The sequence below is a fragment of the Sphingobacterium siyangense genome, from assembly GCF_007830445.1.
GTDB classification, from domain to species: Bacteria; Bacteroidota; Bacteroidia; order Sphingobacteriales; family Sphingobacteriaceae; genus Sphingobacterium; species Sphingobacterium siyangense.
This window is the reverse complement of record NZ_VLKR01000030.1, coordinates 1-57,671: the sequence shown is the minus strand read 5'-3', so window position 1 is coordinate 57,671 and position 57,671 is coordinate 1. Positions and strand designations below refer to the sequence as shown.

Below are 57,671 nucleotides of genomic sequence, written 5' to 3'. Positions count from 1 at the left end.
TAAAGCAACCCTGATCTTTGATCAAATTCGGAATAATCGTTATCCAGTTTATATTCAGAATTCTGTTAACTTTACTTTGTTCGTAGCATACATCTTTTATAAAGCTCAACTATTTAGACTTCGCTCAAATATAGCAACATTTTGGCTCCAATCAGAAACACCATTATAAAATGTACAATGTAGCTTATCCCCCATCAATTTCGACTATTTTTTTGGAAATCGATTACTGCACGCCAAAATTTTCTTATCTAAAATATTGATGGATAAAAACCATTAGATTAATAATAGCATGTAGCAATGTGGTATGCCAAAGTCCTGAACCTTTATTCTTAAACTCCATAATAAAAAAGAATAAGACTAAATTTATACCCATCAAAAAAGTATAAATGAAATAATAAGAGCTATATAAATGAGTCAAAGCGAAAAGAAGGGCAGAAATTAAAACTATCCATATTTTTTTCTTTTTAAAAAAAACATATGTAGACAGAAGTTTTACGGGTATAAATTGAAATAGTAATGTCTCAAAAAATGGCCCTAAAATTAGTGCATATATGAATATTTTCAATATACTTTGATCTCGAGTTACCGCATTTGAAACCGATTCAAACTTGAATAAATCAATAAGTATTACGTGACACAAAACATCAATACTCAGATAAGAAACTATCATAAGAGTATATAAATAAAGCACAGGTAATTTCAACAATCGATTTATATATTTTGACATGTATTTCCTTTTTGATGAAACTGTATGATAAGTCTATATGGATAAACCTTTACAACAGTAAGTTATGAAAGAATAATTTAACCGGCTAAAACGGACAATTTTCACATCGTAAATTGTCCGTTTTTCATTTTAGATAGTGATCTTAAGCGACTTCATAAGTTATAAATTAAAACTTTAAGGCATAACTACACCTAACATATAAGGTCTTACCCGTAACGGTTCTTTGCAATGAGCATATGGGGTGAGCATTTTCCAAATAATTCCAAACTTTATAGATTTAAAACCTTGCTTCGCAAAGGATACGAATACAATACCATGAATCAATTCATTAAGAACGACACCGATAATAATGGCAATGCCATAAACCCATCATGCATTCGAAACTTTATGATATAGGCGATCTTTAATTGCCGCCAGCTCTTTCTTTAGATCCCACAATAAATAAAAGGGCACTCCATATAAAACGATGAGACCATCGAAAAACAATAAGCGTATCCTATCAAGGTACTATACTTCCTTTATCTCAAAAAATAACAATCCTAATCAATTGCCGTCAAGCTATAACCTTTTGCTCTAAGTAACGAGATCAAGCCCTTTTCACCAGACAGGTGTCCAGCTCCCACAGCAATAAAGCACCCCTGGTCTTTGATCAAATTCGGAATAATCGTTGTCCAGTTTACATTCCGCCCTGTCAAGAGCTTTTCTTTCTGTTCGACAGACATCCATGTAGGATCCTCAATCAATGCAGTTAATTCTTTGAGGTTTTCATTTTTATAGGCATTGACCATTCTGGCCGTTAGAGCGGGATATTTATCCAACTGCAATACCCAGTCCATAAATAACTTTGGCGTAATCAAGTCTTTCAATAACCCGAATTGATAATCAGCTGTTTCAAGTTCGCCAATTGTTTTACCCTGAGCGGAGGCCAGAGCCGATAGCTCAATTTCATATGATTTCAACTTTGTTGGATCAGGACAATTAAAGCCTTTCATTGAAAATAAGGAAGCCATTGTTACCGGTGAAACATGATCCAATAATTTAATTGAAAGCTGCTGTGCCAACAAGACGCTATCCATTTTACGCACTTCGCTATCGGTAAAGTTTTTAATAAAACTAGGGTCAGGTACGGCAAATGCCTGTAGGACCTCCATATTTTCAGGTTTCGACAGATCCACTTCAAATACGACTTTCTGACTCGAATTAAGCGCATCCAGGCATTTTTGTTTGATCTCAAAATCGTCAGGGCACAACATGTGGATCGTACCAAACAGATAGGAATCTTGTTTAAGTCCATTTCCCGAGATTTTCCACAGCATCGAATTCCCCTGCGCAAAACCACTAAAAGTGATTATAAAAAAAAGTAATAGAAGAATAAAGTGTTTTTTCATCCGTTTAAATTTAAGGTTTTTATTTATTTTTGGCCGCATTAAAACCATCTTCAAATCCTCGAATAAATTCGCCGACATTAGATAGCAGATAGACACAAAATGCCAGAATAGCTATTATTACTACAAATAATAAAATTATTTTAGTTTCCATAAATATTTAGATTTAGTTACTGTCCCAAAAATAAACATTAGGATATATCTATATTACAAGGGTGAGGCTAAAGGAAAAATTAGGAAGTTAAGAATTTATCACACAAGTATTTAGACTAGAATCTCAGCTCAAATATCGTTTTGTAATCACAAATCCGCTGGATTAGTAACCTTTTTCAAAATAAAGCAACCTCCCTCAGTAGGATGATCAAGTACCAGGTTATCTTTATTCTCTTTATAAATTAAATTTAAAATCATGAAATCTCCGACTGCCGCACCAGAGAAGAAAATTGCAAAAAATAAAAGTGGTAAATTTCCAGTAAAAATTGAATAAATCGCGGGTAAAAAGCCAACAAGGAGAAAAGGCATAACTACACCTAACATATAAGGTCTTACCCGTAACGGTTCTTTGCAATGAGCATATGGAGTGAGCATTTTCCAAATAATTCCAAACTTTATGGATTTGAAACCTTGCTTCGCAAAGGATGCGAATACAATGCCATGAATCAATTCATGAAGAACGACACCGATAATAATGACAATACCATAAACCCACCATGCATTCGAAGCTTTATTATATAGGCTATCTTTAATTGCCGCCAGCTCTTCCTTTAGATCCCACAGTAAACAAAAAGGTATCCCGTATAAGAGAATGAAAACAGCGAAAAACAACATGCCTATCATGTTAGCTTTAGACATACTAATCAATCTCGGCTCTACAACAAACCCTGGATAATCTATTAATTCATTCATTAATTTTCTCACATTATTCTCATCAACTACTCTTCAATTGCCAATAGCACAAGTCAAAACACCATTACTTTCTTTGAACTAGGGTAGAAAAAGTAATAATGTCTTCAAATTATATTTATAGAAGATGCTTTTCTCCTATAAATTTATACCATAGTTTATTCTTATAGCCTGCGATTCATCATTATTTAGTGGTATTAATTTATATACGGGCTTTATTTTTTTGATTATGTGCAACCATTGCACGGATAAGTAGCAAAATTAGAAAAATTCGATAGCCAAATATAATAATCAAGTTATGACTTTTTACTAACAACATAATTTAAATATCTTAATTTAAAGCCCAATCCAATGGAATAATTCTTATATTCACAACTTTTTAATAATTTCAATATCATGCTACTCTCCCCTTTTTTACTTATTTTGGGCCCATATATAAATAAAATGTTAACATTAATAGAAAACCGAAACCTAATAATTCACGTGTGCATTTCTTTCATATCTGGAAACTGTAAATAAGATAACGCCAAACAAGATACTCCTAATCAGAAGACTTGCAAACCCTCCTTCTATCCCATAATTTCCTCCCAACCAATAATCATTGGTTGGCAAAATAAGACTATATAAACCACTTTTTGTTGTTCCACTCATTGGAAGTGAAAATAACCATTGAATATAATTCCAACCGAAGTGTAATCCAACAGGATAATATATAGATTTCGTATGAATATAAGCATATGCATAAATTATACCACCTAGAAAATGGGAAGCAAATGCTGTGGTCGTAAAATGAGAATTTCCTAGATGACATGCAGCAAATAACACAGCGGAAATTATTACTGATTTTTTCTTATTAAAAAATCTACTCAACCCGCGAATCAAATAATACCGAAAGACAATCTCTTCAAAAAAAGCTGTACAGATACATATTAGAAAGATATTAAATTGATCAGACATGGTAATAGTATTGGAGGCTATATCTAAGCCAAACAATAGAAAAAACACAATCAATATAATACTTGATTGTAAAGTACCAAATATTAAAAGTTTTATTTTTTGTTTCAATAAATCAAAATTAGGACGAACCTAAGTAGTAAAGTACTTAGGTTCTTACGTAAAATAGTTTTTATTTTCAAAGCACTAAATTACCCATGAATTGCTGTAGGGCCACCAATGGATCCATCTAGATCTCTCTGTTGAGCCTGAAAAAATCGACCTAAAACCCAAAAAAAAGCTTCTGTCATACCATCTCCACCGTTTACTTCAATAATCTCAGAATTAGTCAATTCTGTTAGTTCTATTTTGTTCATAAATTTACAAGTTTATAAAGCTTCACCATTTATTCCTCTTTCAAATGCAGCAACGTTTTGTCTCCAATCAGCAACGACATTATATAAAAATGTCCCCAAAGCAGCTTGCCACCATCCCCCATCAACTACTTCCATTTCTTTCGCATCCATTTCCTGAACACCGAAACCTTTTAAATCTAATGTATTCATTTTTTTGATTTATAAAAAATTAGTCCCTACTCTATTGTTAGCCTTTTCGGATTCCTGCTCTATTGATCAACACTACTAAATTACTTTTGCTCAATGCACAAAAAAAGCATTCAGAAAATGATTTGAAATAAAATTATCACCCGCATTTGCTTGTCTCATCTGATTTAAATCAAGCAAATGAATATTTTCCTGCTGAACCTCTACCTTGATTTGGATTGAATAGTCTTTTTCATAGTAATACGTATTAAGCGATCTATCAAAAGTAATTGGAGCACCAATATCTCTAAGATATTCAATAATACGGGCCAATCGTGACACAGAAAGCCCGAGGCGGACTGCTAGTTCTGACTGCGTCCCCTTCCTTCTTTGGCGGATCAACTTGTCCAACAAATTAATCCGATCTATATATTGAAATAGCTTCATAATGATTTTAATTTATCGATCCATAAATCTGATAGCGCAGCATGAGCTGATTGAACACCACAGTATATTTGCTGCGGATCGTTTCCGACTCCGCTTTAATCAAATTACTTTTACTCGTATTGACATCATAGATCGATGCCTTGCCCGCTTCAAAACTCCGCAAGGTGTAATCCAAAGATTGCGCTGTTGCCGTGCTCGCTTCTACCGCAATACCATATTGCTTTCTGTTCTCATCCAATTCAAGCAATAGCTTATCTAAGATCTGCTGCTGAGCAAACTTTTCATTATCAATCGCCAATTGTATATTTTGCTGGTTCAAGTCGATCTGCTTCAACTGACGTTTTGTTTTTCCTTTGTTGAAGATGGGCACCGAAACCGTCACAGCGAGCTGCTGGGCAAAGTTGTCTTTACTCTGTACAAAAAAAGATCGCGTATTGTCCGCTTTAAAAGCATTGAAATAGGTACTTCCCAAGCCAGCGGATCCCTTTACCGTCGGAAATAACGCTGCTTTAACCAACTTGGACTCGACCTCAAGTCCAACAGCTTGACTTCGAAACTTAGCAAATACCGGATTATGCAAATAAGCTTCTTCCCGCAGGTTCGATATATCCGAAAAAGTATGCTCTTGCAGAAGATCACTCTCCGCTACTGGGACAGCCAGGCTTAAGTTATTATAGTCCGGGTAGTTCATCAGCTGGGCTAGTTTGAGCAAGGACTGTTGTCTATCTTTGTGATATTGTTGGTATTGCTGTTTCTCCCGTGCCAGATTGGCTTTTGCTTCGGCAACTACCGACACTGCTGTTGCCCCTACCGCCGTACTTTTCTGGGCCTTATCCAAGAGTTGCTGTGAAAACTGCATGGCCGAATCCTGTGAGACCAGCAGTGCCTGAGCCAGCAAGGTCTGCAGATAGGCTTCCATCAGCTGAACGGTAAGATTCCGTTTCAATATCTCTTTTTCGATATGTTCCTGTTCCGCTTCGGAAGCAGCTTTCTTGGCCTGGTTTCGAAAATAGTTATATTGGTATAGGGTCAGCTCCGCATTGATCCCCATGTTGCTATTCAGGTTGTCATTGCGCCGAATCGTACCAAACACATCCTGTGATGATCCAAAAGTGGTATAACCATTTGCGTAGCCGCTCACACTTGGCAAGCGTTCCCGCACTGCCATTTCCTGATCCAGCACTTTTATCTTAGCCTTGATGTCCTGCTGTTTGATCGGCAGATGATGAGCCACAGCATAGTCGATACAATCCTGTAAAGTCCAGGCTCGCTGCGCCAGTACATTCGTAGATAACAGTATGTTTATAGTAATAAACCAACACTTTATCCTACTTCTTTGATAATTGTTCATCATTGAATAAAAAACAACAGTTAGTTTAACACGATCGATTGCTTTTTCCACATATCCTTATAGGCAGACTCTTGGGCTAACAACTGATTATGCTCCCCTTGTTCGATAAGTACACCATCTTTAAGCACCATAATGGTATCGGCCTCGGCAATCGTACTCAACCGATGGGCAATCACAATCATCGTCTTACCCGAATCTTTAAAGCGACGGAATGCCCGCTGGATTACCTGTTCTGTTGAAGTATCCAAAGCTGAAGTTGCTTCGTCTAAAATCAGAATGTCCGGATTGCGGTATAATGCTCGTGCAATGGCAATTCGTTGCCGCTGTCCACCGGATAGCATGGATCCATTTTCACCCAGCTGAGTTTCAAAACCGGCTGGCAACTTTTCAATAAAAGACATCATGTCCAATTCATTGACCACCTGCAAGAGACGCTGAAAATTGGGGATATCCTCACCAACAGCAATATTGCTGACAATATTACCCGAAAAAAGATCGATCTGTTGGGGCACGATGGCAATGCGTTCCCGAAGGGAGCTCTTCGAAATATAGTTCAGATCGTATTGCCCAATAGAAATCTTCCCCTCCTGTAATGGATACAGCTGTTGAATAAGCGCTCCCAGCGTAGTCTTACCGCTTCCACTTTCTCCGATCACAGCCGTCATCTTGCTCTGTTGTATCCGGCAGCTAAAATTTCGGAATACCTCTACCCGTGATCCGTAAGAAAAACGAACATTATCAAAGACAATATCCCCAACCAGATCCGAAGTAAGCTGTAATTTTTCTTCTGATTCTTCGCGCTCCAGATCCATAATTTCAAACAGGCGATCTGCTGCAATCAATGCATTTTGCAATGTCTTGTTCATGCCGATCAATTGCGTCACCGGACCTGTAAAATAACCGATCAGGGCGTAAAATGAGAGTAGTTCTCCCGGTGTGATCGTACGTTCGATCACATAGTATGAGCCAACCCATAAGAGGATAATGGTAAATAACCGTGACAATAACTCGCCAGAGGTACTGGAAAACAAGCCATTCATCACCGAGGCATAAATGGTTTTCAATACATGCGAAAACCGATTGTCTGTACCACTATTAAAATAAGTTTCAATACCAAACTGCTTGATAGTCTTGACCGAATTGAGCGATTCGACCAGATGAGATTCCAGTTCGGCCCCTTCTTCCATCATCCGGCGCTCTACTTTTTTGTTCAGTTTATTCGAAAGCCAATAGACCCCAAGATAAAAAGGGATAACAAGCAACATGATCAAAGCCAGCTTCCAGAAGTAGGTAAACATAAGCGCAAAGGAAAAGACTACGATCAACACATTAACGACCGCTTGTATGGCTACATCGTTGATAAAAGCACGAATTTTGACTGCATCATTGACCCGCGATATAATCTCGCCTACTTTCATTGTATCAAAGAAGCGTTGCGGAAGGCTCAGCAAGTGCTTATAGTAACCCAAAATCAGGTATTTATCGATCCTTTGCCCCGTCTGCAGGACCATGACACTTTTCAATGTACCAATGAGCAACTGAAAAATCAGAATGACCAACATACCGATCGAAAGAAGGTTCAATAAGCGCAGATTGCCATCGACCAGTACATAATCGGTAATTTTCTCAATGTAAAACGATGTTGAAAGCCCCAGCAGCGTATACACAGCAGCTCCCACCAGTGCCTGAACGATCACCGAGCGATGCGGCCGGATCAGATTCCAGAATCTCTTGTAAACATCGATCTTCTCATTTTTCTGTTCAAAATATTCATTGGGTTCCATTAAGATCAACACCCCAGTCCAAATCTTCTGAAAGGCCTCAAAGGTATATTTTTCTACTTTTCCCAAACCAGGATCCATCACCGTAATTTTATCCTTTTCCACCTGATAGATTACCACATAGTGTTGGAGCTGCTCTTTGAGCACAACATGGGCAATTGCTGGTAAAGGTCTCTGCGGAATGGCATCTATAGCGCCCTTGACACCTTTGGCATTAAAACCCATTTGTTGCAGTCCTTGAACCATACCTAACACATTGGTACCACGCGTATCGGTGTGACAGAATTGTCTAATCTTGGCAATAGGAATATGTGTACCATAATAGCCCGCAATAGAAGCCAGACAGGCCGCCCCACAGTCACGGATATCGTGCTGCTTAATGCAAACAGGAGATTTTTTCATTACAAATTTACTGTTGTCAGATTAATAAAGAAATTTTTATAATGCGCTCGTTTTAGCGCCAAGATTTGGATTGAACAGATTGTCGGCCCGATCGAACAGGAGCTGCCATAACGTACGGTCCAAGAGGTAAAACCGCGCATTAAATGTATTTCCCTTTCCTACAAAGGCCTTATTTCCATTGGGGAGGCTCAGAAAGTTTTGATCCATACGGCACCTGACCTTAAAAAAGGATCCTTTTTGTTGATCGTTTACCAGATTGTAGTCAATATCATGCACTGTCCCCGAAAGAAATCCCCATTGGTTATAATTATACGTGTCCATCTGGAATTTGACCGATTGATTCTTTTTAATATAGCCGATCGATTTGGCAGGCACCATACATTCAGCTATAAGCTGATCCTCTGGCGAAATTTCCAAAATATCCTGTCCCTGCACGAGCTGTCCTCCTTTTTGATATCCTTTAAAATTAACCACTGTACCTGTTATGGGCGCTCGAACAATATAATTTTGACCATCAATCAAGATAGACTTTTTCTCGGACGACAGCGACTGTGCTTTCTGTTTCAGTTCGACCAACTTAGCGCTCCATTGCGCCATCTGCTGCTTCCGTATCGTCAAAAACTGATTTTCAAGTTGTTCAAAAGAGTATTGCGTTTTATCAAGTTCTGCTTGGGACACCACCCCCTGGCTGAATAGCTGATTATGTCGGTCCAGTTCACGGCGTGCTAAGGTAAGCTGCGACTGTATTTCAGACATACGTTGTTCCATGGACAGATATTCCAATTGATATTGTCCACTTTGCAGACTTTTTGCCCTACCATCAAGAATAAGTTTTAGATCAGCGATTTGCCTCGCATAGTCATCCGTTAAACCCTTATTTAGAGACAATTTATTTTCCAGATCTTCGGAAACAATGATTAGTAGTGTATCCCCCTGTTTTACCTGCTGATTGTTGCCTACTATACGGTTGTCAATAATACGGCAACTGACCAAGGATAGCATCTTTGTATTCTCCATCGTAGGCCTGACGATTCCCTGTGCCGAAATTGAAATCGGCACTTTGATAAGCGGTAATAATATCAACCCTATAATTATAGCCACTATCAGCAGCAGGTATATAATATTTGTTCTTTTCATCTTGGTTTTAATCAACAATACAAAACTGTCTATTGTTGATTAAATCCACCACAACCTGAGGTTGTATTTTTAAATTTCCATCAAAATCTGTACTTGACACCCACCGCACTATATCCAACTAAATTCTTAAAAGATTGAAAATTTTCAATTCCATTTTGATTATTAAAAACAGACAAAACAGCGTTGTTTTTAAAACCTAAATTCTGCAACATGTTTTCACAAGTCAATATCAGTTCTAGCTTTTTACTAATGATATATACCGAGGAAAGATCTATATCCATAAACTCGCGCCGTTGATCAACACTATTTATAACGCTATATTTAAGCATTGTCTTCCATTCCGTCCTTTTATGATTAAATTTTGGCCCCAACAAAATCATTAGTGAGTTCTGATCCGTTAGAAGTCCATCTTGATAACCATACCGTGTATAATCGTTTTTGAGGGTCATAGAAATGTTGATCGCTCCTGAGGAAAAAGAATTTAGATTTAGCATATAACCATGATTCCGCTGCTTAATCTGCGATTCTCCAGCACCCGAAAACTGATAAGAGCGGTTGTTCTGATAGTTATAGAACAAGGAAACATTCATAGGAAACTGATCTTTAAAAAGATTTTGTGCATAAGAGACATCTAGCCCTACATTTCGATACCCCTGAACCAATTTCAAATTTCTTAAAAGCGGAAAAGTCATATCAATAAATTGTACCAGCGCTTTTTCACTGTGCTGTCTATAGAGATTTATTCTAAAAGATTGCCCTTTAAATGGAAAATCATATAAATAGCCGAGCTTTACTGTATTGATTGCATAAATATCATGCAGCAATTGATGGTTTCCAAGTATTGTCTGATCATAAGAGATTACGCGCTGGCTTAGCCCTGATTTGACGTCAGGTGCTTGGGTAGTTCTTCCCCAATTAAAAATTAAACGATTTTTCTTAAATCGATCCAAAAAGTAATCCAAATTAATGTTAGCCAATAAAAAAGTAGAAGTAGATATAGAATCAAATACTTCGATTCTTTGACGCTGCAAGGCTATTGTACTACGAAGGTTAAAGCGTTTTAAATTAAAATTTGCTTCTGTGCGAGCTATATATCGCGTTTTGGCTTGGTTAATATTATCAGGAATAAAGCTATTATGTATATTACTATAAGATAATTCATAGACAAGTGTATTTACTTTTCCCAAAAGCTGTCTCAAATTAGTATGCAATATACTTTCATTGCTTGAAAATTTAATATTCTGTTTATTCCGATTAGTCTGCTCTTTCGTTGTCTCTAAATATTGAAGTTGCCAAGTATCTCTTGAAATCTCATTTTTCCAGTCCCAGCCCATATTCCAGGCTAAGGCATTATTTATCTTGGTCTCATAAGTCAAACGATTTGATAAAATATTGCTCCTCTGCTCCGTCATCTCTCCGAGATTAAAAAGCTCCTTTGTTTGAGGATATATTGATTCGTAACTTCCCTCTCCTTTCAAACGGTCTTGATAACTGGAAAAGATATTTTTGGCAATACTACTTTCACTCAATTTATATCGGAAATTCAACATAGTACCGATCATTCTAGCGCGCAAACTATCCGTACTATTTTTTTCATAAAGATTATTTCCTAAAAATCTGGAATTCTCTTCAGAGAGTCGGATGGACTTCAAATAATTTAAATTCAGAACCGCTTGTAATGAATATCGCTCCGTGTTCTTTTTAATCATTGTCGCATTCAATAAGCTAGATTCATTATTTAGCGTAATGTCCTTCGTATAAAATACCTTCTTATTCTGAGAGGAATAATAACTTGAAGCGACATTGTTAGAACGTATTGCGCCTGCATAATCCTCACTCGACCAGTCCTTATCAAAGACATTATTGATATTCGTCAACGAAAACAAAGAAAGATTGTCGCCAAAATAAAAGAGAAAGGGTTTAAATTTATACTTATTCTTATAGCCTAGAAATGCTTCCACATTTCCTTTCAATATATTCGTAAAACTATCTTTCACCTTTAGATCCAACACTTTCTCTTCATGCTCATTGCCAAGATTGACACGAAATGGATCCTGATAATTGGCAATCACTCTTATGTGATCTAACATTCCAGATTCCATGTTCTCCAAAGCTATTTTATTTTGAAACTCGAAGACTTCTTTACCATTGATCAGAATTTTATTAATCTCTTTCCCACCATGCACGATTTTGTAATTTTCATCGACTTTGAATCCAGGAATCCGTAATAAAATCTCTTTCAGATTGTCTCTATCTTGAAGATTCAAAGCCTTAAGATTATAGACCGTCGTATCATTATTAAAGGACGCAAAGCCTTTGTTCATATTTACCAATACTTCATCCATGCGAATAGACTCATCGCTTAGCATGATCACTGCAGGAAAATCAGATGCTTTACTCACTTTAGTTCGAAAAGTTTGAAAAGACATAGATCTCACCTTTAGTATGAACGGAAATCCATGTTCACGCAAACGGTATCTGCCTTTGTCGTCCGTCGTCATATAGTGCAGCATACGATCAGAATCCTGTACACTATAGAGACTAATTATTGCTCCTGAAATCGGATCTCCACTGGTTCGGGAAACTACACGACCATCAAGCAGCTGAGCTGAAGCACAATAACAAGAAAAAATGAAGAAAATACCCGACCAAAACCTCATTTGTTGTCCTAATCAATAATATTTTCAGTTTTCATCTTTTTTAGCAAAGGGGCTACCTGTTCTCTATACTTGGCGTAAGAAATACCAGTCTTTTTCTGAGCTGCATTCATTTGATTTTCGATATTCTTGGAAAATGCCTCTTTTGTTATTTTATCGATTTTGATAACATAGTAATCATTCTCCAACAAAACTGCCAAACCCGGAAGTTTAGCTCCGATATAGGGTCCAAAACTAATCGGATAATCTTCACAAAACCATACTACGGTATTGAAAGGATCATTCTTAAGGACTGCTTTACGGCAATTAAAATTGCCAACTTTCATTATTTCCTGTTTTACATCCCATTGTAATACTGCTGGCGAGTCTCGCACCTTAAATTGCTTACCGCGGAATAGATCTTCAAAATATAGGTTACCGGCCTGATCATAAAAAGAGAATAAATGTTTGAATGGGGGAGGACCATCCAATCCAATTTCTTTCTGTTCCAAGAGGATTGATCTCCCCTTGGATACATCAACATACAATGCATATTGCACTTCGAAACCCTCAATCAAATCTTTATATCCTTGCAAAAACACTGGATCATTTACTTCTTGCTCCAATCTCGCATTGAGAGAAGAGGAAAGCAATGTTCCTTTATAGGTAATCTTATATTGATTTTGCGCAACACAAAGTAACGCATATATACAAAAACTAAACGATAACAATATTTTTTTCATATGTTGATTTTCTCACGAATAGAATACTAATCGCAGCCAAAATTATATAAATAAGATTAAGAGTTAAATGTTCCTTGAATGGTAATTGCGCCATAATACCACCACAGCCGCAGGAAGGATAAAAATAGTATAATTCTAATATAATAATATAGAGGGTATAAACTGAAAAAAGAAGAATAGTCAAATAAAATCCTATTTTTCGATAGGCCAATAAGAAGAAAGCAACAATCAACTCCGCAACGATCACAGCTATCGCAAAATACTTCACGGAATTTACATAAAACAAATTAGTTCCAACTAATGTATCCATGAAAGTTTCAAAATTTTTAATCTTTTGATATACAGAAATCATGAGTAACACAAAAAGCCCAAATTGTATAACCGATACAATAAAATATAAAAGATATCTTTTCATAAAGTTATTTTTTGAAAAATAACGTAATCTTGGCATAACGACCAGACCTATATTTATCCCCAAATATTAAGCTAAACTTATCAGCCGTTAAATGATTGGTGAAGATGGGATAAGAATATTGACTGATATCAAAATCAAAATTGAGCTTAAAGCTATCTTTATATTTTCCTTCCACGAGATCATACCGATCATAAAGTATATAACTATTTTTAGTACTGATAATATTTGTCCGTACATACAAAATATTGTCAAAGATTTCTAGACCTTTATACAACCCTTCCAGCTGTATATTGTATGCCTTATTGGACTTCCCCTTAAAATCAAAGGTATCTATAGTGGTAATTTCACGAACAAATCTTCCGTCTTGATCAAATTCATAAAAGCTTGATCGATTATCGAACACATACAGTATACGATCTTGGAATACATAAAATTTACCACCATAGACACCAGGGTCTCCATTAACGGGATCTTTAGTCTCAATTGCTTTTATCAATGTTTGAGTTTGTTGCAAGGTATCAATAAGGTAAAAACCCAATTTTTCATCCTTTACTCCTGTGGATAGCAAAACATCTGGTTTCTTGCTGAGCTTGGCTGTACTAATTACAGTATATCCATCAAAATTGACAATATTCCATTTTTCAGAAACCAAGTTATACGTACCAAAACTTTTTCCTTTTGTAGATGAATTATAGAAATATATACTATGTTCATCTTGTCCTATAACCAATCCAAAGGGATATTTTTTTGATAGGTCCATCGTATGATGTTCAAGATTAGCAACATCCCAATAATGAACTTGTTGATTACTCTCTTTGAGATAATACCGTTCCACACTGGAACTTGCTATTTGATATAGTTTATCACCAAAATCTGCAGGTTTTAATGATTTAGTATAAGGTACAGCCTCCAAATCATTTTGCAAATCACCGTAGATGGTCTTTCCTTCAATTTGAAGTGCATCACAAACAACAATATTTCGCTTTTCTAGTGCATTGAAGCTGCTTGGTGATTTTAAACCACAGGAAATCAACAACACTAAACTTGGTATTAACAATTGGATTTTCATTAGATGAATTTATATACTTAAATTTTACTGATTGTCTGAGGGTGTTGGTTGGGATTCCTCATCTGGCATTGGTTCAACATGAGAATTATCAGAACCTTTATAAACCAAACCCCACAGAATACAAGAAGATCCACTTCCTGGACAGATTCTAACACCATTGGAGGTAGAAGCATGGTCTTTCTCGTTTGTACCCGCATAGGAATGCATAGACAAAAATACACATACCATAACACATAATGTGCTTATAGTTTTCACTAAAATAATTTTCATAAAAAATAGCTTAAATTAAATACAGCCTTGTAGCCCTTAGCTACAAGACTTGTTATAAAATAGAGTTAGGCTCCTGGTTCAGCTGGTGTATCCTGAGATTCGTCGTCCTTTCCAATTTCAATAAAGCCACTACCGTCGCCTTTTTCAATTGCACCCCAAAGAACGCAACCTTTGCCATCACCAGGACATACTTTCACGCCTGCATTTGATGCTTTCACCAAATCAATCTTAGAAATACCTACAAGAGTAAATATTACCGCCAATAAGGCAAGAGAATTTTTTTTCACTGTTTTCATAAAATTAGAAATTATTTATTGAATCCTACTCTATTTTAAAGCTTTTTCGGCAACTGCTTCTGTTGATCAACGATACAAATTTGGGCATTACCCATTACATCCACCACAACCTGAGGTTGTATTTTAAAATTTATTAATTAACTTACAACGCAAATTAATAGTGTTTAATGAAATTCTTTGATATATTCCCAACTTTCGCCGAATCCCCCTATTCCTATATTGTCGTACCGATTATATTGGTATGCAGCATCATTGGATTTTATAATAAATCGTTTTTCCATGCACTGATCCTGCACCCCTACGAAATAGCAAGAGGTAAGCGTATTCATACTTTGCTTACCTCGGCTTTGATTCATCGCAACTGGATTCACCTCTTGTTTAATTGTATTGTAATTTTTGGATTAGGGTATGATATGTGTGCTGTCTTAAATCAAGCACACGGAATTACTATTGCTTACGTCTTTACCATATTTATTTTTCTCCTTCTTATAATCCTACCAAATCTCATCCAAACACTTTTTAAAAAGAAAGACTTCACATTTACCGCTGTGGGTTCATCTGGCCTTTCCTTTGGACTATTCGGTTTTTCTGGACTATTTTTCCCTTTGCAAAAAATGAATCATTTATTCATTCCATGGATTCATAATTCAACGCACTATTGGATATATGCTTTACTAACATCAGTACTACTTTCCCTCATCAAAATATCCAAAATAAATAGATCCTTACACTTGGTCGCATTTGTTCTTGGCTCCATATTAGCACTAATTATGAGCCCCTATGCTATCGAATTGAAAGACGCATTTTAAGGTTTAAGATAATTCCATATGGATTCTAACCAATTTGTATTTTTCTCACCCTCCCGCTCCGATCCTCCTTCAATCTCCAACACTTCATTTGCATCCAACTCGCTAACATTAATTTCTTTTAATTTCTTTTCCATGATATCTCAATATTTATTTTTATCAAAATTCATGGAAAAGAGGCTGAGCTACCACAACCTAGGGTTATAGACTATAACTAGAAGTTTTAACATCGAAAAACTTCACAACTTCAAGTTATATTTATTAAATTAGGCCATTCGATAATTTGGGTTTTTAAAGAATGGCAAGAGAAGAAATCGGAACAATTATTAGGCAGAAAAGAGAAAGTCTCAGGATATCACAGGAAGCTGTTGCATTCGTTTTGGAGATATCACAGGCTGCCTATTCAAAAATCGAACGCAATGAGACGAAGCTAAAGGTAGAGCAGGTATACAAAATAGCGGATTATTTTGGTATCACGATCTATGAACTTTTACCACCTGCTTTGGCTAGCGATATAACAGGAGAGAATATATTTGGCTTAATCTATCATTATAGCAAACTTGTTCTAAAGAAAATAATTGCCTTATTTCAAGGGAAACGATCTCAAAGTAAAGCCTAATCCCCCGCTTACACTTCTCCTTATTTTTTAATAGACTTCAACACCTTATCCAATACTGGATCTTTCCCCTTGATAACATCATCAACACTCCGCACGACAGGAATATCCGGCATGACACCCCGCCCCGCTTCGTTTACTTGATAATAAGGTTTGACATCCATTAGGCCAAAACGCCAACGCAGATGGGAGTTTGGAAGTTTCAGCACTGGAAGAACTCCCGCAACTGTGCCACTAGCTGCCCCACCTGTCTCCTCGCCCACAAACACAGCCCGCTTCCCAACTTTTAGATTTGTAGCAATTAAACTCGCAGCAGAAAAAGTACCGCCATCAATCAATACAAATAAATCACCGCGATAGCGACTGCCTTTTGATTTCTCGACTTTGCTCCCTGTAAGGTGGGTATAATTTATCCCATCTTTGGAAAAGCTCTTTGTCCAGGATACTACAGCACTTGGAATAATAAATGGTGATAAAATGGGATAAGACCAGCCCGGCAATCCTTTTACCTGATAAAACGGCAAGTTGAATTTTGAGCTGATAACTGCCGGCTGAACAAATTGGAATTTATCCTCTTCCACTAAGTAACTGTATAGTTCACGGACATCGGACAAACGTCCACCCAAATTGCCACGAAGATCCAAGATCAGGTATTGGACCGAATTAAGCTCCAGCCGATCAAAAATCCTTCTATAGGCTTCTTTTGGACGTCCATACGAAAAGTCAACCACTTTCAATAAAGCAACACTACTATCGCCTTTAACAGGGAAAGAGAGCTGTTTACTCATTCTTTTTAGGTTGGCATTATACCCAAAGATTTTACGCTGCTTTTTTTGATCACTTTTCTTCTGATCAGGTTGGCTCACTTTTTTCACAACCGTGGTCCTTATCCCTGATTTAGCCTTTGTATCGACACTGTCAAACCTTCTGACCACAGTCCGCTGATATGTACTATCGGCGCGAGAAAACAAAACCGAAATAGAATCTTTATACCCCAGTTCCAATTGGTAATACCGCGGTAATAAACGCTCAAAAGCCTGATCGATAAATGTCGTATTATAGCCGTCCGACGTAAAGGTTGGACGATATTTTGTGTACAGATTTTGTGGTTGTATCCCCTCAATATAAAGAATTTTAGAGCCTGCTACCAAACTTGAATCTAACGTTCCATTTTTTGAGAGATAGAGTGTATTTTCCTGCCAATGAAATCCCAGTTGTGAAAAGGGCCCCTTACTTTTTTGATAACGGACTTTATCCTTACCTTTCGGGTCAAATTTGGAAATAAGGGGACTCAGCGTCATATGCCCCTGCCGAACTTGAGCCAGTACAGATGCTAATGCCAACTGAAACTGATTGGGCAATAATGGCTGGCGGATCGCCCTACGAAGGCTGTCGAACTTACCCTTTAACTGATCTTCTCGCACATATAGAAACAAGTCTGGATGCATTTTCCATAAGTTATGCTCAACATAGTTGATGTCTTGCTGCATAGCTTCCACCGCCAGGGGAGTTTCAATAAATCGATTGTACTTCTCGACATTTGCACAGCTCAGCAATGTCAGCACATACACCAATACGAATAGATAAATAGTTGGCCTTTTCATTTGTAGTAAGATACAAAAAAAGCCTTCCAATTTTCATGAAAAGCTTTTCTCTATCGTTAATTACTAATCTTACTCTTTTTCTACTTGCATGTAGTTTAGTTCAAGTGGCGTCTTACGACCGAAGACTTTCACCATCACGATTAATTTCTTTTTATCTTCGTGGACTTCTTCGATTTCTCCGGTAAATCCGTTGAAAGGACCGTCGTTGACTTTCACTGTTTCACCCACATAGTAAGGAACGTTAATGGTTTCACCTTGCTCGGCCATTTCATCCACTTTACCTAGGATACGATTTACTTCTGCTTGGCGCAAAGGAACCGCGTTACCAGCTTTATCGCCCAAGAAACCAATTACACTATTGATATTTTTGATGATGTGCTCTAACTCACCGTCAAGAGCTGCTTCTAATAAAACATAACCAGGATAGTAGTTACGTTCTTTAGCAACTTTCTTACCATCGCGCATCAAGTAGTATTTTTCCATTGGAATCAACACCTGAGGAATCAAGTGCTCAATACCTAAACGGCTAACTTCGGCATCAATATATTGCTTTACTTTCTTTTCTTTACCACTTACAGCACGAACTACGTACCACTTTAAACCTTGATCTGCCATAAATAAATACGATTGAAAAATTAAGAAGCAATACCGTACAAGAATTCTAACCCTACGCTTGAAGCTTTATCCATTACAAAGACAACCAATGCAATAAGAAGAGACGCAACAAGCACAATAACAGCTGAACTTTGTAACTGAGACCATGTAGGCCAAGTCACTTTCTCAGTGATCTCTACATAAGAGTCTTTAAAAAAATCAAGTACTTTTGCCATTTTAGTTTATCTGTTTTTATAAGCACGGGCACCAGGACTCGAACCCAGACCAAAGGTTTTGGAGACCTTCGTTCTACCTTTAAACTATGCCCGTGTATTTCTTATTTTGTGATGCAAATATAGTGTTTTAAACCACTTTCTGCAAATCTTTTTTCACTTTTTTTTATTCTAATCCGATAAATCGCTTATCGAAAAAATAAGCTAATCAACCTCAGTCGATTAGCTTATTCTATGTGATTCTAAATCTTTATTAAAGACTAGATAATTTCAGTTACCTGACCAGCACCTACTGTACGACCACCCTCACGGATAGCGAAACGTAGACCTTTTTCCATTGCAATAGCAGAAATTAATTTCACGCTGATTGTAACGTTATCACCTGGCATAACCATTTCAGTACCTTCTGGTAAAGAGATCTCTCCAGTTACGTCAGTTGTACGGAAATAGAATTGAGGACGGTATTTGTTGAAGAATGGAGTGTGACGACCACCTTCAGCTTTTGACAATACGTAAACCTCAGCTTTGAAATGATCGTGAGGAGTTACTGAACCTGGTTTACAGATAACCATACCACGTTTGATATCAGTTTTCTCAATACCACGTAACAATAAACCTACGTTATCACCAGCCTCACCGTAATCTAAGATTTTACGGAACATCTCAACACCTGTTACTGTAGATTTCAAGTTCTCAGCACCCATACCTAAGATCTCAACTGGATCACCAGAGTTGATTACACCTCTTTCGATACGACCTGTAGCAACTGTACCACGACCTGTGATCGAGAATACGTCTTCAACTGGCATCAAGAAAGGTAAGTCAGTCAAACGTGGAGGAATTGGAATGTAGTTATCTACAGCATCCATTAATTCCATGATTTTCTCAACCCACTCAGGCTCACCGTTCAATGCACCTAAAGCAGAACCTTTGATTACAGGGATATCATCACCAGGGAATTCGTAGAATGATAATAACTCACGAACTTCCATTTCAACTAAGTCTAACAACTCAGGGTCATCAACTAAGTCAGTTTTGTTCATGAATACTACTAACGCAGGAACACCTACTTGGCGAGCCAACAAGATGTGCTCACGAGTTTGAGGCATAGGACCATCAGTCGCAGCAACTACGATGATAGCACCGTCCATTTGAGCAGCACCAGTTACCATGTTCTTAACGTAGTCAGCGTGACCTGGACAGTCAACGTGTGCATAGTGACGGTTAGCTGTAGAATATTCTACGTGTGCAGTATTGATTGTGATACCACGCTCTTTTTCTTCAGGAGCAGAGTCAATTGAATCAAATGAACGAGCTTCTGACAAACCTTTATCAGCCAATACTTTAGTGATAGCAGCTGTAGTTGTAGTTTTACCGTGGTCAACGTGACCGATAGTACCAATGTTTAAGTGTGGTTTACTACGGTCAAATTTCTCTTTTGCCATGTTTATGCGAATTAGTAATTATAAATTATTTCTATTTGTTATATACTCTTGCTTAACTTTTACACAAGTACGAGCCAAAGATGGGATTTGAACCCACGACCTCTTCCTTACCAAGGAAGTGCTCTACCCCTGAGCTACTTCGGCTTACTAAAAAACCTTATTTACGTATTAATGCCCCCACCTTTAGATACATTATTATCAAAGAAGATAGAGACTAAATTTAATACTTGAAAAATTTGAGCGGAAGACGAGGTTCGAACTCGCGACCTATAGCTTGGAAGGCTATCGCTCTACCAACTGAGCTACTTCCGCTTAATAATTAGAAACTAGAGTAAATCTAACACCCTAATTAAAATAAAGTGTGGAGGGAGAAGGATTCGAACCTTCGAAGCCGAAGCAACGGATTTACAGTCCGTCCCATTTGACCGCTCTGGAACCCCTCCAGACCTGTAACTTTCGTTACATTTAGAGCCTCTTATCGGAATCGAACCAATGACCTACTGATTACAAGTCAGTTGCTCTACCAGCTGAGCTAAAGAGGCTTCTAATATCTTTATTTAAACTTACATTCTATCAACGTCTGACCAAGTATTTCCACCTTTTCAGCGAGTGCAAATATCGAATTTACTTTTGATTTCTGCAAGTTTATTTTTTATTTTTTTTCATTTAAAGAACTAAGCAAACTTTCGTTGTTTTGAACCGTTGTTCCCTTGTTTGCTGATGCAAAGATAGACACAAAACTCACTTTACAAAAATATTTGTCAAAAAAAAAAGACAGTTTTTGGCAATTATACTGATATGCAGCACAATAATTTTTGGTTGCATATTTACCTGTTTTGGTTATTTGGCTAATATACTATCTTTGGGCATGCAAATTTTACCGCAATCACTTTCAAAACTTACCCGATACTCCGTACTATTTACGGTACTTTTAATGGGATCGGCCGAATTGAAAGCTCAAAATATTATTCAAAAATTGAGTAAAAAATTTCTTTCCGCTGAAAGAGATTCGACACGTTCCGGTAGTTTTATGGTTTTACCGGCCGTTGGTTATGCGCAGGAAACGGGAGTTGAATACGGCCTGGCGAGCGCGTATAATTTTTATCTGGACAAATCTGATCCCAAAATCCGCACCTCCACCGTCACGGTCATGGGAACCTTTACATCCAATAGTCAGTCCAACTTCAAACTGCAGACCGATCTTTGGACTAGAAACAACGACTACCATCTGATTAGTGAAATACGCTACCGTAATTGGCCCTTTAACTATTATGGCGTCGGTATGGACACTTGGAAAGCCGATGAAGAACGCATTGATCAAAAATTATTTCGCGTCAAACTCGAAGCTGAGAAAAAAATCAGCAACAACCTGTATTCGGGTATCAACATTCAATACGATAACTTCACCATTCGTAGCGACAGTGCCGATCGCATTTTCAATCATTCCGATCTTATTGGAAAGCATGGCGGACAACAGCTACTCATAGGTCTTTCGCAATTGTTTGACAATAGGGACAACGTTTCTTATACAACAAAGGGGTATTATGCTAAATTGCGGCTGGCCTATGCTCCAAAGTTATGGACAAGTACTGATTTTACGGGGGCAAACCTCGATGTAGATCTCCGTGGCTTTATTCCACTGCACAACCAAGTCACGCTGGCTCTGCAAGGAATCTTTCGTTCCACATTTGGAAAAACCGTCCCATTTTACAACTACCGTGAGCTCGGTGGAGACATGATGATGCGCGGTTATTACCTCGGACGTTATCGGGACAAGAATTATCTTGCCTCACAGGCTGAACTGCGTTATCGCTTTCATCCACGCTTTGGCATCGTTGGATTTTCAGGACTCGGATCGACCTTTTCCAAGGAAAATAGCAGCCGATATGTCGCAAGTTATGGTGGTGGTTTACGCTACTTCTTTAGTCTCGAACACAATAGCAGCATACGCTTTGATTATTCCTTTGGCGAACAAAGACCCGGTGAAAAACGACAGTCGGGTTTCTATCTGTCCCTAAGTGAAGCTTTTTAATAAACAAGAGCATCCATATAGGCATGGATGCTCTTGTTTATTCTTGCCTAATGACATCCACCTTTTCCTTTTTCCCCTCCTCTCCAATTCCCTCAACTTCAGCTAAAATAGTTGATGCCCAACGGAACGCGGTAGATGACTGACCATCGACATTCAAAAAGAGGTCGGAACAGAAGGCTAGATCGGAACAGAAGGCTAAAATCGAATCAGAAAATTCTCTTTTCGCTGTCCTTTTCTAAAGTAAACCAACCCAATTCGGTATAGATCTATCGTAACTACACTATGATCATCCTCCTTCAGCCTATTCCAATAGGCTTCCCTTTTCACTGATAAATGGGGCTCGTTTATAATTAATAGATCTCGATCCCCAACATTTCCCAAAAAATTCAGGTCAAGATCGTCCTGGTCAATATAATAAATATGTCGGTACGCATAACGTCCACATTGGTCGTGCAAAAGACTCCTATAACTTTCGCGCGGCTGATCGGCCCAATAGCTAAAATTGTCGTAAGCAAATGTCCTTAATAATCGATCGATTAATGCATACTTTTTCTGTTCTACCTTGCTCTCGTTTTGAATAGTTTGTGGTAATTCTGAAACGCTCCCTTTGGATGTCTTTTGATAAATTACTTCGTCTACCAATTTATAAACAAAAGGAGAATGGGTCCCATGGCGACTATGGGATACAAAATAATGTCGCCAATACTTAAGCATGTAGTTCATTTCGCTGCAAACATCGCTAATTTTTATGATTTTTCACATGGAACATTAGGTTTTAGTTTGCGGGAATGATCCCCCTAAAACTGGAGAATAAAAACACTTCCTTCTCCTTCCGTACTATTGAGGAAAATAGTTCCCTTGTGCAAAAGCATAATCTGTTTGCTCAGGGTAAGGCCGACCCCTGTACCCGTCTTCTTCGTTGTAAAAAATGGTGTAAAGATCTGCTCCTGAAGATCAGCAGGAATTCCTGCCCCGTTATCTTCAATCCGAATCTGCACCTTTCCGTCTACTTCAAGAGCAGATAAACTAATATAGGCTTCTTCCCTATTTTTAACCGCATCTATTGCATTCAACATTAAGTTGATAATAACCTGCTCGATCAAATTAACATCTGCAGATAAGATTAGCCGTGTATTTTTCAGAATAATATCGACATCAATATTTTTCTGGATCAAGGTTGGTTCAAGCAGCTGATAGATATGCTCAAATAACTGCGAAATCTGGATCGGCGCTAGCTGAGGCTGATCGACTTTATTGATCATACGATAACTCTTCGCAAAATGTAAAAGTCCTTCGCTACGACGTTTGATGGTGGAAATACCTGTTTTTAGATCATCAATATCTTCAGCTCCTTTAAAATGGTCCAAACGACCGTTTAAGGTTTCAGCAAGTGAGCTGATCGGAGCGATGGAATTCATGATTTCATGTGTCAGTACACGTAATAATTTATGCCATGCCTTTGTCTCAGTCTCATCAATTGCTTCGTTGATATTTTGGTACACCACAATGCGAAACAAAGCTTCCTGTGTCTCAAAGCTTGAGCTCTGAATCAATAATTTTATTTTTCCTTTACTTGACTGAACGGACTCCATTTGCTGCTGTCCATTTTCAAGCAACATGGTTTTTTCATAAAGATCATTGTTTTTTTTCTTCAATCCAGTGATATTTCCAAGGTGTGGCAAATGAAATAGCTGTTTGAAAGCTTCATTTACCCACATGACCTTACCACTATCCATCTCATAAAAGATAATCGCCGAATTCAGCATATTGATCACACGATCCAGGTATTGGTGCTGAATCTCCTGCTTAATGCTGATCTCCTTATAAGTCTCGTTGATCTGATTAAAGGCCATAAAAAGCTGCCCTTCCACTGACTTTGTATTTTTCACCAAGAAGCGTCTGGTAAAGTCGCGGTATTTGACCGCTTCGGAAAATTCAATCAGCTGCCTGGCCAAAAAATTATACTGTGCATATAGGTTAAAACCCAGGTATAGCATCATACAAAAGATCAAAGCCGCCTGTACATATTCTCTTTTAAGTAGCAAATAAGCGCTCACAAGTGCTGCTACCAGCAGTAAGATAACCTTGATTGCATTTAAGATTTTTCCGTGCCTCATCGACTAAATATCATATTTCTCCAAACGTCTATAAAGTGCCGCCCTGGTAAGCCCTAATTCTTTTGCGGCTTTACTGATATTTCCGTTATAACGTTCAATCGCCGATTTGATTGCTTTACGTTCCAATTCTTCCAGATTTTGACTGCTGGGACTGGATTCGACAACGCGGTTATCTATTTGTTGTTCTATTGGCGAGAAAAAGAGGTCATTTCCAGCTATACTGAGCTGATCAGCCATAATAACAGCACGCTCGATGCTGTATTGGAGTTCTCGGACGTTGCCGGGAAAATGATACGCACACATTTTTTTAACCGCATCCGGTTCAAAGCCTTCAATCCGCTTATTGTATTTCTTCGAATAGATATCGAGAAAATGATTAGCCAATAGCTTGATATCCTCTCCTCGTTCACGCAATGGCGGTACCTGAATTTCAACGGTATTGATCCGATAAATTAAGTCTTTTCGAAAACGGCTTTCATCTGCGAGCTGTTTCAACGGAACATTGGTTGCTGAAATCAAGCGTATATCCACCGATATTGGTTGATAGGAACCCAACGGTGTAACCTGTCTATTCTGCAGTACGGTTAACAGTTTGGCTTGTTGCTGCAAAGAGATATTGCCAATTTCATCGAGGAACAATGTTCCCCCATTTGCAGCTTCGAATCTACCTTGGCGGTCTTCACGTGCATCTGTAAATGCGCCCTTCTTATAACCGAAAAGCTCACTTTCAAATAACGTTTCTGTCAGCGCCCCGACATCAACCTTTACATAAGTCCGATCTGAACGTAAGGATCTTCGCTGAATGGCTTGAGCAATCAGGTCTTTCCCGGTCCCATTTTCACCTAATATTAATATATTCGCATCTGTGGGGGCAATTTTCTCCAATTTATATTGCAATTCGTCCATAACAATGGAATTACCAATCAAATCAGGACTGCTCCCACTACTGAGCAAGGAACTTTTACTTTTCTTTTCTTTATTTTTTGATTCGGCAAGAGCGCTTTCTATCGTTGCCAATAATTGCTCATTTTCCCAAGGTTTCACGACAAAATCCGATGCTCCCTGTTTCAGCGATTTTACAGCGAGATCAACAGCTCCATAAGCGGTAATCATAATGACATGTACCTGTGGAAACTTTTCTTTGATCCGGGACAACCAATATAATCCCTCATTACCGGTATTAATCGTACTTTTAAAATTCATATCTAAAAGCACCAGATCATAAGGTGTCTTCTCCAGATGTGCTATTAGATTCTCCGGATTGGGTTCAACTTGAATATGACTAACTTTAGGTTTAAGCAAGATTCTTGCCGCAGTTAATAAGTCCTGGTCATCATCAACGACTAAAATAGATGCTTTTTTCATACTTCCTGACTTCATTGAAGATACTAAGATAACTATAAATTCAACGAGCCTGCGTAATAATCATTGATATATTTTTGCAGCAGCCATTCATACTGTTTGACGACCAATTGAATCTGGCTGTTATCGAATTTATTTTTTGCGGTCAAAAAAATCACTGAATTACTGTTTCCCAATTCGAAAACTACCTTGGCAATACGAAAAGATTCCGCGTAGTTTTCATTTTGACTACGTAATTGTGTAATCATGTTACTTGCATTCTGCAAGTTAAAAACCGCATTGGACGTCGCCGACCGCAAAACATTTTGTTGGATCTCTTTTTGAAATCTAGCCGTCTGCAGATCTAATTTTGCCAAGCGGACGTTGTTATAAACTTGCAAATGATTAAAAATCGGAACAGAAAGATTGAGAGAAATATACTTTCCTACGTTATTACGCATTTGTGACCAATACGTTCCCTGAATCCCCAATTTAGAATAATTTGACCCTAAACCAGCGCTCAGACTCAATGACGGATAATAGTATGATTTTGCAATCTTAATATCCCGCTCCGCCACTTTGATCCGATAATCCAGCGCCTGTATATCGGGCAATTGATCAACGGCCATTTCATAGAGCTGTTTCGCATCCAGTCGTTGCCCGCTTTCTTTTATTCCGAGGTTATCCAATTCGCCCAATTGATTTTCATCCATATTTAGTAAGGCAGCAAGCTTCACGCGGCTACTGTATAGTAACTGACGATTATTTTCAATCGTGTTGACATCATTTGCCAGTTGTCCTTTCAGATCAAAGTAATCCCCAGGATTAATTGCACCTTCCTTATGCATACTCTCCGCACGTCTGACCTGTTCTCGGGTTACTTCAGTCTGCATTTCTGATTGCCGCAATATATCCTGAGCAGTTAAGCTTTGGATATAAGCGGTAATAACGTCCAGTTTTAACGCATTAATCTGCGTATCAAAAGTCAATTTACCGGCAGTCTTTGCATCAGCACGCATCCGGATATCGTGAAATAAACGGAACCCTCTAAATATTGGAAGGCTTGCGCCCAAAGAAAAATTTCCTGTTGAGTTGTTGGATGAAATATATTGAAGGGTCGAATTATCCTGAGATCTTCCTGATGTTAGGCTATGTTGTAGGCTTGCATCAACATCGGGAAGTCTATTCGCTTTAGCCTGTGCTAAATTCACCTCCGCACGCCTCACATCGAGTTCATTCTGCAATAAGGTTGGATTGGCCTTTATTGCCAACTGAATACACTCAGCTAAGCTCCGCTTGGTAATTTGTTTATCGTCGACCGCTGCAATTGTTGCTGTCCCAGCCACTCTTTCCGTTAGTCGCTGCTCCGTCTGTTGCGCCCCTGCCTTGGCATAACTCAATAAAAAGCATAATGTACTATATATATAGACTCTCTTCATATCCATTTTTTATTTTCTTGCTGACCATCGCCATGCCAAACAACAAAAACACTAACTATCAAATAGATACAAAAAAAATATTTTCAAAAATGTTCATTAATGAACAGTCGGTGTGCGTAGTTGGACAATAGCAAAGACAAACTGTATAAATAGCAGAATAATTCAAATCAAGTTCGATATTTATTCTTCCATTCAATGGATATCAGTCGGAGCTTGTTCGGACTTTTTTCGGTCACAACCGAAGAAGCACCGAAGAAGTACCGAACAAGCACCGACTAAGCACCGACTAAGCACCGAACAAGGGTCGAGTAAATAACGAAAGTAATATAGTTAAATCCTTAATTTTAACAGACCACTTTTACCAACCGTTATAACCGATCGACCAATATAGCTACCTACCCCCTTCCCTAATTTACACCAACAGAGTAACCCCTGCTCCATCGGAATTAATGTGCATCACCGCAGCCAGATTATATCTGCCAAAAGCGCTTCAGTTGACGCTCTAAACAGCAAAAAACTTCCAGTTGTACGCCTTCGTACAAGAAGTGTCCGCTATCGAACACCAAGCTTAAAACTAAACAAAACAAGAACCTATCAATCAATAATTTACATTCTTGGCACAGCTTTCATAGTTATATACAAAATTGATATTAAATTATGGACAGACCTTTAGAAAAGAAGAAGTGGAATAGCAAACGTATCATGACTATTGTGGGGGTTGCTGGCTTAGTTGGATTGATCAGCGCCAGTTTCTATTTTACCTCCGGCAAAAGCAAACTGAATGTTGAAGCTGACCGCATCTCTATTGTCGAAATAAAAAATGGAAACTTTCAGGAATTTATCCCTATAAATGGTACTGTACTTCCTATTAGCAGCATATACCTCGATGCTTCTGTTGGTGGACGCGTAGAAGAAAAGTTTGTAGAAGATGGCGCTATCTTAAAAAAAGGGGATGCAATCATGCGTCTTTCCAATACCGATCAGGAGCTTACCTTGGTACAACAAGAAACACAAGTGCTGAATCTATTGACACAGTCCCAAATAGCGCAGACCAATGCACAACAAGCATCGATTAACAACCGCAACCAAATGGCTGATGTAGAACAAGCTTATCGTGAAGCTGAACGAATCTATACCTTAAATAGAAAATTACTCGCTGAAAAAGCCATTGGTACACAAGAGTTCGAAAAATCAAAGAACGAATACAACTATCAAAAAGAGCGGGTCAACTTGACCAAACAGATCCTAAAACAGGACGAAATCTCCAATGCGCAAAAAACTAATCAGGATAAGCAAACTTATCAACGTACACAGAGTGCATTGGAACTGATGAAAAGAAAAATTGGTGATCTGATCGTTAGAGCGCCTGTTGACGGACAATTGACAGCTTTCGATGCAGAAATCGGACAAAACAAAAATGCCGGGGAACGGTTGGGACAAATCGACGTTTTGACAGGATTCAAAGTGCGTGCTGATATTGACGAACATTATATCAACCGTATTTTCCCAGATCTACAAGGTGAATTTTCTATCGGTGAAAAAACCTACAAACTCCGTATCAAGAAAGTCTATACACAAGTCACCAATGGTCGATTCCAGGTTGACATGGAATTTATCAATGATGTTCCAAAAGGGATCCGTCGTGGACAAACTTTGCAGATACGTTTAGCGTTAAGTGACGAGACAAAAGCATTATTACTGGCAAAAGGAGGATTCTATCAACAGACCGGTGGTAACTGGATTTTCAAATTGGATAAAAATGGAAGCACAGCGTATCGTGTGGATATCCAACTAGGAAGACAGAATCCGGAATATTATGAGGTCATCAAAGGTCTACAACCGGGAGATAAAGTTATTGTATCGAGCTACGAGACGTATGACAAGGTACAGGAGCTGAATATTAAAAAGTAACATCATACAGCGGTTATCGATAACATCAGGTCTGTCGATAACCGCTTTTATCATACGACCATAATTATGATTAAAAACTTTATTAAAACCGCACTTCGTAACCTTTGGAAAACCAAAGGTTACAGCTTTCTAAATATTTTTGGACTGGCGGTCGGGATTGCTGCGGCATCGTTGATTTTTTTATGGGTTGAAAATCAGTTGAGCTTCAACGATAATTTCGCCAACAAAAAGGATATCTACATTGTCAAATCAAAACAGACATACGATGGAGCCACCTATGTATTTGAATCTACCCCAGGACCCTTTGCCCAAAGCATAGCGAAAGAAATCCCAGGCATCAAGCATGCAGTACGCATAAGCTGGAATTCGCCAATGCTGTTTTCCGTCGGAGACAATAATATATTTCAAAATGGTGTATATGCCGATGGAAGCATCGCTGATGTGCTATCCCTTGCATTTCTTGAAGGGGATCGAAAGACTGCCTTTGATCAGGTCAATAACATTGTATTATCAGAAACTGCAGCGAAGAAATTATTTGGCAACCGTCCTGCCTTGGGAAAAACCGTCAAAACAAACAATAGTGAGCCATTTATTATTGCGGGGGTAATCAAGGACCTCCCCAAAAATAGCAGCTATGATTTTCAATGGCTCATCCCTTTCAAAAAATTTGAAGCAGGTCAGGATTTTCTAAAAAATTGGGGGAACAATAGTGTTCAAACCCTAGTTCAGGTCGAAGATAATGCCAACGTCGATCAGATTAACAAGCAGATGATGGATTTCGTCAAACACAAGACCAATGGTGAAGTCACTTTTTCACAGAATTTCCTCTATCCAATGGAACGTTGGATTACCTACAATCAGTTTGATAACAGTGGTATTGAAAAAGAAGGTGGCATTAAAAATATTCGTCTATTTACCTTTATCGCTTGGGTTGTCTTACTGATCGCCTGTATCAATTTCATGAATCTTGCAACTGCAAGATCTGAAAAAAGAGCAAAAGAAGTTGGAATGCGCAAAGTGGTTGGTGCAAGTCGCAAATCGCTCATTATGCAATTCTTGGGAGAATCCCTTGTTTTGGCAATTATTTCCTCTCTTGTTGCTATATTGCTAATCTATATCTTCATCAGGCCGTTCAACACCATGATAGGCCAGAATCTTCAGGTTAATCTTTTAGCCCCCTCACACCTGCTATTTTTAACGACAATAACATTAGCATGTGGATTATTTGCAGGTAGCTATCCCGCGTTTTTCCTTTCGGCATTCAAGCCGCTTTCAACGATCAAAGGAACGAAACAGAAGGCCGGTAGTGGAAGTCTCGTCCGTAAAGGGTTGGTCATCCTGCAATATACAGCCTCAGTTGTGTTAATTATCTGTACCATTATCATCTACCAACAGATTCAGCACAACAAGAACAGAGATCTCGGTTTTGATAAGAGTCAGGTGTTGACTACAGCGCTACAAGGCGATATGGGCAAACATCTGCCGCTCATTAAAAATCAATTATTAGCAACAGGAGTTGTGCAAGAAGTCGGTGTCAGTGACATGAGTATCCTCAATATCAACTCCAATACGTCCGGTTTTAGCTGGGAGGGAAAAGATCCAAATGCCAGTATTTTGATTGGTATGTTACGTTCTGATGAGGGCCTTATTCCAGCTTTAGACTTAAAGCTTTTTGACGGTAGAAACTTTCATCAAAATTTTGTAGGCGACAGCACATCGGTTGTCATCAACGAAGCATTTGCAAAACTGATCAAAAAAGATGGCCTTGTGGCCGGTAACATCATCAGCTACGGTGAGGAAAAGTTTACTATCGCCGGTGTCGTCAAGAACTTCGTTTATAACAATGTGTATGCCGATCCTGAGCCGATGCTGTTTCTACCAATGAATAGAGATAATGGGATCATGACCATTAAGACAAAGGCTGGAGTAGATTTACCAGATGCCATTCAACAAATCGAGAAGGTCATCGTCAAAAATAACCCAGGCTTCCCTTTTGACTATAAATTTTTAGATGATAGTTTCAATAATAAGTTTAAAGCGGAGCTTTTTGTACAGCAACTATCCAGTGTATTTGCACTGATGTCTATCATTATATCCTGCTTAGGTCTATTTGGTTTAGCCGCCTTTGCAACAGAGCAACGCGCAAAAGAGATCAGCATTCGTAAAGTCTTGGGCGCCTCTGTTTCGGGACTTATCCAAATGCTCAACCGTGAATTTGTCATTCTTGTAGCAATATCATGTATCATTGCCTTTCCTATTGCATGGATGATCATGAGCAAATGGCTAACTAATTATGCACATCATATCGATATTTCCTGGACCATTTTTATCATCAGTGGTCTGACAGCTATTATCATTGCCCTATTGACCATCAGTTCACAGGCATTTAAAGCAGCGATAGCCAATCCGACAAAGACTTTAAGAGATCAATAAACACTAAAAAAGAATTTAATAACAGAAATAGTAACTGTCCAAAGCAATTTCGCCAAGGATACAAAACATAAAAACCATGAGCACAAAAAATATGATCAAAATCACAAATCTTCAAAAGTATTACCGCACAGAAGAAGTTGAAACCGTCGCATTAAACAACCTCAATATCCATGTCAAAGAGGGAGAGTTTGTTGCTGTAATGGGGCCTTCGGGCTGTGGGAAATCGACTTTACTCAATATCATTGGTCTATTGGATGATTTGGATGAAGGAAGCTATCTATTCAACGAGATTGAAGTTGCCAAATTCAAAGAACGCGGTCGCTCAGATCTTCGCAAACATAACATTGGTTTTGTGTTCCAGAGCTTCAATTTGATCGATGAGCTGACCGTATTTGAAAACGTGGAACTTCCACTGGTTTATACCAATGTTCCAGCAGCAGAACGCAAAAAACGTGTAGAAGAAGTTTTGGAAAAAGTGCAGATCATGCACCGTCGCAATCACTTCCCACAACAGCTTTCCGGAGGTCAACAGCAACGTGTGGCTGTCGCTCGTGCGGTTGTCAATAATCCCAAACTGATCCTTGCCGATGAGCCTACAGGTAACCTCGATTCCAATAACGGTAACGAAGTTATGCAACTCCTGACTGAATTGAACGAGGCCGGCACAACCATCGTCATGGTAACACACAGTGAGCACGATGCAAAATTCTCTGATCGTGTAATCCGCATGCTAGACGGACAAGTGATTATGGAAACAACTTCGGTATAAGACAACTCATATATAACCAAGATATTAATCCTAATAACCTATAGATGATGAGCACGATTAAATTAATTTTCAGACAATTATGGCGCAACCGTCTTTTCACATTTTTAAATGTATTTGGGCTTGCCATCGGAATAAGTGCCTGTTGGCTAATTTTCCGTATCGTCAATTATGAATTTAGTTTTGACCAGCATCATCCAGAAAGTGAGCAGATTTACAAGGTCCATACCTCCTATGAGGAAAAGGATAAATTAGATCATTTCGATGGTGTTCCCGCACCATTACCGGCATATATCAAGGATAACTTTGTCAATGTTGAACTGACAGTACCCATCTTTAAACAATACTTCGAGCGTGTCAGTAATAATGGCGGCGCGCAGAAAATAGAGTTTGAAGATCAGCCCGAAATCATCGGTACCACGGGAGACTATTTCAAAATGACACCTTATGTTTGGTTAGCTGGCGACCAAAGGAATATACTAAAAAATAGCCATGAAGTCATCCTGACAGAATCGCGGGCTAAATTGTATTTCCCAAACACGTCAATAGACCAAATCATAGGACAGACCTTATCCTATGATAGTACATTGTACAATGTCGCCGGTATTGTAAAAGATCTAGCTCATCCAAGCAGCTTTTTGGGTAAAGAATTTATCCGGATTCCAGAACAGGAATGGAATAGCACAAACTGGAACAATTCAAATTCCAATTGGCAGCTCTTTATTAAGGTAAAATCATCGGCTTCCCTTCCTAACCTCATAAAGACAGCCGACAAAAAGGCGTATGAGATGACACATGCTGAATTTGACAAGTTTGGATTTAAAATGCATGTAAATACAGTTCCTTTAAAAGACTTACATTTTACTTCTTATGCGCAAAATAATGTTGATCAGAAAATAATGTACGGTCTTATCGGCATAGGTATATTTTTGCTCTTACTCGCCTGTGTCAATTACATCAATCTCGCTACAGCCCAAATCCCACAACGCGCTAAGGAAATTGGTATCAGAAAGACATTGGGAGAAAGCCAGAAAAGAATTACAAAATCCTTTCTGCTAGAAACATTTTGCATTACGGCTTTTTCGGTGCTTTTATCTTGGCCTTTACTTATTCTCATTCAAACAGTTTTAGCCGCATATATTCCCGATCAGCTCAAGCTATATCCAGATCCCTGGGGTGTATCGCTATTTTTAGCAACACTTACAATTACGATTACTTTAATTTCCTCAGGTTATCCGATTTTATTGACAAACAAAGTCAAGATTGTTGAAGTCATTAAAATCTCGAATGCGCAAACGCTCAAATTTGGCAATCTTTCTTTTCGAAAAATGCTCATTGTTTTTCAATTTTTGATTGCCCAGCTATTTGTTATTTCAACTTGCATCATTGGTCTACAATTGAAACATGCACTACAGAATAACTACGGCTTTGATAAGGATGCGATCATTACCCTACGTTTTCCGAGTAAAAGCTATCAGGACAGTAATGTTGATCCTTTTGTTTTCAAACAAGCGATTAAGCACATCGCAGGTGTTGAGCAGGCTTCCTTGGGGCATCTGCCCATGAGTAACGACCATTGGGGAAATGCCTTGTTTGCCAAAAGTGATACGGGACAGTTACAAGCCGATGTACAAATGAAATTTGTCGACCAAGATAACTTTAAGCTCTATAATTTTAAAATGCTTGCTGGCCGCCCGCTGCAATTGGCCGATACGAGCACAGGCATCGTGTTAAACTTAGCCAGCGTTCAAAAATTAGGTTTTAAATCTGCTGAAAACGCTGTAGGGAGCTTTGTTACGTATACCGACAAACAGCGCCAGATTGTGGGAGTAACCGACAATTTTCACACGAAAAATCTCCATGCAGCCATTCAACCTGTTGTCATGCTGAGTTCCATTAAAAAATGGGAATTAAACAGACTAAGTGTGAAACTCAACAATAATTCAACTACCTGGCCGGAAACTTTAAAACAGATTGAGAAAGAATGGAAAAAATATTATCCAAAAGCCCCATTCAAATATGATTTCTATGATCAGCAAATCAAAGAACTCTATAGCAGTGATCTAAAATTCTCGAAGATCATCAATCTATTTACATCGACGACAATTCTCATCAGCTGCTTGGGATTGATCGGCCTGGTTACCATCACCACGGTACAACGTACAAAAGAAATTGGTATTCGAAAAGTGTTGGGAAGTACGGTACTGGGGATTATTGGGTTATTATCAAAAGATTATATCAAACTTATACTCATTTCTATTTTGATCGCCACCCCAATTGCTTGGTGGGCGATGCACAAATGGTTGGATGATTTTGCTTATAAGATAGATCTATCCTGGTGGATGTTTATCATTCCGGCTGCCGCAACCCTACTTATTGCATTTTTTACGATGAGCTACCAATCCATAAAAGCGGCACGTGCAAATCCCGTAAATAGCTTAAGAGATGAATAAAATAGTAAATAAGCTCAATAGTGATCAAGGAGAATGATGGGAATCAGTCATGATCCCATCACAATCCTTGTTTTGAATAAAGCGCCACAAGGAGTGACAAAAAAACAAAATTAATCAAAGAAAGCCTATCACCATGATAAAGAACTATTTAATAACCGCAATTAGAGAATTAAGGAAACGGAAATTCTATACCGCGATCAATATATTAGGTCTGTCGGTCAGCCTTACTGCCTCCATATTAATTATTTTCTGGGTACAGGACGAAAAGAGCTTTGATAAATTCCACCCAGATTTTGAACAGATTTACAAAGTCAATTCTCATTTGGATCCCGAGCACAACGGTTCGATATGGGGGACATCTCCCGGGCCTATAGGAAACTATGCACAAAATGTACCGGAGGTAGATTACGCAACGCGTGTTTCACAGGATTACAATACCACGTTGGTCAATGACAAACTGAAACGTCCGGTAACTGATATGAACATCTATTATGTAGATGGTAATTTTTTCAAGATGTTTCATTTCCCCTTGAAAGAGGGCTCGCTTGCAGGTTTTCAGGAAAATTATAAACAGGCACTTATCACCCCATCAACTGCTGAAAAACTTTTTAGTACGCAAAAAGCCATTGGAAAAACTTTCCGTTATCAGAAAGATCTCTTCACCGTAGCAGGTATCCTAAACGATGTTCCACAAAACTCCTCCATGCAATTCGATGTCGTTATCCCACTGGGGTATCATGCACAGCGGTTTACAAACTGGGGCGGCAACGGTAAATGGAAAACAATAGATGAAGATATGGGCAACTATAGTTTTTCAACGTATATTAAAGTCAAACCTCATGCTTCTGCAGCACTTATCGGAAAATCGGTCACAGACACTTATACCAAAGCCCGCGACGGTGAAAACTCGACTATATTTGTTTTAGATCCACTCAAAACCATGCATTTAATCGCTCCTGACGGAAATAAATCGACACTTCGCATGGTTCAGATTTTTGGGATCATTGCGATATTGCTCCTGGTGATCGGTGCGGTAAATTATGTCAATCTAAGTACTGCAAGAGCATTGGATCGGGCGAAAGATGTTGGTATCCGTAAAATAATCGGCGCCAACCGTCTCCATTTATTCCTACAATTTATCACCGAAACTGTTGTTGTATTTCTTTGTTCACTACTGATCGCTTTCATCCTTATCGTGATCCTTCATACCGGATATAATCAGATCGCACAAAAATCAATCAGTCTATCTTTCCATAACACGACGATATGGCTGTATATTGGGGCAGCAATTATAGGCACATTGGGACTGTCCAGTATATATCCTGCGATACAGCTTTCCTCGTTCAATCCCATTCATTCGTTAAAAGGAAAATCAATAAAAGGTGTTTCCTCGAATACCATGCGTAAAATATTGGTGGTTTTCCAGTTTACACTCTCCGTAACGCTAATTGTATGTACGCTGATTATTAAAAAGCAATTGGACTTTATCCAAAAGATCAATTTGGGGTATGATAGAGATCATGTATTAACACTTGGTCTTCCTGAGGAGGCTTACAAACATATGGACGCGATACGTGCTGAACTAAAAAGCAATGAGGCGATACAAGGGGTTTCCCTATCAAGTTTATACAACATGACCGATTTTGGAAATGCCACGGGCGATATCGATTGGCCCGGCAAGTCCAAAGACAACAAACTCATTGTTGCTCAAGCGACCATCGATAAGGATTTTATTCCTTTGATGAACATGCAATTCCTCGAAGGAAAAAACTTTAGCGGAATGCCGGTTGATTCGTCCGGCTATATCATCAACGAGACTTTGGCGAAACAGATGGGATTAAAACCGCCGTACGTGGGATCCAATATGAGTTTCCACGATTTCCCTGGACAAATTATCGGTGTTGTGAAAGACTTCCACTTCAAATCCATCAAAGATAAAATAGGCCCAATGGTCTTCTGGACGCGCTGGGGATCGGGCACACTTTATGTTAAAACGAGTACGACAAAAGCCCCTGAGGCCATTAAAGTTTTAGAAAAGATCTATAACCGCTATCCATCAGACGCCCCTTTCAAATATACTTTCATTGATCAGCAATTTGATAGTCTATATAAATCCGAGCAGCGCACAGGCTTATTGTTCAATATTTTCGCTGGCATCGCGATTTTTATATCTGCTTTAGGTCTGTTTGCGTTGGCAACTCACGAAGCGCAAATGCGTGTAAAGGAAATTGGCATCCGTAAAGTTCTTGGCGCTAGCACCTTTGGTGTCGTCCGGCTATTGGGGAAAAATTTCGTGATACTCGTCTCCATTTCCATTCTGATTGCCTGCCCTATTGCAGTTTACCTGATGAAACAATGGTTAAGCAATTTTGCCTATAAAACAGATCTAGAGGTGCAAACATTTGTCTTCGGTGGTATCCTGGCCTTGCTGATCGCCATTTTCACCGTCAGCTACCAGGCTGTTCGGGCAGCTTTATCCAATCCCGTAGATAGTTTAAGAGACGAATAATAAGAAAAATACAGTAAAAGTGGATTAAACATATTGATACACTAAAACTAAAGAATAAAGCAATGATCAAGAACTATATAAAAATAGCCTGGCGCAATATCTCCAAAAATAAAGGGTATTCAACCATAAACATAATTGGCTTGGCAATAGGATTAGCCTGTTGCCTATTGATAGCAATTTATGTGCAAAATGAATTGTCATACGACAAATATCATGTGAATAAAGATCGAATTTACCGCATCGTCCATGACTATAAAGATGTAAGCAGCACAGAACAGCATCAAATCTGGGGCAATGGTCCAATCGGTGAAGCCATCAAAGCCGATTTTCCTGAAATCGAAAAGGTCGTTCAATTTTCAGGGCAAACGTCTATCCTGCTCAAACAAGGCGATAAAAGATTCCAGGAGGAAAATGTATTTTTCATGGACTCTACTGCATTTGATGTCTTTAGTTGGAAGGTTTTGGCCGGCGACCCCCATACAGCCTTAAAGAACGCCTATTCTGTCGTATTAACAGAAAGTACCGCTAAGAAATATTTCGGAGATAAAAATCCCATTGGCAAGACGCTTGAGGGAGGTTTAGCTGCTGGTCGTGCCGATGCAGGTCTATATACTGTAACGGCAGTAATGGCCGATGTACCTGCTAATTCACACTTTACGTTCGATGCATTGCTCTCGATGAGTACATTCCGAAAAGCACTGCCAGACGTATTTAATAAAGAAGGCTGGGATTATGTAGACTTCTACACGTACTTTCTCGCTTCAAAAGACTTTGATCCTGTAAAGTTCGACCAGAAAATACCGGAGTTTCTCAAGCGGCATCTCCCAACAAATGAAAACCCAAATGCAAAATACAATTTCCATATCGAGCCGCTTCTGCAGGCTTACATGCACTCGTCTGCGGATCGTCAACCCGGTACCAATGGAAGCTATCAGAATTTATACATATTCAGCATTATTGGCGGATTCATCTTACTGATCGCCTGTGTGAACTTTATGAATCTGGCTACATCAAGGTCAATGGAAAGAGCAAAGGAAGTCGGCGTACGAAAAACCATAGGAGCAAGCAAAAGCAATCTGATCTTTCAGTTTATGTCTGAATCATTGGTTCTTGTATTCGTCAGTAGTATTTTGGCGATACTGCTCGTTATGGCCTTTCTCCCCTTTTTGGAAGCATTCTCGGGCAAACACCTCAATTATTCGTCCCTGAAAAATGGGACGACCTGGGCAATATTCCTATTCACCACCATTTTTACGGGACTTCTTGCTGCCAGCTATCCCGCGTTGATTCTAGCAAATTTCAAACCGATTGCAGTACTTAAAGGAAGTTATAGCAACAGCAAAGGGGGTACATTATTACGTCGCGTATTAGTTGTTTTCCAATTTTGCCTTTCTATTGCGCTCATTGCAGGTACAGTCGTCGTCTTTTCTCAACTAGATCAATTACAGCACCGAGATCTTGGATTTCAAAAAGATCAACGGCTTGTGATAGATTATAATTTCGATGATAAGGTAAACAATAACCTGGAAGCGATAAAATCTACACTAGCAAAAGATAAAGATGTATTGTCTGTCACGGCATCACGTACGGTACCGGGAACATTTTTTCCAAATGCAGGAACAGAAATCATGTCAGCAAACGGAATGATGAGTCAATTTGCTCCTTTCTTATATGAAGTCGATGTTGACTTTATTCCTAATATTGGTCTGCAAATGGCCGCTGGGCGTGCCTATTCCAGGGATTTCCCAGCGGATACGGCCCATTCACTTATTATCAATGAATCTGCTGCAAAACAATGGGGCTATTCAAATCCACAAGATATTATTGGCAAGCAATTTCGTCAATGGGGAAGAGAAGGAACGGTTATCGGTGTAGTGAAAGATTTCAATTACCTTTCTTTACACCGTAAGATTGAGCCTTTAGCTTTGCGACTTGAACCAAGCAGCAGCCGGTATTTAACCTTGAATATCCAACATGTAAACCAGCCTGAGACCGTTGCCAGAATCGGCAAGCTGTGGAATGAACTTGTACCAAACCGTCCATTTTTATATAGCTTTCTCGACGACAATTTCAATAGACAATATGAAGCGGATTTTAATTTTAGAAGACTTTTTACAGCCTTCTCCGGACTGGCACTTTTTATTGCCTGTTTAGGTTTATTGGGACTTGTTACGTATACAGCCCAACAGCGTACCAAAGAAATCGGCGTACGGAAAGTTCTCGGTGCATCCATCTATAATTTAATCCTCCTACTCTCTTCCGACTTCATCAAGTTATTGGCTGTAGCTCTCCTCATCGCGACACCGCTATCTTGGATGGCAATGAAAAAATGGCTTGACAACTTTGCGTATCACATTGAACCACAATGGTGGATGTTTGTCTTTGCTGGTTTTGCTACAATCATTATCGCATTAGTAACGGTGAGTTTTCAAACACTCAAGGCTGCCAAGGCAAATCCTGTAGATAGTTTAAGAGACGAATAACAATATAATTTAATCCCATCACGATATTCCAGCTATGAACAACCTCCTATTAAAATCGGCAATTCGACAACTTTGGAAGAATAAACTATTCTCCCTATTAAATATTATTGGACTAGCCATCGGCATTACGTCATGTTGGGTCATATTTAAGATTGTCAATTATGAGTATAGTTTTGAAGCTGGAGTTCCTCAGCTTGATCGAACCTATCGGATCATTTCTCAGTTTAAAAATGATGGCAAGGATAATTACAATGGGGGATTGGCCAAGCCATTTTATCAGGCCATCCGAAAAGAAATTCCGGGCGTGGAACTGGTCGCTCCAGCATTCAGAAATTATCAAATGGAATCTGTCACAATCAACAAGGGACAAAAAAATCAAAAACTTGTCGAGGACTTTGATGAGGCTGAAGGCAATGTGACGGAGACTACCAGCGACTACTTCAAGCTCGTTGGCTACAAATGGTTAGCAGGTTCACCTGAGAAAGCATTTTCAACTGCCAACGACATCGTATTGACAAAAAAAAGGGCAGCCATTTATTTCCCAAACCAGGCTGCCCAGGGCTTAATCGGCAAAACCATCTTTTATAACGACAGTATACCCAAAACAGTAACTGGTATTATTGATGACCTTGGCTTCAACACGGAGTTCAATGGCACAGAATTCGTCTTGCTTAAAGAAGAAGTCTACCCACTGAATGTCTGGACGAATACCAATGGTACTGACAGACTTTATATCCGATTAAAAGATGGTGTAAAAGACCTTCCAATCCAGGCAACTATCAATAAAATCGGACAAAAAAAATGGCAGGAATTCAGCCAGGAAAAAAAACCTAAGTTTGACTACAACCGTAAGGTCGTGGTCATGCCACTAAAAGATTCCCATTTTGCAGTCTACATAAAAGAATGGTACGCCGAAAGAACAAGCAAAACCGTTATATATGGATTAATTGCCGTAGCTGCCTTTCTGATGCTTTTGGCCTGTATCAACTATATCAATCTTAGTACGGCACAAATCCCAGCGCGGAGTAAAGATATTGGTGTCCGTAAAACATTGGGAAGTAGTCAGGGAAAATTGGTTAGCCAAATTATTTTTGAATCGCTTTTAACCATTGCCATTGCACTTGTTTGTTCGGTCTTTCTGACGAAACTGGCCTTTTTCTATTTTCAGGAAATGATTCCGGAGAAAGTAAAGGATTTTACAAGTTCGACGACATCAATGCTGTTTATCGCAGTTTTACTGACCGTAACGACTTTAATTTCCTCGGCATATCCTTCTTGGTTAATTAAAAAGGTACAGCCTGTCAATTTATTTCGGGCTGGCAAGCAGTTTCAAATCGGAAAAACACAAATCAACCTTCGGAAAACGTTGATTGTATTCCAATTCTTTATTGCTCAATTCTTTACGGTTTCAGCACTCATTATCGGGCAACAGCTATCTTATACCCTCAACAAAGATATGGGATTTGACAAAAATGCAGTAGTTACTTTTGACCTCCCATCCAAACTTATCAATAAGTTTTATGAGGAAAAACTGGATCAAAGTAAGAAACAAACACTCCTACATGAGATCCAAAAAATAAAAGGTGTTTCGGCAGCGTCAATCGGTAGCAAGCCCTTATCAAATAATTATTCATCATCATGGTTTCATCGACAAGACCCTACGTTAAAAGAGAAAATTTCATCGGATATTTTCTTTAAAAATGCAGATCCAAATTACCTCGCTGTATATGACATGAAGCTAATCGCGGGAAATAACCTACCACAATCAGATACTGTCAATGCCTATATTATCAATGAATCTGCTGTCAAGGCATTCGGTTTCAATTCCCCTCAAGATGCTATCGGGAAGTCAATTGGTCAAGAAGACAGTACTTTCCCGATCGTTGGCGTTATTAAAGATTTTCATGCCCAGGAATTCTATAAAGAAATTACACCTTTGGCTTTGCGCAGTTTTAGTCGCAGTGCCTATACCTTTAACATGAAATTATCGGGAAACAGCAAGGAATGGAAAACCAGTATTGAAGCGATCAATAAAATCTATGCGCGTTTTTTTCCGGAATACCCGATCGAAGTAAAATTTTACGATGAAACGATTGCCTCTCTTTATCAAAAAGAGCAAAATCTGGCCAAATTAATCAACGTAAGTACAATTGTTGCTGTTTTAATCGGTTGTTTGGGTCTCTTTGGGCTAATTACCCTTGCGGCTTTCCAACGCAGCAAAGAGATCGGTATACGCAAAGTTTTGGGTGCAAGTATTCCCAGTATCTTTCATTTATTGGCAAAGAACTTCGTACAGCTCATTTTAATCAGTATCCTAATTGCCGCACCATTGACCTGGTGGACGTGTAGCAAGTGGCTGGAAGATTTTTACTACCGCATCGATCTTACGGCAACACCTTTTATCTTAGGCGCTGGACTTGCACTATTTGCGGCAGTACTGACCATTAGTTTTCAATCGATCAAGGCGGCTATCCAAAATCCTGTCAATAGCCTACGGGACGAATAGCGACACGAGTATATCAAATCAGAGGGTTAACAAAAAACGAAATAACAATGATTGTAAATTCACTTAAAACAGCCTATCGTTTTTTAAAAAAACATAAGTTGATCACGTTCATCAATATCACGAGTCTTGCGATTGGTATTACCGCGACGCTGGTTATTTTCCTGATGATCCAATACGACTACAGTTTTGACAAACATGTTCCCAATCAACAACAGGTCTATCGTGTTGTCAATAACGGAGAGTTCAAAAATGCCGGCGTCTACGTACCGTTGGTGCGCACCATGCAAGCAGAGTTACCCAACTTGGAGGCCGTAGCCCCGATTTATCGAAGCCATGTCCAAAAGCTAAAAGTTTCTCTGGCGACAGACAAATTTCAAACTTTTCCAAAAGAACAAAAGATAGTTTTCACGAACAGTCAATACTTCGATATTTTCCCTTCAAAATGGTTAGCCGGAAGCGCTAAGGCTTTGAACTCATCCGGAAATATTATCCTTACAGAGAAAACATTAGAAAAGTTTTATGGAAAAGAACTGCCTGCAAATGTGATTGGCAAAACCATCATCTATGCAGATAGTATCCCACTTCAGGTCGCTGGTGTTATTGAAAATCCACAGCATAATTCGGATTTCAATTTTGAAAGCTTCATCGCTGAGCAGACGATCCCTCAGGATAACAATCTAAAAAACATGTATACATGGGAAGCTTGGAACAGCATATCGGATTCACATCAGGTGCTCATCAAAACAAAAGCCCAAAGTAACCCTCTTTTAATAGCGCGTAATATCGCGAATCTCCTGAAGAAATATAAATACAAAGAAGGTGAAAAAGTCAACGACAAACTTGAATTACAAGCCCTATCTGATGTTCATTTCGACACGAGATTTAATTATGAAGCGACCCATCCTGAAGCGCTTCGCAACCTCATTTTACTTGCATTTTTTCTGTTAGCCCTGGGGGCCGTAAATTTTATTAACCTATCCACAGCACAATCCATTGAAAGAGCCAAAGAAGTGGGTATTCGCAAGACACTGGGTAGCTCTAAGGCAACATTAATTAAACAATTCTTACTAGAAACATTCCTGATTACCCTATCAGCTACACTACTCGCTGTTTTATTGCTCCCTTTGTTTCTACATGTCTTTGAAGGATTTATTCCCAAAAATTTAAGTTTAGACCGTTTAGACAAAACTGTTATTCTTTTATTCTTATTCGGGCAGCTTATCGTGGTCACCATTCTTGCGGGGTTTTATCCAGCGTGGGTATTGACCGGATACGCTCCTGTATTGGCGCTCAAAAACCAGCTTGGAAAAAACACGAATCTTTCCCGAAGCGCATGGATACGCAAAGCACTGACTATTTTCCAATTTGTATTAGCTCAGGCTTTTCTAATTTGTGTACTGGTTGTTGTCCGGCAAATCAATTACGTCTCCCATCGAGACATGGGATTTCAAAAGGACGCTATTGTTAATGTCTACATTCCGGGAGCTTTCCAAAATTCGGCAAAAGGTGTAGTCCTTAAAAATGAGCTCAAAAAGCTAACGGATATTAAGGCAATCAGTTTTGGGAACATTGCACCCGCGATGAACGGCTGGATGACTACCGCAATCTCTTACGATCAATCGCCGGACAAGGAATCCTTGACTTTTGATAGCCGCTCTGGTGATGAAAACTATTTAGATGTTTATCAGATTCCACTTTTAGCAGGAAGAAATATTCGTTTATTGGATTCAACCAGTGAAATGCTGATTAATAGAAAGGGCCTTGAGCTACTACATATCAAAAATCCGCAGGATGCCATTGGCAAAACTTTCGAAAATGGACAAAATATCATCGTTGGTGTCATGGAGGATTTTGATCTAGCCTCTGCCCGGCAGGCGGTTAAACCGGTTCTTTATACCGGTAGCAAAGAAGGATACGTACTCCATATTGCATTAGATCAATCGCATCCCGAAAACTGGAAAAATGCCATTGATAACATAACGTCAAGCTACAAATCGGTTTTTCCTGATGATGAATTAGACCTGCGGTTTGTGGATGAGGTCATCCAAAACTTCTATACGCAGGAGAAGCAGCTGTCTAAACTCTTATCCTGGGCGGTAGGGCTCTCTATGCTCATCGCCGGACTGGGTTTATTTGGATTAGCCATATTTACAGCGAATCAACGCACAAAAGAAATTGGAATCCGTAAAGTACTGGGGGCATCTGTTTTCCAGATCACATTTTTATTGCTTCGGAATTTGCTATCACTGGTTGCAATAGCCTGTCTGGTAGCTTTTCCAATTGCTTATTATTTTATGCATAGCTGGCTGAACGACTTTGTTTATCGAACTACGATAAGTCCCTGGATTTTTGGACTGTCTGCACTGGGATTGATTGCCTTTGCAAGTCTTGTACTATCAACCAAAAGTGTCTTTGCAGCAAAAGCAAACCCGATCAATAGTCTAAGGGATGAGTAAATCAGCGAGTAAAAGAAATAGGCTTATGTGTATTCATAACATGTATTAAGAACTTAAATCCCCATAACAATGATAAAGAACTTCATCAAAACCGCATGGCGAAGTATTTTTTCTAATAAATTCTACAGTGCCATTAATATTTTAGGATTAACAGCAGGAATGGTTGTGGGGATATTCCTATTGCTATGGATACAAGATGAGCTGTCCTTTGACCGATTCCATAAACATCAGCGCTCCATTTACAAAATTGGAATAGAAGGGGGAACGGGGATATCAAAACGAATCTTTGGATCCATCATTGCTCCCGTAGGAAATTTTGCAAAAAAGGAAATTCCCGAAGTCCAAGATGCAGTACGTATTTTCAAAATTGGAGATGCTGCACTTAAATATAAAGAGAAGAGATTTAATGAAAAGAATTTTGCATTTGTAGACCCCAGTTATTTTACGGTTTTCGATTTTCCGCTACTACAGGGAAATTCAAAACAACCCTTCCCTGACAACAATTCCATTGTAATCACCCAGCGCACGGCACGTCGGTATTTCGGTGATGAAAATCCAATTGGAAAAACCGTAACATTGGGTATCGAGGACCTTTGTGTTGTATCAGGTGTCATTGCTGATTATCCTGAAAACTCTACTTTTCAATTTCAGGTTCTGCTCCCCATTTCGAGATTTAATGAGCAAGCCTACATCAAAAATAAAACGACCTATGATAATAAGACCTTTCTATCTTCCATGGATGAAGATTGGTCCAATTTTTCATTCGAAACCTATCTGCTGCTGAGGCCTGATGCAAATCTTGCTACAGTTTCAAAAAAGCTTCAGGCGATACACGAAAGGAACAAACCTGAGGATGCCCCTGTCCCCTACGTTACACAAGCACTCGCAAAGGTGCATCTCTACCAAATGGATGGGGGTGATGCAGGAATTGACAATGTTCGAGTTTTTATAGGTGTAGCGATTATGATTCTTGTCATTGCAAGTATTAACTATATCAATCTTTCTACTGCACGGTCGTTGTCGCGCGCCAAAGAAGTGGGGATACGTAAAGTTATCGGCGCAGGTAGAAAGGAACTTTTTTTCCAATTTATATTGGAAACAACCATACTATTTGTCATTGCGTCAACATTGGCACTTGCCTTCGTATTTATTGGTCTCCCCCTATTTAATAATTTCTCAGGGAAGCAGATTTCGCTACAGCTCTTTAATCCTACGTTATGGATAAGCGTACTGATTATGCTTTTGGGAACACTAGTACTTACTAGTGTATACCCTGCCCTGCTCTTATCGAAGTTTGATCCAATTAAGGTATTGAAGGGCCGATTTACCATAAAAAATTCCAGTGCACGAAAAATACTGGTTGTCCTGCAGTTCACTGTTTCTATAATTCTTATCACCTTAACAATTGTTATCGGTCGTCAATTGGATTTTATAAAACATCAAAATTTAGGCTACGAGAAGGATCATATTATTTCCGTTACTATGGCGCCAAAAATGTCCAAACATTTTGATGCTGTCAAAACCGAACTTCTAAAAAATAAGGATATTGATGATGTTATCCGTCTTGGCCGCGACATGGTTTATGGTGGTGCTTCAACTGGGGACAACGATTGGGAAGGAAAGCCCAGCAAATCCAATCTTTGGTTCAACATGACATATTCCGATCAATCGGCTCTCGACTTTTTTAAGATAAAACTTACGCAAGGTCGTAATTTCACGGGCTCCATAGCAGATTCAACCCATTTCATTATCAATGAATCGGCGGCGCGGGAAATGGGTTTAAAAGATCCGATTGGCGTACGCTTACGCATTCGAACAGTTCCGGGAACTATTATTGGGGTTGTAAAGGATTTTAATTATGCGAGCGCCAGACAAAAGATTGAGCCTATGGTCTTTCAATATAGCCCAAAAGATTGCTGGCAGCTATACCTTAAAACAACAACTTCTGGTACAAAATCCGCATTAAACTCCTTGCAACAAATCTGGAAAAGTTATTATGATGATATGCCGATGAATTACAGCTTCCTGGACGAAAGCTATCAAAAGCAATATACGAATGAGCAGAAACAAGGCTCCTTATTCAATTTTTTTGCCCTGATTGCCATCGTCATCTCCTGCTTAGGACTCTTAGGACTATGCACCTACACCGCACAGGTTAGGACCAAAGAAATTGGTATCAGAAAGGTCCTTGGCGCAACGGTATTCGGTATTATACAATTATTAAACAAGGAATTTTTACTCTTAGTCATTTTAGCCAATGTCATCGCAGTACCAATCGCTGTATATTTCAGCATAAATTGGCTCGATGGTTTTGCCTTCAGAACGACTCTCCCATTTACCATATTTCTATATGCGGCGGGGATAACCATTGCTATTGCATTATTTACGGTGAGTTTCCAGTCCATCAAAGCGGCATACGCCAATCCTGTAAAAAGTTTGCACGATGAATAGTTTATATTTGAGAACCAAAACAACAGCATAAAATGATTCGATTATTCCTAAAAACAGCGCTGAGAAATTTGAAGCGCAGTCCCTTAAACACAACAATAAATATTTTGGGATTAGCACTGGGGTTTACTGTTGCCCTCATAAGTACATTATGGGTACTGAAACAATTTTCTTTTGATAAGCATTACAGCAATTATCAACATATTTATCAGGTCATGATGACCGGGACTTTCAATGATGAGAAATCTACTGATCGCTCCACCCCTATTCCCTTGGTCAAAACGATCGCATCTGATTTCAAAAATGAAATGCAAGATGCAGCACTGGTCACGAATATGGAGAGCAATAATCTTAAGGTAGGCGATAAGAAGCTTAATGCACCAGGGTTTTACGCCATGGGAAAATTTGCCGAATTATTTTCTCTCGAATCTGTACAAGGAAATAGTACCACACCGAGCAATCCATCGACCATCATAATTTCAGAATCCTTAGCAAAACGACTGTTTGATAAGGTAGATATCATCGGGAAAACACTTCAATTGAATGGTAAAGAACAGTATACTGTTCAAGGTGTTTATAAAGATATTCCTGAAAACAACACTTTTTATGGCTTAGATTATGTATTGCCTTTTGTCGATTATCTTGCAAAAGACCAAGGTATAGAAGAAAGCTGGTCCAGCTGCTATTTCAGCACTTTCGCCAAGATCGACAATGATGCATTTGTTCCCGCTTTGGAAAATAAACTAACAAATATCATCAACAAAAAACTGACGGATATAAAACCTGAGATCCTGTTACACCCGATGTCCAAATGGCATTTATATGATTCGTTCAAGAATGGAAAGAACGTAGGCGGACAGATTCAATATGTATGGATGTTTGTTTGGATAAGCGTATTCATCATTTTATTGGCCAGTATCAATTTCATTAACCTGAGTACGGCAAGAAGCCTAAAAAGAGGAAAAGAAATCGGGGTTTTAAAATCTGTTGGCGTCAATCGCCGGCAGCTTATTGCAGGCTTTCTTGTTGAGTCAATCCTCGCTGTAGCCTGCGCATTTTTGGCAGCCGTTCTATTCGCTACATTGCTTTTGCCTTGGGTCAAAACGATTACACATACGACACTGCATATCCCTTTTACCGATATTCGTTTCTATGGCTACTCCCTAGTAGGAATAGGCGTTATAGGACTTTTAGCAGGTATGTACCCAGCGTTATTTTTATCGGCATTTAATCCTATTCTTGCCCTTAAAGGTAAAATAAACAGCCGAAAAGGCGGATCAAGAAGTAGAAAGGCAATGGTCATCGTGCAATTTGCTATTTCTATTTTCCTGATGATATCCACCTATCTGGTGATTCAGCAACTGCATTACACAAAGGATCGTCCAATAGGTTATAAAAGTTCAAATTTGGTAAACATTACTTCATCCAATTCAACTATCGTCAAAAACTTTGATGTACTTCGAAAAGAGCTGATCGGTCAGCGCCTTGTGACGGATGCCGCCCTTTCTTCCAACTTTGTGAACCACCTATCCTTAACAGGTGGTGGCTTTAATTGGCAAGGTAATGATTCCAAAGACGGTGCGATCATGGGGATCTTCACCGTAGATGAAAACTTCGCGAATACTGTACAGTGGAATTTTATAAAAGGACGCAATTTTTCAAAAGATTTCAAAACAGATTCAACGGCTGTTATTCTGAATGAAGCGGCGGCCAAATTTATGGGAGTTACAGACCTTAACAGTAAACAATTGTCTAAAAGAGGAATCAATTATACCATTATTGGTGTTATACAGAACACATTATCTGAATCTCCTTTCAAATCCATTACACCGACGGCTTATTTTCTAAAATTTTTACCAAAGAATAAAATAACGCTTCAACTGGATGAAAATCAAGATCTCAAACAAAACCTAAAAGCGATTTCCACAGCGTTCAATCGCATAGACCCTGATCTTATTTTTGATTATACATTTACGGATCAGGAATATGCCAAAAAGTTTCAACAGATGGAAATGATCAAGAGCTTAACCAGTCTATTTACAGGATTGGCCATTCTCATTTCATGTCTTGGTCTCTACGCGCTGGTTTCCTTTCTTACGGAGCAACGAGAAAAAGAAATCGGCATTCGTAAAGTATTGGGTGCATCAGAACTTGGCTTGTGGCGGCTACTTTCCACAGAATACATTTGGCTCACAGGCATTGGCTTTTTAGTCGCAGCTCCTTTAGCCTATCTCCTCATGGAATCATGGCTTGAAGACTATGTCTACCGCATATCAATTACATGGATGGTCTTTGCTATCACAGGCTTAACCGCGCTAATCATCACCTTATTAACCGTTAGTTACCAAGCGATTAAAGCAACATTAGCAAATCCTGTAAAAACCTTAAGAAGCGAATAATACCAATTTGTTCGGGGACGGACACTATACTGTCCGTTTCCGAACATTTAAAACCGCCATAAAAACACACCAAAAACTTAAAAATCAATACATTATATTTATGGCAAACGAATTGAACTACTTGGCTTTGCTATTTTTCGAATAACGGAGTCTTCTACTAAAGCGAGCTAAGTGACAAGAATATAGCCTAATTAACAGTCTAAATGCTCATAACCATGTTAAAGAACTATTTTAAAATTGCTTGGCGAAATATCAGAAAAAACAAAGGTTTTTCTCTTTTAAATATGTTTGGCCTCAGCATCGGAATAACATGTTTTCTATTGTTGGCAGCGTACATCTATCATGAATCCAGTTATGAGCGTTTCCTTCCCAATGCAGACCGTCTAGCTTATATTAGCCTCGCTTATAAAGCACCCAATAGCACGGAAGAAGTAAATTCGGCAGTAACACCAACAGGCTTAGCTCCTGCTTTACAAGCTGAATTTCCGGATGTAGAACAGGCAACCAGATTCTACAGCTATTCCAAAGGCGGTAAAATAGAATCCAAAGAGGCACTAATAACTGAAAAAGGCCTACTTTATGCTGACCAAAATGTTTTTAAAACTTTAGGTTATACCTTTCTCGAAGGTGATTCACGATCAGCCTTAGCAGAACCAAATCAGATTGTCTTAACAAAAAAACTCGCAGCGAAATATTTCCCCAATCAGTCGGCCATCGGTCAGACACTATCCATTGACAAAGTCAACTGGAAAATCACAGGTATCATTGCAGACCTGCCCACAAATACACAGTTGAACTTCTCTGCACTCCTTTCCAATAAAGGATTAGAACGCTACAAAGAAATGGCTTGGTCATCTGCAAATGATATAACCATAGCGCTCCTAAAAAACAAAGATCAGTTCGGTTCGATCCAACAGAAATTGGACCAAATGACAAAATCAAAATTCGCCGAAGCAACAAAACAGGGTTATCAATTTCGATTTATCCTAGAAAAGCTGACGGATATCCATCTTCACTCCAAAGCAGCAGGTACAGGAAACATTACTTATATCTATATTCTAATGGCGTTAGGTGCTGCGCTTATTATTTTAACCTGCATCAATTTTACAAATTTGGTATTAGCGCATGCGCTTGAACGCAAGAAAGAAATCGGTGTCAAGAAAGTTCTGGGTGCAGCAAAGAAAACGATATTCTTTCAGTTCTTTTTTGAATGTAGCCTCATGGTTTTTCTAGCGGTTGCTTTTAGTCTTCTGACGACAGTGCTTTTGTTACCCGTATTCAGTTCATTTATGGGTACCGAAATGAAATTAACCGTATGGACAGACCCTCGGTTTTATACGATTTTACTTGTTTTCATAGCCTTGTTGACGCTTCTGTCGGGTGGCTGGCCTGCCTATTCAATTGCTAGTTCAAAACCTATTTCCATTTTTAAGCGAAAACTAACTGAAAGACAACATGGTATATCATTAAGCAAGGTGCTCGTTACTTTTCAATTCAGTATCTCTATATTTTTTATTATCTGCACCTTATTTGCGGGTAGACAGATGGATTTTATCCAGTCTAAAAACACTGGATTGGATCGCTCTGACATGCTGGTCATTGATGGCCGAGGATGGCAAGATAAAGAAAGGCAGCTATTAAAAGAAAAGTTAATGCAGCTCAATAGTGTCCAGGGCGTTACCGCTTCGTATGACAATCCCGTCAATATCCAAGGAGGCTACAGCATTAGGGAGGTCGAAGGCCAACCCAATGATTTTGATATTGATGTCACTGCAATTCCGATTGAAAAAGATTTTGTATCCGTTTTTCATATTCCATCTGTCGCAGGTACACCGTTGTCAGATGCGGACATTTTGCGCGCGCAAGACACTATTTCACCAGAATATGGGTTTGTAGTGAATACACTTGCTGCATCCGCCATGGGTTTTACTCCTGAACAGGCTATTGGAAAGAAAATCAATTTGAACGGACGTAAGGGCAGTATCAAACAAGTTGTGGCGAGTTTTAACTTTGCATCATTACACAACGAAGTCAAACCAATTGTACTTTTTCCAGAATATGATTATTTCGGCAATATTTTCATTCGACTCAATCCGACGTCGCCGGTAAAAGATGTTCTTGCGCAGATCAAAGCTGTTATAAAAGATATTGATTCAAAAAACAGTTTTGAATATCACTTTCTCAATGATGATTATAACAAGTTATATCTCAAAGATCAGCAAACAACACGGGTAATGCAGTTATTTTCCATCATTACAATTGCTATCGCCTGTATGGGACTATTTGCATTATCAGCTTATGCCGTGCAACAACGCTTTAAAGAGATCGGTATCCGTAAAGTATTAGGTGCTTCAACGATCAAGATTGTCAACATATTGAGTGTTGACTTTATGGCCCTGGTCCTGTGTGCTGTATTGATCAGTGTACCCTTAGGCTGGTATGCCATGCACCGCTGGGTAGAGAATTTTGCTTACCACATCACGCTAGACTGGTGGGTATTTATTGTGGCGGCGATAAGTGCATTATTGGTATCATTTATCACCATTAGTTTTCAAACCATAAAAGCTGCGATTCTAAACCCGGTTGATAGTTTAAGAGATGAGTAATTGTTTTAGTAGCTAATAAAAATAAAGACACCTGATAAATAACAAGCTGGACCTTTAAAATTCAAGTTTTTTCTATTTATCGATACCTAATACGACAGATATGCTTAAAAATTACATCAAAATAGCATGGCGGAACCTATGGAAAAGCAAGGGGTACTCTGCGATTAATATTATTGGACTATCTATCGGATTGGCAGCAGTACTGATCATCGGTATATGGATAAAAAATCAATTGCAATTCGACAATTTTTACAGCAATAAGGAAAGCATATATAAACTTTGGAACAAATATGAAGATCAGCAAAAAATCTACGTAAACGATATCACTTCGGCACCGGCATGTCAGGCTCTGCTAGCAGATTACCCCGAGGTTGAACGCGCTGCGCGGATGTATTGGAGCAGTACCGCCCTGATGTCTTTTGGCGATAAGAAGATTAAATCCAAGGGAAATGAAGTCGATCCAGCATTTATTGAATTATTTGATTTCAACCTTCTTAAAGGGAATAGCAAGAAGGCTCTAAAAGATACAAAAGATATCGTCCTGACGGAAAGTCTTGCTAACAACATATTTGGCAAAACTGATCCAATAGATAAAACGATTCTTCTCGACAATAAAGAACTGTATAGGGTATCGGCAATTATGCAGGATCTCCCCAGTAACACAAGTTTCGACTTTACCTATCTGATACCTTTAGAAAAAGCCGAAACCTATTCATCTGGCTGGGGTTCAAACACTTTCTATACTTATATCAAGCTAAAAGAAGGAACCGATGTTGATCTTTTTAATAAAAAGCTAAATAATATAATCAACAAAAAAACAAACCATGAAATAAAAGGCTCCATGTTCCTCTATCCAATGTCCAAAATGCATCTGTATTCAAAATTTGAGCAGGGTATTGCTGTTGGCGGAAAAATAGATCAAGTTAAATTGGTGGCGGGAATAGGTTTATTAATATTATTGATCGCCTGTATCAATTTTATCAACCTCAGTACAGCCCGCAGCCAAAAAAGAGCAAAAGAAGTTGCAGTAAGAAAAGTTGTAGGAGCCCAACGCTTCCATTTAATCATACAATTTCTTTCCGAATCTTTATTGTTAACCTTTATTTCAGGTACATGTGCTATCGTATTGACAATACTGACTCTTCCACTATTTAACCAGGTTTTAGATAAAGCATTAATCTTTTCATTTTCAGATTCATCGATCTGGTTTTCCCTGATTGGTTTTATTTTCCTTACAGGGATACTTGCAGGACTATACCCTGCTTTCGTGCTCTCTTCTTTTAAACCGATAAAATCGCTCAAAATATTTGGACGGACAAACAAGTTTTCCCTGAATTTTCGAGAATTACTGGTTGTATTTCAATTTGGTATTGCTATTATACTGATTATAGCAACCATTATCGTACGCAAGCAAATAGAATATGCCAGCCAGCGTGAAATAGGCTATGAAAATTCACAACTTATCGAAGTACCCATTGAAGGCGGTATGGAAAAGAATTATGAGGCTATTAAGTCGGAGCTGATCACTGCCAACATTGCCGAAGCTGTTACTCGTACGGGCTGGTCAATTACTAAAAATGGAGCCAGTTCCGGAGGTAGTTTCCTATGGCCTGGAGCTAACCCAGAACAAGCAAAGAAAATGGGTTTTGAACTTGGACGCACTGAAAGTGACCTTGTTAAAACTCTTGGATTAAAGCTCATTGCTGGTCGAGACATCGATTATGGCAGGCTACCGGGAGATAGTGCTTCTGTACTAGTTAATGAAGCTGCTGTCAAAGAAATGAAACTGGAAAATCCAATAGGAAGCTATCTCAAATGGGGCGATAAAACTTATACTATCGTTGGTGTAATCAATGATTATATTACGGGGTCACCTTATAGTCCAATAACCCCCTTACTGATTTATCCTTCAAAAAATTGGATGTTGAATATGGTTATACGCACCAGTCCAAACAGAGCGATGGAAATGAACCTAAAGCAAATTGAGGAAATTATTAAAAAGTTCAATCCGGCCTACCCCTTCGAGTACCAGTTTGTGGATCAGAAATTTGCAGCTAAATTCAAAGATCAGCAACAGACTGCTCAACTCGCATTCATTTTTTCGGGATTGGCTATTTTCATCTCTTGTCTGGGCTTATTTGGGCTTGCTTCTTATATTGCTGAGCTAAAGACCAAAGAAATTGGCATTCGTAAGGTACTAGGCGCCTCGGTAACTGGAATTACGGCTATGTTATCCAAGGATTTTGTTAAGCTTGTCATTATTTCCATTCTAATTGCTTCGCCAATAGCCTGGTGGGCAATGAACAAATGGCTACAGGACTTTTCCTATCGAATTGAAATACAATGGTGGGTTTTTGCACTAGCAGGAATTTCTGCTTTATTCGTAGCTTTCTTTACGGTAAGTACACAAGCCATAAAGGCTGCCAATAGTAATCCCGTAAAGACATTAAGAGACGAATAAGCGCAAAAATTAAGTACGTAAAAAGTAAAGGGTAAAAAATAGAGCGACAGTTGGTTCGCTTCAATCGAATAAAGCATTGCAAAACGAAAAATTAAAACCATGATAAGGAACTATATCAAAATCGCGTGGCGCAACCTGATGAAAAACAAGTCCTTCTCCCTGATTAACATCATCGGATTGGCGATCGGTATGGCCGGAGCATTACTTATAGCACTTTGGTTGCAGAACATGTTAACCATGGACCGCTTTCATGAGAAGGGTGATCGCCTGCACGTATTGAGTAATCGTGACGAATTTCAAGGCGAAAAATCAGCCTGGGCCTATACACCTAAAATACTAGCGCCCTCATTGGCTGCAGATTTTCCAGATATCGAAGCTTTTACCAGATATAATGAGGGGCCTCAATTTTTAACAACTTTCAATGAAAAGAAACTGATCGCAAATACTGTTTTCATCGATCCTGGTTTTTTCAAAATGTTTTCTTTGCCTTTTGTGAAAGGAGAACAGAATGTGAGATTTGATCATCCCAAAGGTCTTGTGCTCACGGAAAGTTACGCAAAAGCATTGTTTGGAAATGAAGACCCCATTGGAAAATCAGTTCGGATAGACTCGGTTAATCAAGTCACCGTACAAGCTATACTTAAAGATCTTCCGAGTAATTCAAGTTTCAAATTTGACATCCTCCTCCCATTTGAATATGCAAAAATAATCGGTTACGTAGACGATAACTGGAGCAATAATTCAATAACTACTTATGTTCTGTTAAAAGAAGGTACTTCAGTCAACGCATTTAACGACAAAATCAGAACCTATCTGAGAGATCATATCAATACGAGTAATAAAGCTGCCGGTTATACTTCTGCAAGAAATACGGGTGAGATTTTTGCCTTCCCCTATCCAGATTCTTTCCTTTACAATAGCGGAAAAGGAGGAAATTATACTTCCGGACGTATCGATATCGTCAAGCTATTTGCTTGGATTGGTGTATTTATTTTATTGGTGGCAAGCATCAATTTTATGAATTTGAGTACGGCACGTTCCGAACGCCGTGCGAAAGAAGTCGGTGTCCGCAAAGTAATTGGGGCAAATAAGACAAGCCTAATGGCGCAGTTCCTGGTTGAAAGCATATTAATTAGCCTGATCGGCATGGTACTCGCAACTATACTTGTTTTTATGGTCCTGCCATTTTTTAACGAGCTTGTGGGAAAAGAGCTTAGCCTATCGTTATTAAACTTACCAACCTGGCTTTTTTTAATTGGTTTTGCCTTATTTACGGGTGTGTTAGCGGGTACCTACCCAGCCTTTTTCCTTTCTTCATTTCAGCCTATTAAGACCTTGAAAGGGAAATTTGTTTCTAAAACAAGAGGCCTTAGTATTCGCTCACTTTTAGTCGTCATTCAATTTAGCCTCGCTATTATATTGATTATCGCAACAGTCATTGTCGCGAAACAAATCCAATATACCAAACAGCGCGACCGAGGTTACAATGAAAATGGGCTACTTTATAGCAGTATCCAAGGTGACCTCGAGAAGAATTATAAAATTCTTAGAAATGAATTGTTAGCCAGCAACGCAGTTGTTTCTGTATCTAAAAACATGTCGCCGGTAACTGATTTCTATAGCAATGGCTGGGGGTTTACGTCCGGGACACCAACGGAACAGGACAAACGCATTTCCTATAACCGTTTTAGTACCGATGCCGATGCCGTAAAAAATCTAGGCCTAACACTTATACAGGGGCGGGATATCGATATTTACAAGTTTGCGACAGACAGTACTGCCTTGATTTTAAATGAATCCGCGGTAAAAAGTTTGCACCTCAAAAACCCGGTCAATAGCATTGTGGATGGTGATGGAACAAAATGGACCGTAGTTGGGGTGGTCAAAGATTTCATAATGGGATCGCCATTTGGAGACAATAAACCTATGGTGATATTAGGACCGCAAGCCTGGTTTACAACGATCCATTATCGTTTAAATCCAAACAATGACATCGCAGACAACTTAAAAACGATTGAGTCAATCTTTAAAAAGTTCAACCCAGACTATCCTTTTGAATATAAATTCATTGACAAGACCTACGAAGAAAAATTTAAGGAGACAAAAGCTATAGGTACACTGGCCATGATCTTTGCAGGATTGACGATCTTTATTTCCTGTCTGGGTTTACTGGCATTAATCGCCTATATGGCCGAAACACGTATGAAAGAAATTGCTGTCCGCAAAGTTCTTGGAGCAAGTGTCACCCAAGTAACCTCTTTGCTTTCGATCGATTTTATTAAGCTTGTTGTGGTCGCAATTTTTATCGCCACACCTATCGCTTGGTGGGCCATGGATAAATGGTTACAAGATTACAGTTATCGAATTGAGATACAGTGGTATTATTTTGTCATTGCTGGACTATTGGCTATTCTGATCAGTATGGCCACGATAAGCTATCAAGCAATTAAGGCTGCATTAGGCAACCCTGTTAACAGTTTACGCGATGAGTAGCCCAAAGTTTAACAACATTGTTTCGTATAGTTTTAAACCATAAAGAAAGGAATGAATTCATTCAAACTTACTTTTCGCAGCCTCATTAGCAACCGACAATATACCTGGATCAATATCTTGGGCTTAAGTAGTCTCTCCTTAAACCATCTATAATTTACTGATTATTAGTATTTTGGGTTTAAAATAGCTTGTTTTTTATTGCAAGAATTTGTATCTTAGAGCTTTAAAACCTTGCAAATATGTTGGGGAAAAATCCAGAAAAGAAGCCAGAATTATTTCGCCCAATGTTGGTGGATTTTATTGACCACGAGCATGAACTTGTTCTACTTTCAGAAAAAATAGATTGGAATTATTTTGAGAAAGAATTTTCGTCCTTGTATTCCAAAGTGGGCAATCCGAGCCATCCGATTCGGTTTATGGTGGGTTGTTTGCTACTGAAACATTTGTATAATTTGGGCGATGAGACGTTGGAAAAAGCCTGGA

The 57,671-nt window shown here is 38.8% G+C and carries 45 protein-coding genes and 5 tRNA genes (1 of these 50 running past the window's edge); 17 read left to right on the top strand and 33 right to left on the bottom strand.

Annotation, left to right across the window (positions count from 1 at the left end; all coding sequences use genetic code 11):
• The 19 genes from IQ31_RS28290 to IQ31_RS21350 all read right to left on the bottom strand — a co-directional run.
• Window positions 1–109, bottom strand: the start of a protein-coding gene (locus IQ31_RS28290) for a TraB/GumN family protein (protein WP_075991188.1). The gene continues 149 nt to the left of window position 1, outside the view; only the first 109 of its 258 coding nucleotides appear in the window; its start codon is at window positions 107–109; its stop codon lies beyond the left edge, outside the window.
• Window positions 110–244: 135 nt separating this feature from the next.
• Window positions 245–670 carry a CPBP family intramembrane glutamic endopeptidase gene (locus tag IQ31_RS28285; RefSeq protein ID WP_075991187.1) on the bottom strand — a complete coding sequence of 142 codons (426 nt, stop codon included), beginning with the start codon at window positions 668–670 and terminating at the stop codon, window positions 245–247.
• 231 nt (window positions 671–901) lie between these two features.
• Window positions 902–1,072 (bottom strand): DUF3267 domain-containing protein, encoded by a 171-nt coding sequence (locus IQ31_RS28280; RefSeq protein ID WP_368072491.1) that lies wholly within the window; start codon window positions 1,070–1,072, stop codon window positions 902–904.
• Window positions 1,073–1,266: 194 nt separating this feature from the next.
• Entirely contained in the window at window positions 1,267–2,115 is an 849-nt protein-coding gene (locus IQ31_RS21410; RefSeq protein ID WP_158638949.1) for a TraB/GumN family protein, read from the bottom strand.
• Between the two features lie 19 nt (window positions 2,116–2,134).
• Entirely contained in the window at window positions 2,135–2,266 is a 132-nt protein-coding gene (locus IQ31_RS28110; protein ID WP_262507981.1) for a hypothetical protein, read from the bottom strand.
• Window positions 2,267–2,412: 146 nt separating this feature from the next.
• Window positions 2,413–3,018 (bottom strand): DUF3267 domain-containing protein, encoded by a 606-nt coding sequence (locus IQ31_RS21405; protein ID WP_070566313.1) that lies wholly within the window; start codon window positions 3,016–3,018, stop codon window positions 2,413–2,415.
• 468 nt (window positions 3,019–3,486) lie between these two features.
• On the bottom strand, window positions 3,487–4,080 hold the full coding sequence (locus tag IQ31_RS21400) for a CPBP family intramembrane glutamic endopeptidase (RefSeq protein WP_070566311.1): 594 nt from the start codon (window positions 4,078–4,080) through the stop codon (window positions 3,487–3,489).
• Window positions 4,081–4,160: 80 nt separating this feature from the next.
• Entirely contained in the window at window positions 4,161–4,325 is a 165-nt protein-coding gene (locus tag IQ31_RS27425; RefSeq protein WP_157625908.1) for a hypothetical protein, read from the bottom strand.
• A gap of 12 nt (window positions 4,326–4,337) precedes the next feature.
• Entirely contained in the window at window positions 4,338–4,514 is a 177-nt protein-coding gene (locus IQ31_RS27420; protein WP_157625906.1) for a hypothetical protein, read from the bottom strand.
• 90 nt (window positions 4,515–4,604) lie between these two features.
• The gene (locus tag IQ31_RS21395; RefSeq protein ID WP_115047371.1) at window positions 4,605–4,937 is read right to left on the bottom strand and encodes a hypothetical protein; all 333 of its coding nucleotides are present in this window, start codon (window positions 4,935–4,937) and stop codon (window positions 4,605–4,607) included.
• Between the two features lie 7 nt (window positions 4,938–4,944).
• On the bottom strand, window positions 4,945–6,291 hold the full coding sequence (locus tag IQ31_RS21390; RefSeq protein ID WP_145329981.1) for a TolC family protein: 1,347 nt from the start codon (window positions 6,289–6,291) through the stop codon (window positions 4,945–4,947).
• Window positions 6,292–6,308: 17 nt separating this feature from the next.
• Window positions 6,309–8,471, bottom strand: a complete 2,163-nt coding sequence (locus tag IQ31_RS21385; RefSeq protein WP_145329979.1) for a peptidase domain-containing ABC transporter — start codon at window positions 8,469–8,471, stop codon at window positions 6,309–6,311.
• A 36-nt stretch (window positions 8,472–8,507) separates the two neighbouring features.
• Window positions 8,508–9,608, bottom strand: coding sequence for an HlyD family secretion protein (locus tag IQ31_RS21380; RefSeq protein ID WP_115047365.1), 1,101 nt, complete (start codon window positions 9,606–9,608; stop codon window positions 8,508–8,510).
• An 80-nt stretch (window positions 9,609–9,688) separates the two neighbouring features.
• A complete protein-coding gene (locus tag IQ31_RS21375) occupies window positions 9,689–12,268 on the bottom strand; it encodes a peptidase associated/transthyretin-like domain-containing protein (RefSeq protein WP_145329977.1) in 2,580 nt (859 codons plus the stop codon).
• Between the two features lie 8 nt (window positions 12,269–12,276).
• Window positions 12,277–12,987: a GLPGLI family protein gene (locus IQ31_RS21370; RefSeq protein ID WP_070566299.1), complete on the bottom strand. Its 711-nt coding sequence runs from the start codon at window positions 12,985–12,987 to the stop codon at window positions 12,277–12,279.
• A complete protein-coding gene (locus tag IQ31_RS21365; RefSeq protein ID WP_145329975.1) occupies window positions 12,962–13,402 on the bottom strand; it encodes a MauE/DoxX family redox-associated membrane protein in 441 nt (146 codons plus the stop codon). Before IQ31_RS21365 ends, IQ31_RS21370 begins: the two co-directional genes overlap by 26 nt.
• Window positions 13,403–13,406: 4 nt before the next feature.
• Window positions 13,407–14,471, bottom strand: coding sequence for a hypothetical protein (locus IQ31_RS21360; RefSeq protein WP_145329973.1), 1,065 nt, complete (start codon window positions 14,469–14,471; stop codon window positions 13,407–13,409).
• Between the two features lie 24 nt (window positions 14,472–14,495).
• A complete protein-coding gene (locus tag IQ31_RS21355; RefSeq protein WP_145329971.1) occupies window positions 14,496–14,726 on the bottom strand; it encodes a hypothetical protein in 231 nt (76 codons plus the stop codon).
• Window positions 14,727–14,806: 80 nt separating this feature from the next.
• Window positions 14,807–15,037: a hypothetical protein gene (locus tag IQ31_RS21350; RefSeq protein ID WP_075991178.1), complete on the bottom strand. Its 231-nt coding sequence runs from the start codon at window positions 15,035–15,037 to the stop codon at window positions 14,807–14,809.
• A 167-nt stretch (window positions 15,038–15,204) separates the two neighbouring features.
• Between IQ31_RS21350 and IQ31_RS21345 the strand changes: the two genes are divergently transcribed.
• A complete protein-coding gene (locus IQ31_RS21345; RefSeq protein ID WP_075991177.1) occupies window positions 15,205–15,846 on the top strand; it encodes a rhomboid family intramembrane serine protease in 642 nt (213 codons plus the stop codon).
• Here the strand turns inward: IQ31_RS21345 and IQ31_RS27415 are convergent.
• Window positions 15,843–15,980: a hypothetical protein gene (locus IQ31_RS27415; RefSeq protein WP_157625900.1), complete on the bottom strand. Its 138-nt coding sequence runs from the start codon at window positions 15,978–15,980 to the stop codon at window positions 15,843–15,845. The genes IQ31_RS21345 and IQ31_RS27415 overlap by 4 nt on opposite strands.
• A gap of 161 nt (window positions 15,981–16,141) precedes the next feature.
• On the opposite strand from IQ31_RS27415, the gene IQ31_RS21340 reads away from it, so the two are divergent.
• Entirely contained in the window at window positions 16,142–16,462 is a 321-nt protein-coding gene (locus IQ31_RS21340; protein WP_075991176.1) for a helix-turn-helix domain-containing protein, read from the top strand.
• A gap of 20 nt (window positions 16,463–16,482) precedes the next feature.
• Here IQ31_RS21340 and IQ31_RS21335 read toward each other — a convergent pair whose 3' ends face one another.
• From IQ31_RS21335 to IQ31_RS21295, 9 genes are all read right to left on the bottom strand, one after another.
• Window positions 16,483–18,063 (bottom strand): S41 family peptidase, encoded by a 1,581-nt coding sequence (locus IQ31_RS21335; RefSeq protein WP_145329969.1) that lies wholly within the window; start codon window positions 18,061–18,063, stop codon window positions 16,483–16,485.
• A 69-nt stretch (window positions 18,064–18,132) separates the two neighbouring features.
• Window positions 18,133–18,678: a transcription termination/antitermination protein NusG gene (gene nusG / locus IQ31_RS21330; protein ID WP_046672242.1), complete on the bottom strand. Its 546-nt coding sequence runs from the start codon at window positions 18,676–18,678 to the stop codon at window positions 18,133–18,135.
• 20 nt (window positions 18,679–18,698) lie between these two features.
• Window positions 18,699–18,893: a preprotein translocase subunit SecE gene (gene secE / locus IQ31_RS21325; protein WP_028072657.1), complete on the bottom strand. Its 195-nt coding sequence runs from the start codon at window positions 18,891–18,893 to the stop codon at window positions 18,699–18,701.
• A 23-nt stretch (window positions 18,894–18,916) separates the two neighbouring features.
• Window positions 18,917–18,987: transfer RNA gene (locus IQ31_RS21320), tRNA-Trp, on the bottom strand.
• Between the two features lie 163 nt (window positions 18,988–19,150).
• A complete protein-coding gene (gene tuf, locus IQ31_RS21315) occupies window positions 19,151–20,335 on the bottom strand; it encodes an elongation factor Tu (RefSeq protein ID WP_075991174.1) in 1,185 nt (394 codons plus the stop codon).
• 72 nt (window positions 20,336–20,407) lie between these two features.
• Window positions 20,408–20,479, bottom strand: a tRNA-Thr gene (locus IQ31_RS21310).
• Between the two features lie 95 nt (window positions 20,480–20,574).
• Window positions 20,575–20,647, bottom strand: a tRNA-Gly gene (locus IQ31_RS21305).
• 50 nt (window positions 20,648–20,697) lie between these two features.
• A tRNA-Tyr gene (locus IQ31_RS21300) sits at window positions 20,698–20,778 on the bottom strand.
• A 26-nt stretch (window positions 20,779–20,804) separates the two neighbouring features.
• Window positions 20,805–20,877, bottom strand: a tRNA-Thr gene (locus tag IQ31_RS21295).
• A 326-nt stretch (window positions 20,878–21,203) separates the two neighbouring features.
• Here IQ31_RS21295 and IQ31_RS21290 point away from each other — a divergent pair.
• Window positions 21,204–22,367, top strand: coding sequence for a BamA/TamA family outer membrane protein (locus tag IQ31_RS21290; protein ID WP_088160335.1), 1,164 nt, complete (start codon window positions 21,204–21,206; stop codon window positions 22,365–22,367).
• Window positions 22,368–22,562: 195 nt separating this feature from the next.
• On the opposite strand, the gene IQ31_RS27995 is transcribed toward IQ31_RS21290, so the two are convergent.
• The 4 genes from IQ31_RS27995 to IQ31_RS21270 all read right to left on the bottom strand — a co-directional run bounded on the left by IQ31_RS27995 (window position 22,563) and on the right by IQ31_RS21270 (window position 27,264).
• Entirely contained in the window at window positions 22,563–23,081 is a 519-nt protein-coding gene (locus tag IQ31_RS27995; RefSeq protein ID WP_088160334.1) for a hypothetical protein, read from the bottom strand.
• An 83-nt stretch (window positions 23,082–23,164) separates the two neighbouring features.
• On the bottom strand, window positions 23,165–24,484 hold the full coding sequence (locus IQ31_RS21280; RefSeq protein ID WP_070566275.1) for a sensor histidine kinase: 1,320 nt from the start codon (window positions 24,482–24,484) through the stop codon (window positions 23,165–23,167).
• A 3-nt stretch (window positions 24,485–24,487) separates the two neighbouring features.
• Window positions 24,488–25,849, bottom strand: a complete 1,362-nt coding sequence (locus IQ31_RS21275; RefSeq protein WP_070566332.1) for a sigma-54-dependent transcriptional regulator — start codon at window positions 25,847–25,849, stop codon at window positions 24,488–24,490.
• Window positions 25,850–25,881: 32 nt separating this feature from the next.
• On the bottom strand, window positions 25,882–27,264 hold the full coding sequence (locus IQ31_RS21270) for a TolC family protein (protein WP_158638948.1): 1,383 nt from the start codon (window positions 27,262–27,264) through the stop codon (window positions 25,882–25,884).
• Window positions 27,265–27,921: 657 nt separating this feature from the next.
• Here IQ31_RS21270 and IQ31_RS21265 point away from each other — a divergent pair.
• The 14 genes from IQ31_RS21265 to IQ31_RS21200 form a co-directional block, all read left to right on the top strand.
• Window positions 27,922–29,175 (top strand): efflux RND transporter periplasmic adaptor subunit, encoded by a 1,254-nt coding sequence (locus tag IQ31_RS21265; protein WP_120333433.1) that lies wholly within the window; start codon window positions 27,922–27,924, stop codon window positions 29,173–29,175.
• Between the two features lie 66 nt (window positions 29,176–29,241).
• Complete coding sequence (locus IQ31_RS21260) at window positions 29,242–31,608, top strand: ABC transporter permease (RefSeq protein ID WP_088160331.1); 2,367 nt, start codon at window positions 29,242–29,244, stop codon at window positions 31,606–31,608.
• Window positions 31,609–31,699: 91 nt separating this feature from the next.
• Window positions 31,700–32,377 carry an ABC transporter ATP-binding protein gene (locus IQ31_RS21255; protein ID WP_046672289.1) on the top strand — a complete coding sequence of 226 codons (678 nt, stop codon included), beginning with the start codon at window positions 31,700–31,702 and terminating at the stop codon, window positions 32,375–32,377.
• Window positions 32,378–32,421: 44 nt separating this feature from the next.
• Complete coding sequence (locus IQ31_RS21250; RefSeq protein ID WP_145329967.1) at window positions 32,422–34,827, top strand: ABC transporter permease; 2,406 nt, start codon at window positions 32,422–32,424, stop codon at window positions 34,825–34,827.
• A gap of 133 nt (window positions 34,828–34,960) precedes the next feature.
• Window positions 34,961–37,336 carry an ABC transporter permease gene (locus tag IQ31_RS21245; protein WP_145329965.1) on the top strand — a complete coding sequence of 792 codons (2,376 nt, stop codon included), beginning with the start codon at window positions 34,961–34,963 and terminating at the stop codon, window positions 37,334–37,336.
• Window positions 37,337–37,398: 62 nt separating this feature from the next.
• Window positions 37,399–39,819 (top strand): ABC transporter permease, encoded by a 2,421-nt coding sequence (locus tag IQ31_RS21240; RefSeq protein ID WP_145329963.1) that lies wholly within the window; start codon window positions 37,399–37,401, stop codon window positions 39,817–39,819.
• 34 nt (window positions 39,820–39,853) lie between these two features.
• A complete protein-coding gene (locus IQ31_RS21235) occupies window positions 39,854–42,325 on the top strand; it encodes an ABC transporter permease (RefSeq protein ID WP_145329961.1) in 2,472 nt (823 codons plus the stop codon).
• Between the two features lie 47 nt (window positions 42,326–42,372).
• Window positions 42,373–44,781 carry an ABC transporter permease gene (locus tag IQ31_RS21230; protein ID WP_145329958.1) on the top strand — a complete coding sequence of 803 codons (2,409 nt, stop codon included), beginning with the start codon at window positions 42,373–42,375 and terminating at the stop codon, window positions 44,779–44,781.
• Window positions 44,782–44,850: 69 nt separating this feature from the next.
• Window positions 44,851–47,232, top strand: coding sequence for an ABC transporter permease (locus IQ31_RS21225; RefSeq protein WP_145329956.1), 2,382 nt, complete (start codon window positions 44,851–44,853; stop codon window positions 47,230–47,232).
• Between the two features lie 32 nt (window positions 47,233–47,264).
• A complete protein-coding gene (locus tag IQ31_RS21220; protein WP_145329954.1) occupies window positions 47,265–49,628 on the top strand; it encodes an ABC transporter permease in 2,364 nt (787 codons plus the stop codon).
• 215 nt (window positions 49,629–49,843) lie between these two features.
• The gene (locus IQ31_RS21215; RefSeq protein WP_158638947.1) at window positions 49,844–52,234 is read left to right on the top strand and encodes an ABC transporter permease; all 2,391 of its coding nucleotides are present in this window, start codon (window positions 49,844–49,846) and stop codon (window positions 52,232–52,234) included.
• Between the two features lie 100 nt (window positions 52,235–52,334).
• Window positions 52,335–54,695: an ABC transporter permease gene (locus IQ31_RS21210; protein ID WP_145329950.1), complete on the top strand. Its 2,361-nt coding sequence runs from the start codon at window positions 52,335–52,337 to the stop codon at window positions 54,693–54,695.
• Window positions 54,696–54,794: 99 nt separating this feature from the next.
• Window positions 54,795–57,188 (top strand): ABC transporter permease, encoded by a 2,394-nt coding sequence (locus IQ31_RS21205; protein WP_145329948.1) that lies wholly within the window; start codon window positions 54,795–54,797, stop codon window positions 57,186–57,188.
• A gap of 239 nt (window positions 57,189–57,427) precedes the next feature.
• Window positions 57,428–57,671 (top strand): transposase (locus tag IQ31_RS21200; protein WP_145329946.1); only part of this gene is annotated, 244 nt, incomplete at its 3' end.

Bases quoted from the DNA above. Each gene is read 5' to 3' on its own strand.
- IQ31_RS28285 (WP_075991187.1), bottom strand. From the start codon at position 670: ATGATAGTTTCTTATCTGAGTATTGATGTTTTGTGTCACGTAATACTT.
- IQ31_RS21410 (WP_158638949.1), bottom strand. From the start codon at position 2,115: ATGAAAAAACACTTTATTCTTCTATTACTTTTTTTTATAATCACTTTT.
- IQ31_RS28110 (WP_262507981.1), bottom strand. From the start codon at position 2,266: ATGGAAACTAAAATAATTTTATTATTTGTAGTAATAATAGCTATTCTG.
- IQ31_RS21405 (WP_070566313.1), bottom strand. From the start codon at position 3,018: ATGAATGAATTAATAGATTATCCAGGGTTTGTTGTAGAGCCGAGATTG.
- IQ31_RS27425 (WP_157625908.1), bottom strand. From the start codon at position 4,325: ATGAACAAAATAGAACTAACAGAATTGACTAATTCTGAGATTATTGAA.
- IQ31_RS27420 (WP_157625906.1), bottom strand. From the start codon at position 4,514: ATGAATACATTAGATTTAAAAGGTTTCGGTGTTCAGGAAATGGATGCG.
- IQ31_RS21395 (WP_115047371.1), bottom strand. From the start codon at position 4,937: ATGAAGCTATTTCAATATATAGATCGGATTAATTTGTTGGACAAGTTG.
- IQ31_RS21390 (WP_145329981.1), bottom strand. From the start codon at position 6,291: ATGATGAACAATTATCAAAGAAGTAGGATAAAGTGTTGGTTTATTACT.
- IQ31_RS21385 (WP_145329979.1), bottom strand. From the start codon at position 8,471: ATGAAAAAATCTCCTGTTTGCATTAAGCAGCACGATATCCGTGACTGT.
- IQ31_RS21380 (WP_115047365.1), bottom strand. From the start codon at position 9,608: ATGAAAAGAACAAATATTATATACCTGCTGCTGATAGTGGCTATAATT.
- IQ31_RS21375 (WP_145329977.1), bottom strand. From the start codon at position 12,268: ATGAGGTTTTGGTCGGGTATTTTCTTCATTTTTTCTTGTTATTGTGCT.
- IQ31_RS21370 (WP_070566299.1), bottom strand. From the start codon at position 12,987: ATGAAAAAAATATTGTTATCGTTTAGTTTTTGTATATATGCGTTACTT.
- IQ31_RS21365 (WP_145329975.1), bottom strand. From the start codon at position 13,402: ATGAAAAGATATCTTTTATATTTTATTGTATCGGTTATACAATTTGGG.
- IQ31_RS21360 (WP_145329973.1), bottom strand. From the start codon at position 14,471: ATGAAAATCCAATTGTTAATACCAAGTTTAGTGTTGTTGATTTCCTGT.
- IQ31_RS21350 (WP_075991178.1), bottom strand. From the start codon at position 15,037: ATGAAAACAGTGAAAAAAAATTCTCTTGCCTTATTGGCGGTAATATTT.
- IQ31_RS21345 (WP_075991177.1), top strand. From the start codon at position 15,205: ATGAAATTCTTTGATATATTCCCAACTTTCGCCGAATCCCCCTATTCC.
- IQ31_RS27415 (WP_157625900.1), bottom strand. From the start codon at position 15,980: ATGGAAAAGAAATTAAAAGAAATTAATGTTAGCGAGTTGGATGCAAAT.
- IQ31_RS21340 (WP_075991176.1), top strand. From the start codon at position 16,142: ATGGCAAGAGAAGAAATCGGAACAATTATTAGGCAGAAAAGAGAAAGT.
- IQ31_RS21335 (WP_145329969.1), bottom strand. From the start codon at position 18,063: ATGAAAAGGCCAACTATTTATCTATTCGTATTGGTGTATGTGCTGACA.
- nusG (WP_046672242.1), bottom strand. From the start codon at position 18,678: ATGGCAGATCAAGGTTTAAAGTGGTACGTAGTTCGTGCTGTAAGTGGT.
- secE (WP_028072657.1), bottom strand. From the start codon at position 18,893: ATGGCAAAAGTACTTGATTTTTTTAAAGACTCTTATGTAGAGATCACT.
- tuf (WP_075991174.1), bottom strand. From the start codon at position 20,335: ATGGCAAAAGAGAAATTTGACCGTAGTAAACCACACTTAAACATTGGT.
- IQ31_RS21290 (WP_088160335.1), top strand. From the start codon at position 21,204: ATGCAAATTTTACCGCAATCACTTTCAAAACTTACCCGATACTCCGTA.
- IQ31_RS27995 (WP_088160334.1), bottom strand. From the start codon at position 23,081: ATGCTTAAGTATTGGCGACATTATTTTGTATCCCATAGTCGCCATGGG.
- IQ31_RS21280 (WP_070566275.1), bottom strand. From the start codon at position 24,484: ATGAGGCACGGAAAAATCTTAAATGCAATCAAGGTTATCTTACTGCTG.
- IQ31_RS21275 (WP_070566332.1), bottom strand. From the start codon at position 25,849: ATGAAAAAAGCATCTATTTTAGTCGTTGATGATGACCAGGACTTATTA.
- IQ31_RS21270 (WP_158638948.1), bottom strand. From the start codon at position 27,264: ATGAAGAGAGTCTATATATATAGTACATTATGCTTTTTATTGAGTTAT.
- IQ31_RS21265 (WP_120333433.1), top strand. From the start codon at position 27,922: ATGGACAGACCTTTAGAAAAGAAGAAGTGGAATAGCAAACGTATCATG.
- IQ31_RS21260 (WP_088160331.1), top strand. From the start codon at position 29,242: ATGATTAAAAACTTTATTAAAACCGCACTTCGTAACCTTTGGAAAACC.
- IQ31_RS21255 (WP_046672289.1), top strand. From the start codon at position 31,700: ATGATCAAAATCACAAATCTTCAAAAGTATTACCGCACAGAAGAAGTT.
- IQ31_RS21250 (WP_145329967.1), top strand. From the start codon at position 32,422: ATGATGAGCACGATTAAATTAATTTTCAGACAATTATGGCGCAACCGT.
- IQ31_RS21245 (WP_145329965.1), top strand. From the start codon at position 34,961: ATGATAAAGAACTATTTAATAACCGCAATTAGAGAATTAAGGAAACGG.
- IQ31_RS21240 (WP_145329963.1), top strand. From the start codon at position 37,399: ATGATCAAGAACTATATAAAAATAGCCTGGCGCAATATCTCCAAAAAT.
- IQ31_RS21235 (WP_145329961.1), top strand. From the start codon at position 39,854: ATGAACAACCTCCTATTAAAATCGGCAATTCGACAACTTTGGAAGAAT.
- IQ31_RS21230 (WP_145329958.1), top strand. From the start codon at position 42,373: ATGATTGTAAATTCACTTAAAACAGCCTATCGTTTTTTAAAAAAACAT.
- IQ31_RS21225 (WP_145329956.1), top strand. From the start codon at position 44,851: ATGATAAAGAACTTCATCAAAACCGCATGGCGAAGTATTTTTTCTAAT.
- IQ31_RS21220 (WP_145329954.1), top strand. From the start codon at position 47,265: ATGATTCGATTATTCCTAAAAACAGCGCTGAGAAATTTGAAGCGCAGT.
- IQ31_RS21215 (WP_158638947.1), top strand. From the start codon at position 49,844: ATGTTAAAGAACTATTTTAAAATTGCTTGGCGAAATATCAGAAAAAAC.
- IQ31_RS21210 (WP_145329950.1), top strand. From the start codon at position 52,335: ATGCTTAAAAATTACATCAAAATAGCATGGCGGAACCTATGGAAAAGC.
- IQ31_RS21205 (WP_145329948.1), top strand. From the start codon at position 54,795: ATGATAAGGAACTATATCAAAATCGCGTGGCGCAACCTGATGAAAAAC.